The organism is Synechococcus sp. UW86 (assembly GCF_900474085.1).
GTDB lineage: Bacteria > Cyanobacteriota > Cyanobacteriia > PCC-6307 > Cyanobiaceae > Parasynechococcus.
The window spans coordinates 53495-106618 of the sequence record NZ_UCNU01000003.1 but is presented as its reverse complement, the minus strand read 5'-3'; the positions used below and the strand labels follow the sequence as shown (position 1 = coordinate 106618).

Sequence of the window (53124 nt, the reverse complement as noted above, 5' to 3'; positions counted from 1 at the left end):
ACTTCCTTTCCGGTGGCGCCATCGTTGAAACCCGCAACCGCGAGGGCATCAATGACACCATCCAGGCCAGTCTTCAGACGGTGTACGACGGACCGATGGTCACCCTTGTGAACGGAGGGACGGCCAGTGCGAGTGAAATCCTGGCTGGCGCCCTCCAGGACAACGAACGCGCCACCCTTCTCGGAGGACAGACGTTCGGCAAAGGGCTGATTCAAACGCTGACCAACCTCAGTGATGGCAGCGGCCTCGCCGTGACCGTTGCTGGCTACGTGACACCGAGTGGACGGGACATCCAAGGGGAAGGCATCGCTCCCGATCGTGGGTTATCAGATCCAGAACCCCTGAACCCCGGCGGTGACGGTGATCGCTGGCTCTCGGAAGCTGAGCAATGGATGGAGGCCCTGCTGGAACAACCCGCTGAAGAGACCGAGGCATGAGCCAGCGGACCTATCACGACCCTCTGCATCGCGGCATTGGTCTTGACCGCCAAGCCCCAGCCGAGGGAATGGTGATGGACCTGGTGGACACGGCGCCATTCCAGCGCCTGCGACGCATCCGCCAGCTGGGTCCGGCCTACCTCACCTTTCACAGCGCTGAATCCAGTCGATTCACCCACTCGCTGGGGGTCTTTCATCTGGCACGCCGTGCATTTGAGCGGATGCTGCCGTTGGCACCCGAGTTGGAGACGTACCGGGGGCTGCTCTACGGAGCTGCTTTGCTCCATGACATTGGCCATGGCCCCCTCAGCCACACCGGCGAAGAGATGTTTGGCCTGCGCCATGAAGCGTGGTCAGCGCGGGTGATCCGGCATCACCCAGAGATCCATGACTGTCTTGAGAGCCATGCATCCGGCACGGCTGAGGCGATGGCGAACCTGCTGGAGCATGGACGCAGCCCTCACCCCCTGATCAAACACCTGGTCAGCAGTCAGCTGGATTGTGACCGACTGGATTACCTCCTGCGCGACAGCTACAGCACCGGAACGCGCTACGGGCAACTGGATCTCGACCGCATCCTGGGAGCACTGACCCTGGCCCCTGACGGGGACATGGCCATTCATCCCAAGGGTCTGATGGCTGTGGAGCACTACCTGGTGGTGAGAAACCTCATGTACAGGAGCGTCTACAACCACCGGTTGAATGTGGTGTGCAACTGGCTGCTGGAAAAACTGATCCTGACGGCACGACAACTGGGGCCTGACCAGGTGTGGGCTGATGAGGTGATGGCCACCTGGCTCTGGCAACCAGACCAGATCCGCTTGGAGGACTTCCTCGCTAACGATGACCAACGCACCGGCTACCACCTCCAGCGTTGGCAAGCCGAAGCGCCAGCAGCCCTGGCTGAACTGAGTGGGCGTTTCCTGGATCGACGCCTGCTCAAAGCAACGGCCGTTGAACATCTTTCCCCGGCGGATCAACTGCAACTGCTCGCAACAGCCAGGCGCCTGGCCGATCGTCATGGCCACGACCCTGAACTCTGCTGCGGATTGCGTCATCAACAGCTGCGCGGATACCACCCCTATCGAGGCGGCTTGCGCCTCTGGGACGGGCAACAACTCCAAGCCCTGGAGAAAGCCTCTCCCCTTGTCGCAAGTCTGGCGACCCCGGCGGCAACCTCCTGGTTGATTCACCCCCGCGACATCAGCAACGAACTCAGGCAGGAGATGGACGTTGAATGGCCCCGAGCAGCAGCAGCGTGAAGCAGCCATGACCTTGAGGCTTCCCGACCAGCGCCTTGATCACTGGAGGGATCGTTTGCCGGATCTGCTGAGCAGGTGTTCCCAGCCGATTGTTGATCTCGATTGCGGGGACTGGGTCCTGACCTGCAGCGACCTCGCTGATTTGTGCGCCGCCGTGAGCGAGGCAGGCCATCAACTCGGACGCATCACCGGCCAGGCAGCCGAGACCGTTGTGAGTGCTTCAGCCTTGGGACTGGACGCAAGCCGGTCCAACACGCCGTCCAGCCGTGAACTCCAGCCCAATCCTGTGGCGAAAGCCCCTTCCGAGCTGTTGTTTCACCACGGAACCCTGCGCTCCGGTGACCATCTCCAAAGCGAGCGCACCATCCTTATCTATGGCGATGTGAATCCCGGAGCGCGGATCAGTTCAGCCGCTGATGTTTTGGTGTGGGGTCGCCTGCGGGGCGTGGCCCATGCCGGATGTGAGGGGTCAACAACCGCGAAAATCGTTGCCCTGCAGCTGCGGCCACTGCAACTGAGAATTGCTGACGTTGTCGCCCGAGGCCCCGAGGATCTGCCCCAGGCAGGTTTGGCCGAACAGGCCGAGCTCAAGGATGGCGTGATCGCCATTGAACCCGCCGTCATCCAGAGCTTTCAAAAACGTTGACGTCGTTGTCAGGCCCAAAAGCCAGATTATTCTGGCCGCACCAAAGCAGAACCCTGGTGTCGACGACCCGAACCATCCTCATCTGTTCTGGCAAAGGCGGTGTCGGAAAAACAACGACCACGGCAAACCTTGGGATCGCCCTTGCTCGCCAAGGCGCCAAGACCGTGGTTCTTGACGCGGACTTCGGTCTGAGGAACCTCGATCTGCTCCTGGGCCTGGAGAACCGCATCGTCTACACCGCTCAGGAGGTGCTGGCCGAGACCTGCCGGCTGGAGCAAGCCCTGGTGAAGCACAAGCAGGAGCCCAATCTGGCCCTGCTCCCTGCGGGCAACCCTCGGATGCTCGAGTGGCTCAAGCCCAAGGACATGCAGGCCATCGTTGCTCTGCTGGAACGCCAGTTCGATTACGTGTTGATCGACTGCCCGGCAGGCATCGAAGACGGATTCAAAAATGCCGCGGCCGCAGCCCGAGAAGCAGTGGTGATCACCACCCCGGAAGTGGCCGCCGTGCGGGACGCTGATCGGGTGATCGGGCTTCTGAACACCCAGGGCGTGCAGCCTGTGCAGCTCGTGCTCAACAGGGTGCGGCCGAAGATGATGTCGAACCAGGAAATGCTCTCGGTGGACGACGTCACCGACATCCTGGCGTTACCTCTTCTGGGGCTTGTTTTTGAAGACGAACAGGTGATCGTGAGCACCAACCGTGGTGAACCCTTGACCCTGAGTGATTCGTCGTCCCCAGCGGCCCAGGCCTACGGCAACATCGCTCAACGGCTTCAGGGTGAAGACATTCCTCTGATGGACCCCTCCCAGGCCCGCCGCGGCCTCCGCGCCAGGATGCGCAAGCTGATGCAAACCCGGATTTTCTGAGGCGATGACACTCAAGGAATTCATCGACAAACTCCTGCGCCGTCAGCCCGCCAGTGCAGAAACAGCCAAAGAGCGGCTGCAGTTGGTGCTGGCCCACGACCGCAGTGACCTCAATCCGGAGCTGCTCGAGCAAATGCGGCGCGAGATCCTCGAAGTGGTGGCCCGCTACGTGGAGATCGACCTCGCTGAAGGTGATGTGAGCCTCGAGACGGAAGATCGCGTCACTGCCCTGGTGGCCAACCTGCCGATCCGTCGCCCGATCGCCCAACCCGCAAAGGTGGAACCCTCTGAGCAGCAACCTGCTCAAGCTTGAAACCTCGAATCCCGAACCTCCTCACGCCCGCTGAACAGCGGGTGGTGCTGTTGTTGCTCGAAGGCCTCAACAACCGAGACATCGCCCAGCGTTTGGTGATCAGTCATCGCACCGTTGAGTGCCACATCAGCAGGGCACTCCGGAAAAGCGGATGTCGCAATCGACTCGAGCTGGTGCTTTGGCTGATTAGCGATCAAGACCCCGCCTTGAATCGCCTGGCAGCCGGTACGATGCAGCCCATGCCGGCTTAGCTCAGCGGTAGAGCAGCGCTTTTGTAAAGCGAAGGCCATCGGTTCAAATCCGTTAGCCGGCTTGATCTGGATCAGGGCGACGTACTGCGGTCTGATTCGCCTGCCAGCAGCCAGATGAAGAACACCCCCAACAACCAGGGGAGAAGATTCAGTTGAAGCGTCCAGGTGAAGACCGCTTCAAGGGGTTCCAGCACCCAATGAAGCAAGGCCATCACCAGCAGGCAGAGCCCAACAAGCGAGATCACTCGAGCACCTCAACCCCTGCTGGAATCACAGCACCCCGACGCACCATGCGCCAGCGGCCGTCCTCAACCCAGACCAACACCGTGCTGGCCTGACCGGAGTGTTGAGACCACGGCTGAGGCCCCAGCTGAGCGACATCAGGGAAATAACGCGCCGCCTCCGCCGCGGTCGTGCTGGCGGGTTCACCGGAGCGATTGGCACTGGTGGTGGCCAAGGGGCCACTGATCTGGAGCAAGGCTCGGGCCTGCTCACAGGCCGGAATGCGGCAGCCCAGGCTTGTTCCACCTGGGTTGAGATACCGGCCTGCACCGTCATCACGGGCAGGCAACACCAGCGTGAGCGCTCCAGGCCAATAGCGCTCAGCCAAAGCTTCAACCTCCCGATGGCAGGGCCCCTCAACCTCGTGGAGCAAGTCATTGACTGATGCACCCATCAAAATGAGGGGCTTATCGGCTGGTCGGCGTTTCAAGCGCCAGAGGGTCTGAGCTTGATCGGGAAGCACCGCCAGGCCCGGCAGCGTGTCGGTGGGAATGATGGCGGCTTCACCGGCACGAAGCCGCAGCGCCAGGTCGGAGGCGGCCAGAACCGGAGCAGGCATGAATCCTTCCTTCATCGCAGGCGTTGCATCAGCTTGATGCGGCAGGTTTGCAAGCAAGCGCAAAGCGAAGGGTCCCCTCAAGATCAGCGGCCGCTCTGACCTCAACCAAGCCGGCATCCCGCAGAAGCTGCGTCACCTGAGCGCTCTGGTCGTGGTGGTGTTCGAGCAGAAGCCAACCTCCGGGCGACAGCCCCATTAGGGCGCCATCCACCACCGTGCGGATCGCATCCAAGCCATCTGCTCCCCCAAGCAACGCCAAGTGAGGTTCGTGGTCACGCACCACAGCCTCAAGACCGTCAACCACAGCACTGGGGATGTATGGAGGATTGCTGACCACCAAATCCAGGCTTCCCCACCAGCTCTTGAGGGGAGACCACCACGACCCGAGGTGCAGCGAACAGTTGTGATGCGGGGCGCAACGCTCAAGATTGCGTTCTGCCAACTTCAAGGCATCGGAACTGAGGTCGACGCCATGCCCTGGTGCCGTGGGCCAGGCACGGGCCAGAGCCACAGCGATGGCTCCTGAACCAGTGCCGAGGTCAGCCCAACGAGCGGGAGGGGTGGCTTTGAACTGGCTCATGGCCAGATCCACCAGCAGTTCCGTTTCCTGACGGGGAATTAATGCGGCAGGCGACGACTCAAGCAGCACATCCCGCCAGGGACAGAGCCCAACCAGGTGCTGGAGGGGAACATTCCCATGAAGGTGACGCTCCCACAGCTCAGAGAGCACCTCAAGGGACTGCTCCAGGGCGACGGTGCGCGTGGGGTCCAGCAACAGCCGTTGCAGGCTGGCCCAACGAAGACCAGCGGCCAGATCAAGCAGCCAATCCAGATCAGCCGCGGTGCCACCCCGGGCGAGTTGTAGGCGCCGCCACTGCAACACATCAGTGCCGGCAACGGTTGTGCAGTCTCTCAAGGCCGAGGCTTGCGCCAATGCAATCCAGATTCACACAGCAGTTCGCGCCGACATTCAAGGGCCAAAAGCTGGGGTGCCAGCTCAGCGGGGGAGCACTGCAAACGAAGCACCAACTGATCAAAGGTCGCCCCTGAGCCAATGGCCTCCATCAACCGTTGATGCTTACCGCGTGACTCCTCAGACCTCAACGGGCCCTCGCCAATGGAGGCGAGCAGATCCTCAGGGTGAATCAAGGCAGTTGCACCATCGCGAAGCAGGGCATTGCTGCCCCGACAGGACCATCGGCGGGCATCCCCCGGAACCACCCACACGGGGCACTGCATCCGGCTCGCCCAGCGGGCCGAAATCAGTGCTCCGCTGCGTTGCGGACACTCCACCACCACGAGCGCTTGGGAAAAAGCGACCAACCAACGGTTCCGCGCCGCGAAGTGCCCTGGGCGCACACGGCAGCCGGACCGACTCGGACTGATCAACAGCCCTTGCCTGCCGACCTGCTGTTGCAACGATCGGTGGTGGGCTGGATAGACACGGTCCAAGGGTGTCCCTAACACCGCGATGGGTGCACCGTTTCTGGCCAAACAGCCGCGATGGCCGTGCGGGCATGGATGTGCCGGAGCAGCGATCGATCCCCTTCGACGTAGAGCCCGGAAGGGGGGTGAGTGCAGATCATCCAAGCAACGAGGCCAATCAGGATCACCCGGCAAAAGGGCACAAGCAGGCACGTCAAGCTTCGGAGCAGCCCCGTGCTCGAACCTGTAACGCTCAACGTCGCGCAAACAGTGCGCCGGCCAAGCCAGCGCCTGGCCCAAGCGTTCGATCGGCCAACCCCAGAGCTGATCAGGGCCGATGGCTTGTTCGCAGCAAAGCCTGCGCAGATCAGCCATGCGGGCATTGCCCAAGCCAGGGCAACAGGTCCAGAGCCACCACCACCCCCGCACCAGCAACTAGCAAGTACATGTGTACTAGCACGGCAGCGGTGGCTCAGGGCTCGATTCAAAGCGCTTGGCGCACCAGCTGATCCATCACCTCCTGCAGCTGCGCCGGTACGCGCCTGAGCACGCGCCCCTCACGCACCATCACCAGATTCACCGACGCCTCCGCAACCACCGCATTTCCGCAGACAAAGCGAGAGATCCATGGCCAGCGCACCCCCTGCTGACCAGGGGATCGGCTTTCAACACACACTTCGTCGCCGTGCCGGAGTGGATGGCGGTAATCCAGGTGAAGGGACACCACTGGCATATCGACACCCATCACGGTCATGGCGGCATAGCCAAGGCCCGCAGCCTGGAGCGCCTCAACCCTGGCCTCCTCAAGCCACTGCACATAGGCCCCATGCCACATCACACCGGCGTAATCGGTGTGCTGCGGGAGCACACGCTTGGTCAGGGTGAACATGATCCGCGTAACGCTGTGACATCAGCTTCTCTCCACGGAGGCAACCACCCATAGGCTTCCGCAGAGGCTGCTTCATCTCCCTGTGTTCAGGAACCTTCTGATTGCCGACTCGGGCAAGGGTCACGTCGAGGAAATGATCCGGATGCTCCAGGACATTCCCAGCCTGAAGGCCGCAAAAATCAATTTGCTGCATGTGGTGTCGGAGCAAAGCAAGTCGCAATCCGACGGCCATCGCGACGAAGCAGAAAACCTCTTGAACAGCGCAGTCACGCGCATGGGCTTGAGCCCATCAAGCGTGAGCACCTTGATTCGCGAGGGCGACACCAAGCAGACCGTGCTCAAGGTTGCCGATGAGGTTCAGGCCGACCTGATCGTGATGGGATCCCGCGGCCTGGGACGGCTTCAATCGATCCTGGCCAACAGCACCAGCCAATACGTCTTTCAGCTGTCCACGCGGCCGATGCTGCTGGTGCGAGATGACCTCTACGTCAAGCATGTCAACCGCGTGATGGTGACGATCGACGGAACAGGCGTTGGGGACGACGCTCTGCGCACGGCCTGCGAACTGGTGCGTGAAATCCCTGGCGGAACGCTCACCGGAGTTCATGTCGTACGCCAGGAGTCAGCACCCTCCCGGGGAGGCCGCACAAAAGCAGACGAGGTTCTTGACGCCGCTGTTCAGCGGGCCAGGGGTTTCGGTGTCGACATGAAAGCCATCCACACCGAAGGGAAGGACATCGGTCGCAGCGTTTGCCTGGCTGCATCGGAATGCAACGCCGACCTGGTGGTCATCGCCTCTCAGGACCGACGTCCTCTTGTCGCCAGAGGACTGGTGGATTTGGACAAGCTTCTGGGCGGATCAGTCAGCGACTACATCCGAGTGCACGCACCAGCCCCTGTGCTGCTGGTGCGTGAGCCCGAACAGGGCTGAATCAGGCCTCGTTGTTCTGCGTGCCGATGTAGAGCACGATCAGGAAGATCGCCGGAACCAGGATGAACAGGAGGCTGGCGACGAATCCGAGATCGTTGGTTTCCATGGCCGTTGGAGGGATCCAGGCGAAGGTATCACCGACAAGAGGCCTGGGGAGCGTCTGCCCTAGGCCTCGTCACCGGCGGTAGCAGCCTTGGCATCTCGGCCGTCGCCATCGCCCCCATCCTGGTCCTCCTCATCGAGCTCACTGGCCGGAGGCGCTGGCCATGCCGTGGGACCCGCCGGCAGCGGGGCCTGCCTGGCCGCAGCCAATCTCGAATCGGCATTGGCGAGCCTCACCTGAGGCCTGGTGAGGACCATGACGGACTTCTCCACCAGGGCCTGGCATGCCAGACGCCACTCCTGGGGTCGGCGGCGCAACTTGCTGTCTTCGACGGCAGTGCGTGCCGTCAGCGCATCGGCGTTGTCTTCGTCGACCACGGAAACGAAGCAGGTGATGCACTGACCGCACCCTCCGCAGTTGCCCAGCTGCCCCTTCAGGCCGTAGAGCTCGATGCCCTCGCGACGGGCCACCTCACGCAGATTCTCACCGGGGTAACACTCCACATCACGCCCTTCGCGAACAAACCGGATAACGGGCATGAGCTCACAAGCAACCAAACCCCATCATGGGCTGAAGCATTGCGTTTTGTGAACAGCAGGGTCCTGACTTTCATGTCACTGACCGTTGCGGGCAGGTCACTTTTCCCCCGCCCCATGGACTGAAGCCCTTACGATCGCCCATGTCTGACTGCATAAGCAGTCTTGTCCCCCGAACCTGACCCATGGGATTGCCCTGGTATCGGGTGCACACCGTTGTCATTAATGACCCGGGCCGCCTTCTGGCTGTGCACCTCATGCATACAGCCCTCGTAGCCGGCTGGGCCGGCTCCATGGCTCTCTATGAGCTGGCCATTTTCGATCCGTCTGATCCTGTCCTGAACCCGATGTGGCGTCAGGGCATGTTCGTGATGCCTTTCATGTCCCGCCTGGGCGTGACCGGCAGCTGGGGTGGATGGAGCATCACTGGTGAAACGGGTGTTGATCCCGGCTTCTGGAGTTTCGAGGGCGTCGCTGCCGCTCACATCGTTTTCTCCGGCCTGATGATGCTGGCCGCCATCTGGCACTGGACCTACTGGGATCTTGAGATCTGGCAGGACCCCCGCACCGGCGAGCCTGCTCTCGACCTGCCGAAGATCTTCGGAATCCACCTGCTTCTCGCTGGACTCGGCTGCTTCGGCTTCGGTGCTTTCCACCTCACTGGCGTCTTCGGGCCAGGCATGTGGATCTCTGACCCTTATGCACTTACCGGTCATCTAGAAGCGGTTCAACCGTCTTGGGGACCCGAAGGTTTCAACCCCTTCAATCCCGGTGGAATCGTTGCCCACCACATTGCTGCTGGCATCGTCGGCATCATTGCCGGCATCTTCCACATCACCACGCGTCCGCCCGAGCGTCTCTACAAAGCGCTCCGGATGGGCAACATCGAAACAGTTCTGGCCAGCGCCATCGCAGCCGTGTTCTTCGCCGCTTTCATCGTGGCTGGAACCATGTGGTACGGCTCTGCTGCGACTCCCGTCGAACTGTTTGGCCCCACCCGTTACCAGTGGGATCAGAGCTACTTCAAGACTGAGATCAACCGTCGCGTACAAACCGCGATGGACGATGGCGCTACCCAGGAAGAAGCCTTCGAGGCCATCCCTGAGAAGCTCGCCTTCTACGACTACGTCGGTAACAGTCCTGCCAAGGGCGGTCTGTTCCGCGTGGGTCCGATGGTGAACGGTGATGGCCTGGCAACCGCTTGGGTTGGTCACATCGCATTCAGCGACAAAGAAGGACGCAACCTCGAAGTCCGTCGTCTGCCGAACTTCTTCGAAAACTTCCCCGTCGTTCTTCAAGACGAGCAGGGCATCGTCCGTGCCGACATTCCTTACCGTCGTGCGGAAGCCAAGTTCTCCTTCGAACAACAGGGCGTGACCGCCAAGGTGTTCGGTGGAGCACTCGACGGCCAGACCTTCACTGACCCTGCCGACGTGAAGCGCCTTGCACGCAAGGCTCAGCTGGGTGAAGCCTTCGACTTCGACCGTGAGACCTACAACTCTGACGGCACATTCCGTAGCTCGCCACGCGGCTGGTTCACCTTCGGCCACGCCACCTTCGCGCTGCTGTTCTTCTTCGGCCACATCTGGCACGGTGCCCGCACCCTGTACCGCGACGTGTTCGCTGGTATTGATCCCGACCTCGGAGATCAGGTGGAGTTTGGCCTCTTCGCCAAGCTCGGTGACAAAACCACCCGTCGCCTGCCCGAGGGCTACGTTCCCCCCGCTGGAACTCCCCTCAACTGATCGCCCTCTAGGAACAACACGATGGAAAGCTTCGCTTACGTCCTCATCCTTACCCTCGCGATTGCCACCCTCTTCTTCGCAATCGCCTTCCGCGATCCGCCGAAAATCGGTAAGTGATTTGATCTCCCAAAACCCCGCCTCGGCGGGGTTTTTTCATGCTTTCCATCACCCACCGTCGCAAGCCGGTCTCGTCCGCGCGAGCAGATCACAGCAGTCTCACGTCAGCAACAGCCGTCAACGCAATCCTCAAATGAGACTGATGTCCTCGAGGCCCTTCTCAAGTCTCAAATCAGTGTCTACAGTTGGCGCAACTAATTAATGCCCTCGGGGATGCAGTGCCCCTCCTGCCAAAACACAGATAGTCGCGTTCTCGAATCCAGGGCAGCGGATGGTGGACGCAGCGTGAGACGACGGCGTGAATGCCTCAACTGTGAATTTCGCTTCACCACCTACGAACGGGTGGAGACCGTTCCGATCACGGTGATCAAACGCAACGGCAACCGTGAAATCTTCAGTCGCAGCAAGTTGCTGCACGGCTTGAATCGAGCTTGCGAGAAAACGGGCTTGGACACCTCTCGGCTCGAATCCCTCGTGGAAGAACTCGAACTGAAACTCCAGCAACGCACCGGCAAGGAAGTGAGCAGCACCGAGATCGGTGAATTCGTGCTGAGGGATCTCAAACAGATCAGCGAGGTGGCCTACATCCGGTTCGCATCCGTTTACCGCCAGTTCCGAGGCATCGACGACTTCGTCTCGACCCTGGAAACACTGAACGCCGATCAGGAACAGAACCATCTGGCCACTGTTCGTTGAATCGTTTCGCTGAACCAGTGCACTGAATCGGTTCGTTGAACCCGTGCAGGGCATCGCTGCGCAAGAAAGCCGTCGGTCGTGTCTGTAAAGTCAGTAGTTCTCCGTGAAACGTCGGCGGGCGTTCCATGCGATTTTTTCGAACTACCCACCTGAGGTAGACCGCCAGCCCCCCATGTCTGCGACTCCGACAGAAGATCAGATCCAGGATCAGGTTCAGGACGCGAACGCCACAGAAGCCTCTGCAGAAACCGCCGCCGCCGAACAGGCGTTTGAGGGTGAGGACCTGAGCATTCCTGAAGACGTCCCCACAGCGGATGATCCAACCAGCCGCGCCGCCAGCCGCAGCCTGGACGACGCCGGATTCACCCTGGATGAGTTCGCGGCTCTCCTCAGCAAGTACGACTACAACTTCAAGCCTGGCGACATCGTCAACGGCACGGTCTTCGCCCTGGAATCGAAGGGCGCCATGATCGACATCGGCGCCAAGACGGCTGCCTTCATGCCTCTGCAAGAGGTGTCGATCAACCGGGTCGAGGGCCTGAGCGACGTGCTCCAGCCCGGTGAGATCCGTGAGTTCTTCATCATGAGTGAGGAGAACGAAGACGGTCAGCTGGCGCTGTCGATCCGTCGGATCGAATACCAGCGGGCATGGGAGCGGGTCCGCCAGCTCCAGAAGGAAGACGCCACCATCTACTCAGAAGTGTTTGCCACCAACCGTGGTGGTGCCTTGGTGCGAGTGGAAGGTCTGCGGGGCTTCATCCCCGGATCCCACATCAGCACCCGCAAGCCGAAGGAAGAACTGGTTGCCGACTTCCTGCCTCTGAAGTTCCTCGAGGTGGACGAAGAGCGCAACCGCCTGGTGCTCAGCCACCGCCGCGCCCTGGTGGAGCGGAAGATGAATCGCCTGGAAGTGGGCGAAGTTGTGGTGGGTACCGTCCGCGGCATCAAGCCCTACGGCGCCTTCATCGACATCGGTGGTGTCAGCGGTCTGCTGCACATTTCCGAGATCAGCCACGAGCACATCGAGACCCCCCACTCGGTGCTGAACGTGAATGATCAGATGAAAGTGATGATCATCGATCTGGATGCCGAGCGCGGCCGGATTTCGTTGTCAACGAAGGCTCTCGAGCCCGAACCCGGCGACATGCTCACCGACCCCCAGAAGGTGTTCGAGAAGGCCGAGGAAATGGCTGCTCGCTACAAGCAGATGCTGATGGAGCAGGCCGAAGAGGGCGAAGATCCGATCAGCTCCATGATGATCTGAGCCTGATGGCCCAACTGCTGCTGAAGGGAGATCCCATCGGCAATTTCCAAGGGGTGCTGTTCGATAAGGACGGCACCCTTTCCCATAGCGAGCCGCATCTGCTGGCCTTGGCAGACGCACGCATCAACAAAGCCGTCAAGGTTGCTCAGGAACAAGCCCCTGCGCTTAACCCCTCTGAGTTGAGCCACACCCTGCGCAGAGCGTTTGGTGTTGATCAAGGCATGCTCGATCCCGGCGGAACCCTGGCGGTTGCCTCCAGGCAGGACAACATCGCCTCGACTGCAACGGTGTTCTGCCTGATGGGCTGCTCATGGCCCCAGGCTCTCTCCCTGGCCCACACCTGCTTCGACGCGGTTGACCAGGAGGGCCTGATCGACACAACCCCAAGCCCGTTGATCAACGGGGCTGGGCAACTGCTGCGGAACCTGCACCAGCAGGGCGTCACCGCAGCTGTGATCAGCAACGACACCCGGTCCGGCATTGAAGAGTTCCTGGCTCACCATCAGCTCGGCGCAGGCATTGCCGGAATCTGGAGTGCTGATGACCATCCGCGCAAACCCGATCCACAGGCCGTTCTGGAGCTGTGCAACAGGCTTGGCCTGCCACCCCAACGGTGTGCCTTGGTTGGCGATGCGGAGACCGACCTTCAGATGGCCCTCGAGGCCGGTATCGGCGGCGTGATCGGCTTCACCGGTGGCTGGAAGCATGATCCGCAACTGCCATCAGCACAGCATCTGCTCCACAGCTGGAGCGACCTCGCCCTCAGCACAGGCGCGTAAAGTCACGCGACCTGGAGCGCCGAATGAGCCGATACGTCTTTACGTCCGAGTCCGTCACCGAAGGGCATCCCGACAAGATCTGCGACCAGGTGAGCGACGCCGTTCTGGATGCTCTGCTGGCCCAGGATCCCGCCAGCCGCGTGGCCTGCGAGACCGTTGTGAACACCGGCCTCTGCATGATCACCGGTGAGGTGACCTCCAAGGCGCAGGTGGATTTCATTCACCTAGTGCGCAACGTGATCAAGGAGATCGGTTACAGCGGCGCCCGGGCCGGTGGCTTCGATGCCAACAGCTGTGCAGTTCTGGTGGCCCTCGACCAACAGTCCCCCGACATCGCCCAGGGCGTAAACGAGGCCGACGACCACGCCGGTGATCCCCTGGATCTGGTGGGTGCCGGAGACCAGGGAATCATGTTCGGCTACGCCTGCAACGAGACGCCCGAGCTGATGCCGTTGCCGATCAGCCTGGCCCACAGGCTGTCGCGCCGCCTGGCCGAAGTGCGCCACAACGGAACCCTGGGTTACCTGCTTCCCGATGGCAAAACCCAGGTGAGCGTCGTCTACGAAAACGACAAGCCCGTCTCGATCGACACGATCCTGATCTCCACCCAGCACACCGCTGAAGTGGACGGGATCAGTGATGAGCAGGGCATCCGCGAGCGCATCACCGAAGACCTCTGGACCCATGTGGTGGAGCCGGCGACCGCCGATCTGGCCCTCAAGCCCTCCCGTGAGGCCACCAAGTATCTGGTGAACCCCACCGGCAAGTTCGTGGTGGGCGGCCCTCAGGGCGATGCCGGTCTCACCGGCCGCAAGATCATCGTGGACACCTACGGCGGCTATGCCCGCCACGGCGGTGGTGCTTTCTCCGGCAAGGACCCCACCAAAGTGGACCGTTCGGCCGCCTACGCCGCGCGCTACGTGGCCAAGTGCCTTGTGGCCGCAGGGCTCGCCGAACGGGCCGAAGTGCAGTTGAGCTACGCCATCGGCGTGGCCAAGCCCGTGTCGATCCTGGTGGAATCCTTCGGCACCAGCGCACTGGCCAACGATGCCCTCACCGCCTTGGTGCAGGAACACTTCGATCTGCGCCCCGGCGCCATCATCGAGACCTTCGGTTTGCGCAACCTTCCCCAGCAACGGGGCGGCCGTTTCTATCAGGACACTGCGGCTTACGGCCATTTCGGGCGCAACGACCTCAACGCCCCCTGGGAAGACGTGACAGCGAAAAGCCAGGAGCTGAAGCAGGTCGCCGCGGCCTGAAGCCATGACGGATTCACCGCTGGTGCTCGGAATCGACCTGGGCACCAGCGGAATCCGCACAGCCGTTGTTGCCGCTAACGGCGCGGTTCTCGACAGCCGATCCCAGGCCTACGGCGGAGACTTCGCCAACCCCCACAGCTGGCGCGAAGGCTGTGGAAATCTGATCAGGGCAATCCCAGCCCAGCTGCGATCCCAGCTGCAAGCACTCGCCGTGGATGGCACCTCCGGCACGCTGCTGGCCTGTGATCACGATGGTTCCCCACTTGGGGAAGCACTGGCCTATTCCCAGAGCTGCCCTGAGCTGCAGTCAGCCCTGCAGCCTTTGGTGGATCCCGGTAGTCCAGCCGCCAGCTGCAGCGGCAGCCTGGCCCGGGCCTTGCGGCTCCTCAACTGCCATGGCGAGGCGATCCTGCTGCGACATCAGGCCGACTGGATCAGCGGATGGCTGCTGAACGATTGGCGCTGGGGGGAAGAAGGCAACAACCTGCGTCTGGGTTGGGATCTGATCACGAACAGCTGGCCAACCCGTTTTGCCGAACAGTCCTGGCGGCAGGCACTGCCTGAAATCCGTCCCAGCGGCAGCATTCTCGGGACGATCGCACCGGAGCAGGCGAAGGCCTTGGGCCTGGAGAACGATCTGATCGTCGTTGCCGGCACAACGGATTCCAATGCCGCCGTTCTCGCCGCCGATCCCGGTCCCGGAGATGGGATCACCGTGCTGGGAACCACCCTGGTGATGAAGTGCTTCACCGAGACGCCCCTGCACGCCCCGGGCGTCACCAGCCATCGCGTGGGGGGACGCTGGCTCTGTGGAGGCGCCTCCAATGCAGGGGCCGGTGTGCTGCGGCGTTTTTACAGCGACGACCAACTCAGCGAACTGAGCCGCCAAATCAACCCAGACACCGACAGCGGTCTCCACCTACGGCCGCTCCCCGCCCCGGGGGAACGTTTCCCTGTGGATGATCCAGAACTGCTGCCGGTGCTTGAACCACGGCCGGTGAGTGATGCCCTGTACCTGCATGGACTGCTGGAAGGTCTCGCCGAGATCGAAGCGCAGGGTTGGCAGCGCCTGAACGAGCTGGGTGCTGCTGCACCCAGGCGGATCATCAGCATCGGCGGTGGAGCGCGCAATCCCCAATGGCGACGGCTGCGGGAACGCCGCCTCGGCTGCGCTGTAACGAGTTGCCAAACTCCCCCTGCTGCAGGGGTGGCACGACTGGCCCAACAGGCCCTGGTCGGGTGAGAATTCCGGCATCACGCCCCACCCTTATGCCCACCAAGCTCCGCGATGGTCTGGCCATCGGCCTTTTCGTCGTTCTGGCCGGGTACGTGGGCTTCAGTGGCATTCGCCTCGGCCTTTTGTTGATCGAGCGCTTCGCTTGAGCCGATCACTGCAAAGATTGCACTCACCTGTTTGATCCCAATGCCTGCAGACCCCCTCACTGATGCCGTCAGCACACGGATCTGCAAACACATGAACGACGACCATGCCGAAGCGGTGCTCGCCTACGCCAAGCACTACGGCGGCGTAAGCAATCCCGCTGCAGCGCGCATGGTGTCTGTGAAAGCAGAAACCATGGAACTGGAGGTGGATGGCGCCAGCGTCAGCATTGCCTTTGATCACACCCTCACCGACAGCGAAGACGCCCACCGCACCTTGGTGGCGATGCTGCGGGCGATGCCCAAAGAAGGCGCCTGATCTCGGAGCGATTCAGCCCAACAGGGGAACGCTTGTTGCAGCGACCGACCTGCTGTGCATCGCGCGCTCCTGAGCTTTGCCCAAACCCTTCTGATCGAGCGTCGCTGCCCGATCTGCTATGGACCTTGGGACAACCCACTGCCGCCGACGGCTCCCTGCACCACGTGCCTCGATGCCCTTGCTCTCCCTTGTCAGGGACTCAAGGGCTTGCTGCCCTTGCCGTGGTGTGCTCTCGGGGCTTACGCAGGCCAGCTGCGCCAGCTGCTGCTGAAGCTGCGTCAACAGCGCCAAGGCAAAGCGCTTGCGGCCTTGGTTCAGCTGCTGTCTGACCGCTTCACCCTGCCTGCAACAGCGGTGCTGGTGCCGATTCCAAGCTGGAAGCGGCAACGATCCAACCCCTTGCCGCAGCGCATCGCCCTGGGATTGGACCGGCCAACGACAGAGCTGCTGCACCGCACCCGTGCCGGGTTAAGCCAACACCATCTGAACAAACGCCAACGCGAAACCAACCTGATCGGGGCGTTCCAGGCCTGCCCCTTGGACAGACAAGGAGCCCACTGCTCGGTCTGGCTCGTGGACGACATCCTCACGACCGGGTCCACCGCTTTGGCTGCCCGTCAGGCCCTTGAAGCTGCTGGCCACCGCGTGGCTGGATTGATCTGCCTGGCACGAACCCCCGCAAGGGAGCGCAGGCGGTGGTTTAAGATTCCGTTGTCGCTTCGGCGGCGCGCCGGGATAGCTCAGTTGGTAGAGCAGGCGACTGAAAATCGCCGTGTCCCCAGTTCAAATCTGGGTCCTGGCATTTCCCGAAAACGCCTAAAAAGGCACGTGAAAGCACCATATATGGTGTTATTACGTTCCTTTTTAGTGCCTCAAGCACCCAATTGAATTTTGCCGTAACGGTAGGGGAGCAGTAGGGGAGCACGCCCTTTCGGTCAGACGGGGAAAGGTCCCCAGATTTCCCCTACTCAAGGGCAAAAAAAGACCTCTGGAGTGCCCACACCCCAGAGGTCCCGTCCTCTCGTTCTGACGCCCCATCACCTTCCTCCTGGTCTTCTCCAGTGAGGAGTAGGAGAACCGTCAGAAAAGGTGGTGAGGACCGCTCATGGTTCGGTCGTCCGTAAGCAATAAAAAAGGCGGCAGGGAATGCCGCCCAATCGGGGTATGAATGCGTCGAACCGGGAGGTCCATCCCCAGCATCACCGGTGCAAAGGAAGCGTCGAGAGCACTTTTTACAAACTGCCAAAAAAGTGGGGGTGTTCCCTAAGCACCCCCGCGTTCGACGCATCGCCCCCTTTCACCGAAAAGGAAGCACCCAGAGGATGGCGCGAGGGATGGCAACACAACGTCGCCATAACGACCAAAGGACTACTTGGGTCACGGGACGCACAAAAAAGGAGGGTTCCCTAGTCCCTCCCAAGAAGACGCATTCACCCCTCCAGAGAGGGTTGATGGAACTTTCACGTCCCTGGAGTGCTGCCGCCATGCGTAGAAGCGCGCATTTAAAAGGGGGGTGCGGGACCCCCCTGAAGGTCGTTGAGACCTGGTTACTGCTTCATCGGTCTCTGACCTCATTCCTGTTCTAAGGGGGTTCAGAGCACTAGGGCATGAGCGGAACTACCCCTTTCTGCGCCCCATAGACACCAAAAAAGGACCGGTATCCCTATCGGTCCCTCGGAAACTGAAAGTGCCGCTGGGCGGGACGACGCCAAGCGACGACCACCCTCACCGATGAGGGGGTACTGCCGTGGGTGCCGTGAGCGTTTTCCAAGAAAAGACCCAGGAGTGTTTGACCTCCTGGGTTCCTCGCTCTCATGCGATACGACTGGTCTAACACCGCCTAATAAGCATTTGTGCTTACGGGTTGCCGAACCGCTGGGGCGTCCAGTGCTCACACCTGAAGAAGCGCGAGCGCCAAGCAGGAACAATGTGCTGCCACACACGGCAAATGCCGCTGAAACAAGGTTCTCCCTGGAAGTTCTGGCAATTGACGCACCTAGCAGACATGTCAGGGAAGTGACGATCTTTCAACTGTCTAATCCCAGCGGAAGCAAGACGTCAGACACTGCTTCTAGGTTCTTCAGCAGAAACGCCCCAGTCAGGCGTCTTCAGAGGTTTCCGACCCTGCCTCTAAAGATGCCTACCCATGAAGAAGGGCGGGAGTGACCCGCCCCTTGGCACCTAACCCCGTCCTAATGAAGTGCGGTTCCGTAGGTGTCGTGCTCTTTTTCTAGGAATACCGCCAAGGCAAGACATCCGTAAAAAGACCTGCTTCAGGGTTCAGCAGTCGCACCCCACAGCGGTCTTGTCTTCTTCCACCCCTGCGTCTGAAGCGACTTCCACAACTGCTCTGCGACGTCTTTCCTCAGATATCGGCGCTCCTTGAGCAGCGGTGGACCTTCGGGCATCTGACGCCCTCGGTCAATAAAGACCTTGGGATCTCTCACCCAGGCGGAGTTGTCCTGGTGAAACCGCCAGACCCAATGGTCGTTGGCATCGATCAACCATCCCTCTTGCATCACGCCACCTCCGGACACCAACCCATTTCCGCTTCCCTGCGGACCATCCAGTTGCGGCACCTCTTCGTCAGATGTTCGCCATGCGGGACCTGACGACGCTGAAGACCACAGGTCAACAACGTGTGGCAGTGCTGGTCGCAGACATAGGAGAAGTGCTGGCAGGTCATGCAGACGCACGAGGACCTGGTCTGCTTCAGACCATCCACAAAATCCCATTCCTCTTCCGACATCGAACCCTCCTCATGAGTAGTTCATATGTTCTACTCCAGGTTTGCGGGGATTGGTCAAGGGGGGAAATCGGAAGATTCAGTCGCTCGAGAGGAGATGGATACGGAACCATCGCTTCAGCAATGGGGATGACGACATCGATGGTTCGTCGGATCATTCAGCAACAGGAAGAGGTGCCGTGCTGAAGATCCTTTTGGGTGTTGGTCTGGGGTTCCTCCTCTTCACCAACCAAGACGCGAGGCAGATCACTGCTGACCTACTCAGGGCAACTGGTGATGCCATTGCTCCTGCAGATGAGAACAGGACGCTCGAAGACCGAATCAACGAGGTGCTGGTAGGTGACTAGTCGCCCCACTCCTCGACGACTTTTTTTTGCCTTAGGCGGCAGTTCGCACAAGTCACCTCATCAAGGGCAAACGATGAAGGCAACTGCAATGCCCTACCGCAGATAACGCATTGGGTACTGCTGACGGGATGGGCGTGATCACCTTCTCTCCAGTGCCCATCCCTCATTAACCAAAAGATGCGGCGCCCAGTCTTCGCCTGACGACCGGAAGGGTCTGTGCCTCAGAGCACCATCGGAGCAAATCTTGGCGTTAAGACTTTCTGTGGAAAAAGGTGTGGAGAAGTGTAAAGAACGTTGTAGCGGGGGTTACAACTTACGTACTGGGCATCCGAAGAGGACAGCGAATGAGGGCATTACTCCTTCTGCTTCTGTCAGCGATGCCTGCGAGTGCAGAACCACTGCCATTGGTCTGCGAAGTAACCAGCGAAGAGGTCCCCACCATTTCCATTCGATTGGAAGAGCGAACCCCTACGGCACTTCGAGGAGTTCTGATCCAGGACGACAAACGACTTGGAATATTTATGTCCAGCAAACCCAAGCAATACCGCCAAACCACTTGGTCCTTCTTCACCCAGGACGCCGCCAATTCAGGCACTGCTCTGCTTTTTGAGAACGACCTTGTATGGAACCCGCACAAGCGAGTCCCAAAACCCCAGGAAGTCAATCGAGTGATTTTTGTTGGGTTGGACAATGCGCCCCTTTTTTGGCGAACAGAGGAGTTCGCTCCAAATCGAGAACTCCTGAAAGCAGCGGCGGGGTTCTGGACCATCTCCGCGCAATGCCTGGGTGGTCGGGTTCTGCGCGGTTAAAACCACTCCCAACCAGTTCGGTATCGCAAGGACACTCAATTCAGCATTTCTTCCATGAATCTTCGGGGAGCATTGGCACAACAGGGATCTCACGTCCTTAGGTTGCACAGATACTTGCCTTACCCCTCATGTGCCCGCCTGACCTTTCCAGTCTCAAGTGGGGCGATGACGGTGATTTGTCCCCTCACGACACCCTGAACCTGGTGGAGAGATTGACCAGAGCAGAACAGGAGTCAAAAGGGGCAGACGGAACGACTCTGAACTCCAGTCCCCTGCCGCTGGATTCTGACTCCGCGGATATTCCCTGACACCCGAGGGACCAATGGACGCAGTGCAAACCGAAGAAACCATCCGCTCTCTCCTAACCGACTTGAAGGAGGACAAGGTGGAGTCACTCCTGGTTCAGTGCGCTGACTGGGGGATCAACGTACGGATGTTCCTGAACGGAGACGTCGTGGAACTGGATTTAATGAAGAACTACGAGGGGTATGAGGTGACCTTTGTTGATAACAGGGACAAACAACCTGCTCAGATAGACGAATTATCAGACCTAATCCAACTCCTTCAGATCTCTTAAATTCAATATTGGGCGTGGTCCAATACCTCTTATGAATGCACCTCCTCTGGAGGTAGCGCAGGACCCAAAATTAAGCAGAAGGAACCGATCATATCTATCCCAAAGATTAGATCCATAGGTAAATCTTACTTTATCTTCATTTACTTGCTTTTCTTCTCTCAGCAGATACTCTTCCGTGAAATCAGAAGGACTTTTATGTTTGGAAGATCAGGATTTAACCCCTCACCTGAACAACTCCAAGCAATTATCGACACTGGAATCTGGTGGAATCATAAGGTCCAAGAACTCAGAGATGCTGAGCGGTTCGAGGATGCGTACGCTCTTCTTTAGGAGTTTGATGTCATTACATCTCGATCACTGGAAGGCAGTGATTAAAAAAGCGCCTACGGCAGATATCGGTGGTGCTTAATCACCAAAGCGTCTGCCCGTAGATCTCCATGGACCTATCGAAGATCCTTCTTGTAGTGCGATCCAAATACCTCTTGTGAATGCCTTTCATCACTTTCTCTTGGTCTTGTTTGCGTAGGTCTCCTGGATCAGTTCCTCCATCAGGTCATCTGGTTTGATCCGCTTCTGACGCACGCTCTTCTTAAGCGCAGGCAACTCAGGGCAGGACAGCGCAGGGAAATCTGCCTTCGCCTCTTTGAACAGGTTGCGGATAAGGGTCTTGTATTGCCTTCTGGTCTCTTCTCCTGAGTTGCCCTTCGCTTCACAGTTCTCCCTGACGAGACGAAAGAACTCCAAAAAGTCGTTGCTCGTGATCGCCTGAATGCTTTTGACCGTCGCCCAGGGTTGAACGCCTATGCCTGTGGTCCCGTTCCAAAGGTTCCTCTTGTCGCTCAACCAGCGGTTTTGGTTATTCCGTGGTTCCAATTCCGCCTTGGCATACCAACGCTCCCAATAGACCGACAGAGCGTGTTGCTTCTCCACTTCCCGCACTTGGGACTGTGAGAGGAGGTCCTGCCACTTCTGTTGAGAGGCAGCGACCGCGACCTTTGCTGCTTCCCAAGGGTCGGTAGTCCCGCAAGTCCCTTCTATATAGATGCGCTTCCCCCGCCCCCGGTTGGTTTTGCCAGCAAATGGACGAGGGTCATCTGCTTTCTCCGGCAGGAAGCGCCACTGGAGGTTCTTGGTCTTTCTGCTGTTCGCACTGGGTTTCTGACGGACGACCGATAGAGAGGTGTGGGGGATGTTCCCTTTGCCCCCCAGGTCACGCACCACGTTGAGGGTGTGAAGGGTGCCGTCGATCCATTCCTGTGGCAGCGACCGTCCCATAGAGTTCCCCTACCGAAACACCTTCCAGGAGTGGTTCGGACCTACCGCAAATCATCCCGATGGTATGGGAGCGGTATGGGAGCAGCAAGCAAAAACGTCCAAAAAGGGCATTTTTAGTATCGCTGCTATACAGATTGAGCGCTTTAAGGGGCGAATTGTCGCAACGCCCCCAGTTCAAATCTGGGTCCTGGCATCACATTGATGCCAAAACTGCCGTGTCATTCATCTCTCCAGATGCAGGCACAGATCGCGTTTTCGACAACGCCGACAGTTTTGCCATGGTGTTTGACCGCACCTGGAAGCAACTGCGAAGCAGCAACAAGGCTGAACTCAGCCAGGAAGAGCATCTCGAAGCCGTGCTCGAGGCGATGGCCGATCACCCCTTCCTGATCAGTTCCCCAGAGATGGCACGCCAGGTGGCCGCCTTCCGGATCAGGTTACTGGAACTGGCCTGATCAAGCGGAGAGCAGATCGATCTGGGGATCATCCACATATTCCGTGTCATCGCTGAGGGGCTCATCACTTAAGGCCTCATCCTCGACTCGGTCGTCATCCATCCCCCCCATCTCCATTTCAGGAGCTTCTGGGGTGTCGTGATCGTGCGCTGCTGACGCCTCCTCGGCGAGGGAATCAGCGTGCAGCTCCACGACCTCGCCTGGGCTCAGACGATCCCGAAGCATCCGCACCTTTTCTTCACTGGCCAGGAGCAGTTCGCCGGCGTCATCACTGACCGCGGCGATCTCCGCATCTTCCAGCTGCTGGCCCTCAACGGCGACCAACCGCGTCTCCAGCTCCATCAACCGATCCGCCAGCGTTTCCACCACTTCACTGAGACTGAGCAAATGGGTGCACAGCTGTTGCTCGAACGCGGTGCGCGGGGAGGTGGTGGTCACCGGGCTGGCCTCGTGTTGAGAAATTTCGCTGATGGTATCGATGCTGAGCTTCATGTCCACGGCCCTGGGAAAAGCCACGACTGGCCTACATTCCCCAGGGCTTTCGAGCGATTGAAGAGATGTCCAGGCTGAAGACGGGGCTGAAGGTCAGTGCCTGGATCGCCATCTTCATTGTTGCCGTCGTTTATCTGCAGCGATACGGCATCGCACCGCTGCAAAGCGCCGTAAATGACATGGGCATCTGGGCCCCACTCGGCCTGTTCCTGCTGCGGGGGGTGAGCATCATCCTGCCGGCGCTGCCCAGTTCGGTGTATTCCCTCCTGGCAGGCTCGCTGCTTGGCTTCAAAGCGGGCTACCTCACGATCATCCTTTCGGACCTGGTGTTCTGCAGCGCGGCTTTTTTCATTGCCCGCCGCTGGGGACGCGGACCGGTGAGCCGTCTGGTGGGGGCCAGCGCGATGAAACGCATCGATGGCTTCAGCAAGAACCAGCTGGAGGGCAACTTCTTCCTGATGACAGGCCTGCTGATGACCGGGCTGTTTGATTTCCTCAGCTATGCCATCGGGATCAGCCGCACCCACTGGCGTCTATTCGCTCCGGCACTGCTGATCAGCGTCCTGATCAGCGATTCGATCCTCGTGGCTGTTGGAGCTGGTGCCGCTAAGGGCGCCAGCCTCACTCTGGGCTTGGCTCTGCTGGCCATGTTTGCTCTGGCCACCATCACCGGTGTGCTGAAAAAGAAATCCTCAGAGGCGCCCTCCAACACCCACTCCTGACAGGAGCCCTGGGGGATGACAGCCGATCCATGTCGATTCCCACGAACCGCTGACTGGGTCGAGGAAATTCCTGGACACTGGTTACATTCGAGTTGATCGGCGTTTCTCGATGAGCGCACTGGCAGATCCGAGAATTGCCACCCTGCAGAACCAGGCCGGCAGCAGCGGTGAGCTGGATCTACCGGTGGGAGACGGTTGTTTTCGGATCAACCTCCGCGATGAAAACATCGCGCTCTGGCAGGAGACATTTGATCAACACACCACGGCGGCCAACCTTCTGCTGGCTTGCGAAGAAAGCAATGGAGACCTCAAGGACACCCGCCTGACCTGGGTGGTGGGATCTGCCATCCGCACAGCGACGGCATCAAGCCCAGACGCCGTCGGCTGGCTGTTAACGCAGTTGGGGGTACCAACTGAACTCACGGAAGCAGCCATCAGCCGTTGTCCTGGCCTGGGGGACGACCTGGTGTGGGCTTTTTACCTGGAACGCCACGGCTGGCTGATTGCCACACCGGTGGCCAGCGTTAACCCTTGAACCTTCAAAACACCGACTTCAAAACCCTGGTGCAGACCGCCCAGGTTCAAGGGCTGAGCCTCAACCAAGATTTGCCGCAGGCCACACGCCGCATTCTTGAGCGTGCTGATCAAGCCCAACGCCAGCTCACGAGTGAGGAGCTGACGACGATCTGCCAGGCCTCCGGCATTGATCAGTCGCTCCCCAGCAGCCTGATCCAACGATCGGATCACCTGGTGAACCAGGCCCGGGCACAGCTGCTTGCAACCCAACCGCATCTGGTGCAACTGGGCGGAGCTCTTCACCCGCAGGACAGGGCAGAGGCCTGCTGGCGGGACTGCTGGAACTTTCTACGCGTGGTCATCTACGCGGTGGCCTGCAACCAGAGCTGCTTTACAAACCCGAGCGGCATGGCCGCCCTGAGAGAGCTGTACAGACGGATGAACGTGCCCATCGAGGGGATGAACATCGCCCTCATTCAGCTCAAAAAGCTTGCGCTGGAAGGGGTCTCGCGATCGAACGACCGACAGCTGATCAGCGACTGCTTCCAACACCTGAGAGATCAGCTCAACAAAACTGCAGTTAAGAGCTGATAAGCCCCTGGCCTGAAAACAGTTTCTTCAAGGGAAGATTTCCGGCAAGTATTTCTACTCACGGCGCACGCCATGGCCATCCCGCTCCTTGGGTACCCGCTCAGCACGCAGAACGGTCGGGTGAGCAATCTCGCCGGAGACAACAGCACCGTTCAGAGCCAGCTCTATCCCTCCTCTGCTGCAGGTGACGACACCAACCGCAGCGACATGGATGCCGTGATCGAAAAGGCCTACCGCCAGGTCTTCTTCCATGCGATGCGCAGTGATCGCGAACCATTCCTGGAATCACAACTCCGCAGCGGCAACATCACGGTGCGGGATTTCATCCGAGGCCTGCTGCTCTCGGAACGCTTCCAGCAGGGCTACTACCAGTGCAGCTCCAACTACCGGATGGTGGATCAGGTGGTGGGACGGGTGCTCGGCCGCCCGACCCATGGCGACGCCGAACGCCGCGCCTGGTCGATCGTGATCGGCGAAAAGGGCTTCACAGCCTTTGTCGACGCAGTGCTCGACAGCCCTGAATACATGGAGAGCTTCGGCTACGACCTGGTTCCTCAGCAACGCTCGCGGGTGTTGCCGGGTCGATCCCTGGGCGAGACCCCGATTTACCAGCAATTCCCGCGCTACGGGGCCGACTGGCGCGATGCCTTGCAGGATCGAGCTCCCAGCGACCAGGCCGCTCAGATGCAGCAGCTGGAGATGTCATCGGCCTGGGTCAATGGCCAACCTCCTGCCTTCGCCCTCAAGCTCTGGCTGGGCCTGGCGGTTGTCGGCGGATTCGAGCTGGGCCGTGTGGTCCTTACCATCGCCTTCTCGATGCTTCGCAGCTGACTTCCTTGACGGCGCTCTCCAACCCCCTGAATCTGGACACCTGGCAACCGCCGGAACAGACCCTGGCCTCAGGGTCACTGGATGGCGCGGTTGATGCCCGGGGCGCTGATTGGCGGGGAGTGACTGTTGAAAAGGGCGACCTGCGTGGCGCCAATCTCTGTCGCGCTGATCTGAGGGGAACCGACCTCTCCAGCTGCCAGCTGGAGGGAGCCGACCTGCGCCTGGCGCGCTACGACGCCAGCACCCGCGTACCGGAAGGGTTTGATCTGCTCAGCAGCGGGGCCGTCGGCCCCAAAGCAAGGCTGAGTGGTGTGTTCTTGAACAGCACCGACCTGCGGGGCATGGATCTGCGCGGCGCCGTGCTGATGGGGGCCTATCTCAGCGGAGCTGACCTGAGTGGTGCCCTGCTCGACAACGTTCGACTGGTGGGATCGGATCTTCGTCACGCAATCCTGCGGGGTGCCATGTGCCGGGGGACCCGCTTTGGCACGTGCCAGCTGGACTTCGCCGATTTTCGCGGCGCCGACCTCTCCGAAGCAGGACTGGAGAGCGCGGAATCGATCAAAGGAGCCGATTTCTCCCTCACCACAGGGCTCAGTGGGCAGCGTGATGCGCTCTTGGCCCGCCCCTTCGAAGAACTCGACTGCTGGAATCCCCTGACGCGGAGCACCACACGCGACAGCCTCAAATCCTTGTCGTGAGAAGGATTACCCCGATCCACCACCCGAAAACCGGGGGCCGAATCGTCATGTCACGCAACATTCGGACACATTTGATTGAGCTTTATAAAGAACCCGCTCCACGCCACTACTTCTGAATGACCATGGCGTGACGCACACGTCAGGTTGTCCATGCCCTTCGGTCCTGCCTCTCTGCTCGGGGTCGAGCGTTTCTCGCAAGAAAGCGAAGCTCCTCTGGAACTCATCCCTGGTGATGACGACGCCAAGAAGGAACAAATCATCCGCGCCGTTTACAAGCAGGTGCTGGGCAATGCCTATGTGATGGAGAGCGAGCGTCAGCTCGTGGCTGAGTCCCAGTTCAAGCTGGGCGAAATCAGCGTGAGAGAGCTGGTGCGCCGCATCGCCAAGAGCGAGCTGTACCGCGATCGCTTCTTCGACGCCTGCTCCCGATACCGCTACATCGAGCTGGCCTTCCGTCACCTGCTGGGACGCGCCCCCGTGGACTTCGATGAGATGCGTGCTCACGCCGAACGGCTCGACAGCCACGGCTATGAAGCCGACATCGACAGCTTCATCGACAGCGCCGACTACCAGGACACCTACGGCGAGTGGACCGTTCCCTTCCAGCGGGGCTGGAAGACTGAATCCTGCACCACCCTGCAGGAGTTCACCTGGAGCTTCCAGCTGCTGCGTGGCAACAGCAGCAGCAGCCTGAAAGGCGATCTTTCCGGGATCAGCAGCAAGCTCGGCGGCAACGCCTACCAGAACCGCCCGATGGCGGTGGTGCCCCCCTCCTCCACCGAAGCCACCGGCTGGAGCTTCCGTCCCTCCAAGAACCTGCAGGACGCTCCCACCCGCCATGGCGTGGGTGCCGGCGAACAGGGCAAGACCTACCGGGTGGAAGTCACCGGCTACAGCGCCAACAACGTGCGCCGGATCTCCCGCTACACCCGCTCCAACCGGGTGTACTTCGTGCCCTTCGACAAGCTCTCCGAGCAGTTCAAGCGCATCCATGCCGAAGGCGGCAAGATCGCCAGCATCACGCCTGTGAACTGAGTTCCTTGATCGATCAGCAGGGCGGCTGCCCGGGAGTTCGCGCATGACCCCGCATCGCCGCCTCTGATTCGAACTCACTCCGCAACACCTTTTCTCCCCTCATCCGCCTCCCACCATGTCTGCCTCACAAGGCTTCGGCGCCGCCTCCCTCAACGATGCTCCCGTCTCCTTCAGCAGGACCCGCAACGCATCCGCAAAAGCAGCCCTGAGCAACGGCGAATTCCTCCGCCAATCCTGCGCTTCGATGAAGATCGCCATCGGGCCCCGCAATCATGAGGATTGCCCCCATGGCGTCACCGCCCAGCGCTACGCACCGGACGACTCCGCCGCCCTGGCCACAGCCATCAGTGCTGCGTACCGCCAGGTGTACGGCAACGCCCACGTGATGGACAACGAGCGTTCGGCTGAGCTGGAAGCCCGTTACGGCAATGGCGAGCTCACCACCCGCGATTTCGTTCGCGGCCTGGCCAAAACCTCCTTCTACAAAGCCCGCTTTTTCGAGGGTGTAGCCCCTCAGCGCGGCATCGAACTGAACCTGAAGCACCTGCTGGGCCGTCCTCCCGTGGATCAGGCCGAGATGTCGGCGCACATTTCACTGCTGGCGAGCGCTGGCCACGAGACCGTGATCGATTTCATCGTCGATGGCGCTGAATACGCCGAAGTGTTTGGTGACGACGTGGTGCCTTACACCCGCTCCTTCACGTCCGCTGCTGGCATCCCCAACAACAGCTTCGCCCGCATGGCGACGCTCGAACGCGGCTTCGCCATCAGCGACAGCGCCATCGGCAGCAGCAGCCAGCTTGCCAATGGCTTGGCACGCAACACCACGGCCTACATCCAGCTGCCCTCCGGAGGCAGCTTCACCGGCGGCGCGCAACCCAGCGGACTTGGCACCACCGCACAGTTCGCTGCCAAGAAGCGCACCAGCAGCGATGGTGGAGATTCCACCCCGATCCGCAACGACGCCTACGTCGGTTTCGGCCTGGGACAGCGGGAGCAGGAAGTGTTCCAACGCTGCCCGGGTGACAGCGCCGATCAGATCAATGGTCTGATTCGTGCCACCTACCGCCAGGTGATGGGCAACCCCCACCTGATGGAGTCGGAGCGTGCAATGGCCGCTGAAAGCCGTTACGCCGAGGGCTATCTCAGCACAAGAGAACTGGTGCGGGCCATCGCGCTCTCCCCTGAGTACAGCCGCCGTTTCTTCGAAACCAACGCCCCGTACCGCTTCGTTGAGCTCAACTTCAAGCACTTCCTGGGCCGGGCACCCAAGTCTCAGGCCGAACTGAGTGAGCACATCCAGATCCTGGCCAACGACGGCTACGAGGCAGAGATCAACAGCTACCTCGACAGCGCTGAGTACCAGAACACCTTCGGTGAAGACACGGTGCCCTACATGCGCATCCTCTCCGAAGAAGGTCGGGCACAGGTGGCCTTCAACCGTCACCTCTCGCTGGCTGAAGGTTTTGCAGCCAGCGATGCCGTGCTCAACAGCGCATCCCTGGTGACCTCAATGGCCACCAACTCCGTCCCCAGTGGCTGGAGAACCACCACGAGCCGGACCAACCGGAACGGTGCTGTGGCCGGATCTCCCTCTGCAACCACGAAGCGCTTCCGCATCGTGGTTCAGGCTCAGCCGCGCGGCGGACGCCAGCGCACGCCGAATGCGAGTTACCTCGTCTCCGGTAAGGACATGAGCAGCCAGATGAAGTACATCCACGCCCGCGGCGGCCGGATCGTCTCCATCACCGAAGTGATGTGATCGCAAGGGTCATTTCGACCCGCTCAACATCCCCCCTCCCTCAAGGGGCCCATCACCCTCACTTCGATGCCGGCCCCTTTCGACGCACCTCCCCTCAAACCATGACCACTGCCACCCTGGCCACACCCGCCAACAAAGATCGCAGCCACGCTGAAGACATCATTCGTGCCGTGTACCGGCAGGTCTTCGGCAACCGCCACCTGATGGAGCTGGACGTTCAGCCCTCCATCGAAGCTCTCTTCATCAACGGCGACCTCACTGTTCAGGGTCTGGTTACAGCACTGGCTCAGTCGGAGAGCTACCGGCGGCTTTTCCTCGAGACCAACAATCCCTACCGCTTCGTTGAACTGAACTTCAAGCACCTGCTGGGTCGTCCTCCCCGGGATCAGGCTGAAATCAGTGAGCACGTGCGTCGCCTGGCCGACGAAGGTTTCGAAGCCGAAATCGCCAGCTACACCTACAGCGATGAGTATCTGAACAACTTCGGCATCGACTCGGTTCCCTACGCCCGTACCCAAACGAGCGTCGACGGCGAAAGCACCGTGGCCTACCAGCGCAACCAGGCCATGGATCCTGGCTTCGCTGGCTTCGATGCCGATCAAGGCTCTGTGCTGCAGGTGAGCCTGGCCTCCAACTCGAATCCCACGGCAGCGGGCACCAGAAAAGTGGTTGGCGGCGGCAACCGCTTCACCATCCTCTGGACCTCCCGCGTTCAGCTTGGTGCCGTGCGTCGCTCAGCCCAGCGCTCGGTGGTGAGCTACGCCTCCCTGTCCCGCACCATTCAGAGCATCCAGGCTCAGGGTGGAAACATTCTTTCTATTGCGAACGCTTAATCCTTGTGCTGATCCGGCCCTTGCGGCCGGATCAGTCCGTCATGATTGGGGCCTGAAACGTCTGGACCCAATCGGTGAATCCAGGGAGATTTCATCTCCTGAAACCGCCAGCTTTTGAATCATGCCCATCCTTCGTCAACCCACCAACAGCAAGCCGGGATCGAATCAGGGCTTTCAGTCTTCTGTCTCCTCCGTTCCTGTTGCCATGTCGATGATGATCGACTCCATGGTGAACATGGTGCAGAACAGCCGTCCTGATCTGAAGGCTGAGACCGACTCCAGCACCAAATGAACATCGAGCAATTTGTTGCTCAAAGCGAGGGAACATGGCGATCAATGCGATCCGGCCACTCCCTCGCTTTTCAGCAATTTGAAGAAGTCCTCAGTGAAGTACAAATATCACGGATTGAATCTTCCGATCAAGAGATCAACAACTTGATTCAATCGTCGAGCCTGAGTGAAGGTTCAGAGGTTTCGGCACCGTTTCGGATGACTTGGGCTGCCGAAAGCGACTGGGAACCAGATGATCCCAATGAGGTGTCATCCGGTTCATGCCTGATTGTGCCCATTCCAAGTGATGACAGCAAAGGCGTTCTGCTTCGGAGTGTTGGCTATGCAGAAGCAGCGCCAGCGGAATCCAGCTATAGCTTTCTCAGCGACGGAACATTTCTGCTCACCACGCAATACGAGCAATCCATCGCCGAAGAACGCATCTGGTTTGTCTCGGAGCATGTTCGCTGCCGCTCCTCCGTGCTCCGCACATCGGCTGGATCAGGTGTGTTGCAAACGTCCTTTGCTTCAGAAGTGCGGCGCCTGAGCAGCTGATCCCACGCCAATGTCAGACAACAACGAGGCTCTGCTCATCTTCGCCAAGACGCTCGCAGGGCACTACAGCAATCTCCAACAATCTCAGGAGAACCCCAAGGATTTCGCTCACATCAATATCTTTTTTCGGCCGCTTCCCTGGGATGTTCTGAAAGCACCTGGATTTTATTCAGAGCAAAGTTATGACCATGACCCCTGGAGGCCCTATCGCCAAGGCATTCATCGATTGCTCCCGGCCGAGGGTGAAACTTTCATCGTTGAGAACTACGGTTTCGCTGATCCCATCCGGTTGGCTGGTGCAGGCCAACGCCCTGAACTCCTCAACAGCCTCAAGCCTGAGTCTCTGAAGCCACGTTGTGGCTGTGGGATGCACTTTCGCGAGGTTGAATCCGGTCGATACCTGGGTGAAGTGGAACCCGGCAAGAACTGCATGGTTCCCCGGGATGGCCGGCTGACGTATTTGGTCAGCGAAGTGGATGTCAACGCCACAGACTGGATCAGTCGCGATCGAGGCTTTGACCCCGACACGGATGAGCAGCGCTGGGGCTCCGAGCATGGGCCGCTGCGGTTCAAACGTGTGGCTCACCTCGGGAACGAGCTGGACCAGAACTGGCTCCAGTGGTGAGCAACCTCCTCGTCTGAGCGGCTAGACGATGTCTGCAATTGAAGCCGAGAAACAACTGAAAACCTGGATCCGGTCGCAGCATCTGATTTGCGAAGGAACCGATTTCATCTTTGAAACGGTGGATCAAACCCACCTCGAAAAATTCGAGCGTTGCATTGAAGCCATCGGTGGACGCGTGCGAAAAATTGCAGCTGCCGGCAACTGGCCGATGGGGCCAAGGCGGACCTTCAAAATCCTGCGTGCCACAGCAGCAGTTCCCAGACCCGGTGGTGAGTCACTGGTGACCTATTGGGCCAAACGCGGCACCACACGCACCCGCTATGCGGAGATCAGCTGAAGCGATCAATCATCAAACCAGCCAAACCAGGTGGGTTTGCTGAAGTCAGACACCTGACTCCAACTCCGCAACAGTGTGAGCGAATCAATGGCAAAACCCTGAGCTTGGGCCAAGCCAATCACCTCATCTTGGTTCCGTGCTGATTTCACCTGGTCCTTGAGATCAGGCCGTGTTTTCACCAGCTGGATGAACGACGCCAAAGCCGCATCTTTCTCTGCATCCGTCAGGCTGGATGCCGGGGCGCTAGCCGGCTGGGCAACGGACTGATCCCGGGTCACTGCAAAATCTGCGGGGCCAAGCATTCCCTCGGATTCAGCACCATCCATCAAGAGCGCACGCCAGCGGGACAATTGACGGAACGCCCAGCTCCAATGGGCTGGATCGGCCCGGTGAACAGAGGCCAGATCGGCATCGGAGGTCTGCAACCAATCCATGGCCAGATATCTTCCCCATTCCGCCAAGGTGATCGCGTAGCCGCGGATGTTGGCGTAAGCAACGATGTCGTAATGGGAGCCAAGCGTCTTGATTCCCGTGGCGAGTCCGTGATCATCAGCAATCGCCTGGACGAAACGCTCAAGTTCAGAGTTAGCCATCATCAACACTCCTGAATCCAGAGGGCAAAATTAACCTTTTCACAGATCATCTGCAGTACCAAAGGACCACCAGGGCACTGAAGAATTCGCCAGGGCACCTTTGATTCTGTTACGCCAGAATCCACCAGAATCTTGGGGGGACGCGTCGCCTGCTCAAGCGGAATAAGTGAGGCAGCCAAAGGGCTTTCGACCTGCTTCAACAATGCATCGAGATCATCAAGCGAGGCAATTTGATTCAACGCCGATCCGGATTGATGCAATTCAACAAATCGACGGATTTCTTGAGCTGCGCTTTCGGCAACGGCCATTCGGCTTAAGCTTTGGCTGGACGGGATCATAAGCCAAATGAACCATCCTCAGGTTTTTCAAATTCTTGATCGGCAATGAGCGAACGCTTCGACACTCTTTTCGCCGGAATGAGTGAAGAGACGGCGATGGAAACGTTGCTCAAGCCGCCCGCCGAGCTCAAGAATCCCGGCCTTAAATATCTCGCCGCAACCCGTCTTGGAGCCTGCCAATCCCCCGAGTCCCTTCAGAGACTCCTGGCAGCTGGAGCCAACGACTCCGACGACCTCTACGAACGCATCACCCGGCGCAAGGCCCTCGAAGCCCTGGGCCGACGCAAAGACCGCTCGGCGCTTCCTGTTCTTCTTGCTGCCCTACAGGCCGATGACGAACCCACGGTCGTCAATGCGGCTGATGCCATCGCCCGGCTGGGTACACCTCTAAATAAGGAGGAGCAAACGGCACTGCTGCAAGCGCTTCAGGGCCCCGACAACCAACGCCGGGCCGTGCTTCAGGCCTTCTGCCGCCTGGGAATGAACGATGCCAGCGGCCAGATCGATCGTTGCCGCAACGACAGCAATCCCCTGGTGGCGGGAGCAGCCCATGCCTATGCCGTTCGGGTTCTGGGCGACCAACAAGGCCTTCATCCGCTTGTGGAGCAGCTCCGGGATGACAACCCCGGGCGACGACGGGCCGCCGTGATCGATCTGGGAGATGCGGGCCGGATCGAAGCCCTGGCGGCGTTGATCCGTTGCCCGGTCTCGATGCCCCTGCGCGCCAAGAGTGCATTTCAGATGGCCACCCGCCAAGCGGGCGCCGTTGATCCCGATGCGACAGATCTGTTGAAGGAGCTGCTTCAGGACGATCCAAGGCAGTTGAACCTGGACGGCATCCCCGAAACCGCTGCCGAACCCGAAGCGATCAAGGAGGGACTGCAGCATCGGGACGAAGCCCGCCAGTACGCCGCCGCTAAAGCTCTGATGGTGATGCCCAGAGCCGCGCAACTCGATCAGATCGATGCGTTGCGCGCCAGCCTCGGCAGCGACTACGGCGTTCACTACCTGCTGGCGAGCTGCACCGGACTGCTGGAGCTGCATGAACGCAGCGACCTGGTGCGAGAGGCACTGGCGGAAACAGCACCGCAATATGCGAAGTCCCGAATCGCAGGCGCCTGGAGCTGCCTGCGGCTTGGGCTGCGGGATCAAAGATCACTGCTGGAGGAAGTTGGCCGCAGCCATCCCTGGCAGCCGCTGCAGTGGAGCTGCCGAGAAGTGGCACTCCTTCTCTCTTAAATCGAAGCCGCTTCGCACTTTTGTTTTTCTTTCTTTTTTCAGTGCAAATTTGTATTGAGAAGCCTGAAGCAATTGCCCCCATGACTTGGCGGGCGGCGTACGGTCCCGGGGTGATGCATCGCATCTACCCCCCTCTCCTAAGCATTTGATTATGCTCGACGCATTCTCTAGGCAGGCTGTTTCCGCTGATTCCAGCGGCAGCTTCATCGGTGGCGCTCAGCTGAACGACCTGAAGGCTTTCATCGCCGCAGGCAACAAGCGTCTGGACGCCGTGAACGCCATCACCGCCAACGCTTCCTGCGTGGTGTCCGACTCCGTTGCAGGCATCTGCTGCGAGAACACCGGCCTGACCGCCCCCAACGGTGGTGTGTACACCAACCGCAAGATGGCTGCTTGCCTGCGTGATGCTGAGATCATCATGCGCTACGTCTCCTACGCCCTGCTGGCTGGTGACGCTTCCGTGCTGCAGGACCGCTGCCTGAACGGTCTGCGCGAGACCTATGCCGCTCTGGGAGTTCCTTCCGGTTCCGCTTCCCGCGCTGTGGCCATCATGAAGGCCTCCGCCTGTGCGCACATCACCAACACCAACAACACCACTGGTGAGAAGCGCAAGATGCCTGTGACCGAGGGCGACTGCAACGCACTCTCCGCTGAGGCTGCTTCCTACTTCGACATGGTGATCAGCGCCATCAGCTGAACCGCCTGAGATTTTCAAGCACAACCTTCTTTTAAATCAATGAAGTCCGTTCTCACCACCGTCATCGGCGCCGCAGACAGCGGCTCCCGTTTCCCCACCAGCTCCGACCTGGAGTCTGTGCAGGGTTCTCTGCAGCGTGCAGCCGCCCGTCTCGAGGCTGCTGAGAAAATCGCTCAGAACTACGACGCCATCGCTCAGCGCGCTGTCGACGCCGTCTACACCCAGTACCCCAACGGTGCAACCGGCCGTCAGCCCCGCCAGTGCGCCACCGAAGGCAAGGAGAAGTGCAAGCGCGACTTCGTCCACTACCTGCGTCTGATCAACTACTCCCTGGTTGTTGGCGGCACCGGCCCTCTGGACGAACTGGCCATCAACGGTCAGCGTGAGGTCTACAAGGCCCTCAGCATCGACCCCGGCACCTACGTTGCTGGTTTCACCCAAATGCGTAACGACGGCTGCGCTCCTCGCGACCTGAGCCCCCAGGCTCTGACCGAGTACAACGCTGCTCTGGACTACGTGATCAACTCCCTCGCCTGATTCTCAGCCGAGAGATTCGATTCGAACTCCATTGCAGGGGGCGGTTCATCCGCCCCCTTTTTTCATGCTCAACCAGCGGTGGCGTTGCAGGCGGCTCGCGCACGCATCGCTACGAAGGGCTCAGGGTCATCCAGGGCCGACGCCAACTGCGCGGGAGACGCCACCATCGCAGCGGCATAGCGGGCTTCCCAGAACGGCGTGGCGTGCGGATCAAGCCATGACGCCACCGTTGTGTCTGGATCCTTCACGAGCTTCAAACCGGCCATCGCCAACACAGCAGCCGGCTTGGATTTCATGAATTGCGGCCGGCGTGTGGTGATGGCCTCCGCAAGGATGGATTTGATCAGGCTGAGGGCCTCATCAGGCCAGGGCCCGATCCTTGAAAACAGGCGGATGAAAAAGTAATGCGCCCCATAGTCGTTGTGGGCCTCGGCATGCCATCGCTGCTCCAGAGCCGGCCAGAGCTGCTCCGCTGAATGGTCCTGCAAGGTCTGGAGTGCGAGGTAACTGCGACTGAAATCCGTGCCGAAGAATTCCTGAATCAGGAAATCGGCTGAGGGCGGCTGGTCGTAGGCGTGCACCAGTTCCAAGGCTTCCGGTCGATCGACGATCAAGCCATCAAGCAGCTCGATCAGATCAAGACCATCGTTCTGCAGCCGGCCCTCAGGCCAGAGCGCACGCAACGCCCGCATCCGAAACACAGGAGAAACAGGTGCGCGCAGGATCTGAGGCAGAAGCTCCGTTGCTCCGGCATTGATCACATCCTGAATCGCCGACTGGCGATCCATCTGATTGGGCAACAACGTCTGCTCGCCAAGAACAGAGACGTGGTCTCGGCTGCCACCCAGACGGATGCTGGCACTGATGGCCGCACCGCGAACCCCCGGCTGATCAGACGTTTGGAAGCTCGCAATCAACGGCTCCGCTTCGGAGACGTTCAACGCGGCAAGGCTCTGAATCAACACCCGTCGGTTCTGGGCTGGGTCTGACAACAGCTGCTGCAAGGCCTCATGAACGGCGGCGTCTTGGCAGTTCAGCTGTTGAAGCGCAAAAGCAGAGTTCTCAACCAGATAGGGGTCGTCGCTATTCAGGCAGTTGGCGATGGCAGCCATGGCCTCCTGACAGCCCAGCCGTCCCAGCACTTCCACAGCCTTCCGCCGCGCCAATTTGCGTGGTTGCGCTTGCTCCGGATCCATCACCAAGGCGATCAACGCCGTTTCCGTTTCGCGGCCCGGAAAGTTGATCAGATGGGCCGCCGCCATGTAGGGATCACTCTGTGACTCCAACTCCTCCAGCGGAGTGCTCAGCAGGCGGATCGCATCGCCTTGGGACAGCCCCGGATGGATGTTGTCAAAAGCTCCGGTCAAGGCAGCACGCTCTTGGGGGGTTAATTCTGCAGGACCCCACAGGCCGCAGGGCGTGGATCTGCTCTCGTAAGGAAGATTGCGAAAGGCTCGAAAATCCCGGCAGCTGCGGCATCTTCAACCCAGTCACATCGCCTGCCATGGGACCCACCCTCGCCACATCCATTGCTGTACGAACAGGGATTGAGCCCGGTTCGCGCCCTTGGACGGCACGCTCAGTGCGGGTGCCGTTTGCACAGCTCTGCCGCAGCATGCAGTCGATGCACAACCGTGGCCTTGCAATTGATTCGGTGGCGTTCTCCTACGGCTCCGGTGAAACCAGCGCACCGGCCCGCGCAACCGCACCCGTGGCCGCCGTAAAAGAGGAGGCCCCCAAAGCTGCGGCCAAGAAGCCAGCCAGACGCGCCGGACGTCGCAAGCGCGGCTGAAGTCAGCCCGGGCGATCAATCACCTGGAAGATGCCGTCGGCCGGCCGGCCAGCCGTGAGTCCACTCCAATTGATCGCCTGCAGAAACCCGTCTGGATCTCGGGTTTCGACCACGTCCACACCCCAGCCGCCCTGCTGAAGCGGGGCGCCGGGCGTTCCCTCGGAATCCTTACGACCACCAAGCGCCATGACGGCATGGTCGGTGGAATGCCCCTGATCAGCGCGGATCTTGCGCCAGGCCTGACTGATCTCTTCAGCCAACTGTCCTGGAGTCGCCGTGGACTCGAGGCTGATCTTCCAATGCGGGTGACTGAGCGCTTCCGACGCTGTCACCGAATTGCACTGCTCTACCAACGCCTTGGCCAGGGCATCAAAGGCAAGAGGAGGCACGGCGGAATCCTGGATCTGCAGGTTGTGGGAAAGGACGAATCGGGTCACAACAAACAGTGCAGTCCGGTGACCTTAGCGATGGGAGAAACGGATAATGAATGGCTGCTTCAGCCTTGCCGTGACCGAATCGATGTCTCCCGTAAGCAGCCCTGAAACGATTCAGCTGAGCGAAGAGGAAGCCGAGCAACTGGCTGAGGAGCTGAAGCAACAACTGCGGCAGGGTGAGCGTCTCGCTGGTGACACCCAGGCGATCGAGCGCATGGTGGCCGGCCTGGGAGACCGGCGTGGACTGCTGCGCCTCACCTTTGCCGAAAGCCTCGGCACCGTTGGTGGTGCTGCCGTTCCAGCCCTTTGCACCGCGATGTGCGACCACGAGAACGTGACGGTGCGCCGCGCGGCTGCCAAAACGCTGACGTTGATTTCCGATCAACGCGCCCTTCCATTCCTGCTAAAGGCTCTGCTCAACGATGCCGATCCGGTCGTCCAGGGATCGGCCGTTGGCGCCATGGCCGCCATTGGCCCCGCTGCCGTTGACGGATTGCTCGACATCCTGGTGGACACCGGCAGCACCCCGATGCAGACGGGCCTGGCCAGCTGGGGCCTGGCTTTCGTGGGCGCACGGGCCCCGGAGGCCTTGCGCAAGGCTGCCCAATCACCCCATGCCCAGATCCGCACGGCAGCCATCGCCGCCCTCGGGGATCAAATCCAGAACCTTGGTGATGAGGATGCGCGTCAGCTGCTCACCAATGCCCTGAGGGATCCAGATGATGACGTTCGGGCTGAAGCGACAACCCTGATGGGCAAGCTCAACGAAAGCGAATGGGCCACCCCACTGCTGCTGCCGAACCTGCAGGACGAAGCGGCACTGGTTCGCAAAAATGCTGCGTTGTCGTTGATGAAACTGGAGGACCCTTCCGTGATCGGGCTACTCCAGCAGTGCATGGAGACGGAGAGCGACCCGTCAGTTGCTGTGGTGCTGAAACTTGCTGTGAATCAGCTCAGCAGAGACGACTGAACACAGTTGCACGCATCGTTCACGTAGTGTCACATCCGTGGTGTTCGCGTCGAGCACTGCATGCGCAACTACGGGACGAAGGCTGAGGGGCCTTCGTCCCGTATTTTTTGCCTAGCGGCTGCTCTCCAGCCGGCCCAGGGAAGCTTCCACCATCTGCCGGCACAGCGGATCGGTGGAGGGATCAGCCAGCACCTCTCTGAGACAGGCTTCTGCACTGGGATCAGGAATTTCAGCCAACGCCATGGCAGCTGACTGCACATGGGCGATGTTGTCTCCCTTGCAGATCTGAATCAGCAACGGAAGCGCTTGAACACCTACCTGGCCAAGGGCCATCACCGCCGACTGCGACACCACGGGGGAGTCGTCCGACAGTGCCTTCTCCAGCACAGCCATCGCGGCAGGAGAGAAGGTTTGATCCGGGTAGTTGGATGCAATCTGGGCGTAGGCCTTCACGCAGCTGGCGCGCACCGTGCCATCCGTACTGGCTTCAAACAGCTCCGCCAGGGGTTGCAGTGCTGTCGCACCAAAGGCTCCGAGCCCTCGCACAGCAGCGCGACGCAAGGACACATCGGGTTGATCCAACAGCGAGATCAGGCGTGGCATCGACTCGTTTGGCCAATGGTCAACCATCGCCAAATAGGCCTGGGTCTGCAGATGGGGGTTGGGATGGGCCAGATCCGCAAACAACGCATCCAGATCCGGACGTTCAACCTGCGACTGCGAAGTCATCAGAACTTAAAAACTGCAAAGCCCCCTGAACATCAGGGTTCTTTGCAGCCTAAGTGGAGCACTGCTGCCAATGAACATCCTTCAAGTTGAACGACATCCGTCGACATGAGCATTAAAAAAGGAGGCCTTTCGGCCTCCTGATTCCTATGAATGAGTGACGCGAAACAGATGCTCAGGAAAGAGCGTTGATCACGTAGTCCAGGTAGGACTTGAACTCGTTCAAAGCCTGGGGGCTCATGTCGCGAGGAGCGCAAGCGCGGTCGCGGGTGTAGGTGAGAGCTTCGACGTAAGGACCGGTGGGCAGGCCCAGGGTGCGGTATACCTCACGAGCGCCGGCGATGCCCCACTCGTCCAGAGGGCCGGTGCCGCCGACAACCAGGCAGTAGTTGATCAGGCGCAGGTAGTGGCCCAGATCGCGGTAGCACTTGTCCACCTTGGTCTGGTTCTCACCAGCCTCACCGGGCTGCTTGAGGTAGGGGTACTTGTTGAAGCAGGCATCGCCAGCTTCCTTGGTCACGGCGTCGAGGCCAGCAGCCAGCTTTTCAGCGGCTTCGAGGCGGGCGGCGGCGCGCTGGATGTTGCCCTGAACGGCCTCGAGGTCGTTCTGGGAGGGGAAGCGACCTGCTGCGTCAGCAGCGGTCACAACGGTGGTGACGACGGATTTCATCGTGGAGATCCTTTAGATGGAGGTTGGTGTTGAGGAAATGGGAAAACCCGATTGACTCAGGCGACGGCGCTGATCACGCGATCGAAGTAAGAGGCAGCCTCAGCAACAAGAGCGGAGCAATCGCCTTGGATGGTCTCCATCTTGCGGAACTTGGTGCCGCCGTTAGCCGGGGTGTTGGTCTCGCCGATGTGGGCAGTGGCAGAGGCCTTCATGATGGCCACAGCGCGGGCAGCGGACTGGGTGGGAACGCCCAGAGCGATGTAGGTCTCCTTGAGGCCGTTCAGGCAGCGGTCATCCAGCACGGATGCATCGCCAGCCAGCAGGGCGTAGGAGATGTAACGAAGAACGATTTCACCGTCACGCAGGCAAGCAGCCATGCGGCGGTTGGGGTAGCAGTTACCACCTGCCTGGATCAGGCCGGTGTTCTCGCAGATCATGCCGGTGACTGCATCGGACACGATGCAGGAGGCATTGGAGGTGATGGCGTTGACAGCGTCCAGACGCTTGTTGCCTTCAGCAACGTACTGACGGAGGGCGGCGATATCGCCAGCACCCACAGCAGCAGTTTTGGCGTCAGCGCTGACGACGGAACGGGAGAATGCGTCGAGCATTGGAAAGCCAGACAAGGGGGAGGGAATGCTTCTCGACTACCAGGTGAGAAACGACGGCACTTTCCTCAAAAAGAGAATCGAGCTGAACGTTTCAGGCTTGGCCTGCGAAGCGCCTTAAAAAAGTAACTGGGTCAACGGGCCACCCCTGCGAAAGGGGGCTGTTCACGCAACGGTTCGTCACTTAGCCGACAAATATTGCGAGTTGATGCAGAACTCCCCAGCGGCGATAGGGCCATCTGGCGAGGAATCAGAGGGCTTTTCCGGCTTGCATTCAGGTTTTTCGACCCACATCTATTAATAAGTGGGTCGCCGTAGAGGCATCACCAGCAGATCCCTGATGCGGCTTACCCTCGTGCCACCGCCGAGCACCGATGGCCGAACCCACGCTGCAAGAACTGAACGATTCGATTGCCGAACTCGAGGCGTACCGCAACCGCCTGCGCGAGGACGTGATCGCCATGGGGAAAAAGCTGAAGCTGCCGCAGAAGCGAATCGACGCCACTGTTGCTGAGCATGCGGAACTGCAACGCCTGGAAGAGGTGCTGGAGCAACTGCTCAAGCAGCAAGAGATCATGACCAACGCCTGAGCGATGACGTCATTTGTGCCGCCAATGACCATGGCGGACTTCCTCCAGGCCAGCCGCGGCACCTGGTTGAACCGCCGCTCGATTCATCACCTCGACCATCAGGACGATGAAGCAGCTGATTCCAATCTGGTGATCGAGCCATTCGATGCCTCCGACCCCGTTGTGCAGCGGGTCTGCGACGCACTGCAGGTGGCGACAGACCGCGCCGCCGGTGGAGGCCGCTTCTGGTGGGAAAGCAACCTCAAAAAGGCGGTTCGAAACGATGACTACGCCGCCGTCATCGTCGATGTGCCTGAACAAGCCAACCCCCGTAAGGGTTTTTTGCTTCGAGACGTGGGTTACGTCGAGAAGAAATCGGTGGTGAGCACTTACACCTTCTCCGAGGACGGCGTTCTCACCATCACAACCCGATACGACACGAACGTGGGAACAGAGCGTTGCTGGTTCGTGACCGATCAGGTGCGCATGCGCGTGAGTTCCGTGCAGTGCCTCGATGGCGTGTCGATGACGACGTACTGCACTGAACTGCGCTGCCCCAGCGACGACAACATCAAGGCCATGGCCGACAAGGCCCGCCAGGTCGCTGACTCACCCGTGCTGGAGACCACACACTGATGTTCGATTCTTTCCTCAACCAACTGCATCAGGGCATTCAGGAACGGGGCGGCCAACCCGCTCCTGTACCCGAGGGATTGCAACACTGCCAATCCAGCAAAAGTGGCGGCAAGATCGAAAGCTGGCTCTGGAGTGTTCCAGGCTTCCGCCGTTGGCGCGTCACCCGGCTCGATGCCGGCGACAGCCTGCAGGTTCTCAATTCAGTGGCCTATCCCGAGCACGGCCTGGACCACCCGCTCATGGGGGTGGACCTGCTCTGGTTCGGCGCCCGTCAGAAATTGGTGGCCGTTCTCGACTTTCAGCCGCTGATTCAGGACAAGGAATACCTGGAGCGCCACTTCACAGGGCTCAGGGCTCTGCACGAGCAGTACCCCGAGCTGAACGGTGAGGAAACCATGCGCTCCTTCGATCCCAACCAATACTTCTCTCCTTGGTTGCTGTTCTGCCGCGGCGGTGCCGACGAAGCGGAGGGATCGCTTCCCCAAGCTTTCGATGCCTTTCTCTCGGCTTATTGGTCGATGCATGACCAAGCCAAAGGGCAGTCAGGTTTGGCGGCATCCGAGGTGGAACGTCTCCAGAACGCCTACGACGTTTACAGCGCTGAACGCGATCCAGCCCACGGCTTGTTCACCAGTCACTTCGGCAAAGACTGGTCCGACCGATTCCTGCACGAATTCCTCTTCCCCGCCAGTCAGCCCGCATGAGCCTCCCCCTCCGCACGTCGAGTCTTGAACCCGTCCAGATCCCTGGATGGCGCTGGCAGCCTTTTCTCGACACCGCCGTCGCTGCTCTGGCCCCTCTGCAGCCGAAGCCTTATCCGGTGGCACAACGATTCCTCCAAAAAGAGGGGAGCACGGGATCCAAGGCGAAACCCGTCCCCGTCAGCACGGCCACCTGGGCCTGCTCAACCGAAAAGCTGCGCCAGGTGCGCTGTGCCTGTGTTGAAGCCGGTGCCGCTGCATCGGTGCTCAATTTCGTGATCAACCCCAGCAGCCGTTTTGATCTTCCGTTCTTCGGAGCCGATCTTGTGACGCTGCCCAACGGGCACTTGCTTGCTCTTGACCTGCAGCCTGTCGACAAGACAGATCCCGATCACACGGGACCGGTCTGGCAGCGACTGATGCCCCTGTTCGAGCGCTGGCGCGCCGAACTGCCCGACGGGGGTCCCATCCCTGACGAGGCACAGCCCTATTTCTCACCTGCCTTTCTCTGGACTCGGATCCCGCTGGGGGAAGAAGGTGATGCGCTGATTGACCGCGTGATCCGTCCGGCCTTTGCGGACTACCTCAAGCTCTACCTGGCGTTGGTGGAGGAGGCACAGGCCGTGGACGATGAGCGTGCGGGACTCCTGCTCTCGGGCCAGAAGCGCTACACGGCCTATCGCGCCGAGAAAGATCCAGCCCGCGGCATGTTGACGCGCTTCTACGGCAGCGAATGGACGGAGTCGTACATCCACGGCGTGCTGTTTGACCTCGAAGAAGCCGCCGCCACTTCCTTGTCGCCGCAAGGGAGTTAAGCATTATGAACAGCTTTCGGGAGGCTCCCGAGCAGTTGGTCAGAATCGCGGACGTCGGGATCGAGGCAATAGCCTTCTGCCATCCCTCCAAGTCTGAAATTCCCTTCCAGACGTAGTTCACAGGAACAACAACCATGTTCGACGCCTTCACCAAGGTTGTCGCCCAGGCCGACGCCCGGGGACAATTCATCAGCACCAGCGAGATCGACGCCCTCGCTGCCATGGTTTCCGACAGCAACAAGCGTCTGGATGCCGTTAACCGCATCTCCAGCAACGCTTCCACCATCGTTGCTTCCGCTGCCCGCCAGCTGTTCGCTCAGCAGCCTGCCCTGATCGCCCCCGGCGGCAACGCTTACACCTCCCGTCGTATGGCTGCTTGCCTGCGCGACATGGAGATCATCCTTCGCTACGTCACCTATTCCGCTTTCACCGGCGACGCTTCCGTGATGGAAGACCGCTGCCTGAACGGCCTGCGTGAGACCTACCTGGCCCTCGGCACCCCCGGTGCTTCTGTCGCCGCCGGCGTGAACCTGATGAAGGACGCCGCTTTGGCCATCGTCAACGACAAAGCTGGCATCGCCGCTGGTGACTGCGCCTCCCTGAGCAGCGAAATCGGCACCTACTTCGACCGCGCCGCCGCCTCCGTCGCCTGATCGGCGCCTGGATTCGACGTCTTTCATTCACATAACGATCAATGAAAACTCCCCTCACCGAAGCTGTTGCAGCAGCTGATTCCCAGGGCCGCTTCCTGAGCAACACCGAAGTTCAGGCTGCCTCCGGTCGCTTCAACCGTGCCAAGGCCAGCCTCGAGGCTGCCAAGGCTCTCACCAGCAAGGCTGATTCCCTGGTAAACGGCGCTGCCCAGGCCGTGTACACCAAGTTCCCCTACACCACCCAGATGGAGGGGTCCAACTACTCCGCCACTGCGGAAGGCAAAGCCAAGTGCTCCCGTGACGTGGGCTACTACCTGCGCATGATCACCTACTGCCTCGTGGCAGGTGGCACCGGCCCCATGGACGACTACCTGATCGCTGGTCTCGACGAGATCAACCGCACCTTCGAGCTCTCCCCGTCCTGGTACGTGGAAGCTCTGAAGCACATCAAGGCCAACCACGGCCTCAGCGGCGATGCTGCTACTGAAGCCAACAGCTACATCGATTACGCCATCAACGCCCTGATCTGATCAGCGACTTTGCGTTCCAAGCCCCCCTCGGGGGGCTTTTTTTATTGTTCTTTTTCGGCCCCATCAGAGCGCTGTGATCACCCCAAACGTTCGGCGTTTTCTCAACCTGCTCTGCGGCGAATACAGCAACCAGCAGCAAGCCTTCGACAATCCACCCCTCTATGCCCACATCTTTCTGAGGTATCGCCCGCTCATACAGCTCCATCCAGGGTCAATTCTGCTCGAACAGACCTATGCCGTTGATCCCAAGCATCCCTATCGGTTGCGCATGATCCGCGCTGAAGAGCAGGCCTCCGGCGCCATCAAGCTCTGGAATCACACCTTCCGTGATCCGGAACGCTTCGCCGGAGCAACGTTTGATCCACAACTGCGCCTTGCCATTCAGGACAGCGACCTGATCAGCCTGGATCAGTGCCACTACCAAGTGCTCGAACAGCCAGACGGCTACCACGGCGCCATGGAACCAGGCTGCAAATGCATCGTGCAACGGAATGGCAAAGACACCGTGCTGGTGAGCAGCTTTCATTTGCAGGGAGACTCCCTTGCGACCCTCGATCGCGGTCATGACCCGGAAACCAATGAGCGTTGCTGGGGCTCGGTGGCGGGACCGTTCCGGTTCAAACGAACTGAAAGCTGGACAGCCGACATGGCATCGGCCTGGGTGTGATGGAACCGCTGAGTGAAACGCAGGTGATCCAAAACCTCCGCCAGACGGAGGACCCTTCGGCGCAGTACTACGCCGCCTGGTGGCTCGGAAAAATGCGCAGCCAGCATCCCGATGCCATCCCTCTTCTGCTCAGGGCTCTTGAAGCACTGGATGCCACGCCGATTGATCCAGAGCAGCGCGGTGTCGCTCTCAACGCAATCCGTGCTCTCGGTCTGCTCAGGGACATGAGAGCGGAACAACCTCTTCTGGCGCTGCTGCACTCCAACGATTACACCGTGCGAGAGGAGGTGGTCCGCACGCTTGGTGCCATGGGCAGCTGTGGGGCTGTTGAGGGCATCCGCGCCTTGCTTGCCAGTGGATTGGAGGGAGCAGGAGCTGAGCAACCCTCATCCCCCCTGCTCAACGAACCCTGTGAAGCACTGCTGGAAGCCCTGGGGGACATCGGTGATGGCAGCAGCAGCAATCTCGCCGTGATTCATCCGTTCACAGAGCACCCTCGGCCCTTGATCCGTTCAGCGGCCTGCCGAGCATTGCTGCAGCTGACCGGTCGTGATCGGTGGGGGATGGAACTGAAAAAGCTGCTGAACCATCCAGAACCCCTGGTGCGCCGCGGCGCGCTGCTCGACCTCGGCGCCACCGGCTGGATCGCCGCCGTGCCCTCGATCCGTACGGCGGCGGTGGAACCCAGCCTCAAGCTGGTTGCACTCCGAGAGGTGGCGGAACGCAACGACGACCCCGATGACGTTCTCGACGCAATGGACAGACTGCTCTGATGACCACAACAGCATTGGACCAGGCGCTTCAGACGCTCGAGCGGGCCACCAGTACTCCTGAGCTGGTCAAAGCAACGCAAGCCCTTTGTGCACTGAACGACCTTGAGGCCGCCAAACCGCTCGTGAAGGTGCTGGGGTTCAACAATCCAGCGGTGGCAGCCGTGGCAACACAGGGGCTGATTCAACTGGGACGGGACACCATTCCCATCCTTCTGGTGAGCCTGGATGCCCGCAATTACGGCGCACGGGCCTGGGTGGTGAAGGTGATTGCCGCCCTGCGGGATCCACGGGGTCTTGACCTCCTGGAGCATGCCCTTCAGGCCGACATCGCTCCGAGCGTGCGGCGCTCCGCAACCCGTGGCCTGGCGGACTTGGAGTTCAGTGAAGACGCAGCGCACGATCAGCTTGTGCGCTGTTTCGAGGGACTGCTCAAAGCCGTGCGAGACGACGAGTGGGTGGTGCGTTATGCAGCGGCCTACGGACTCGAGCAACGCTTGAACAGCGCAGCTGTGTCAGCGCACCTCGCCGAACAGGGCCTGGCCGCACTGAACCAGCTCGCATCCGATGCGGAAGGTGTCAGGGTGGTGCAGCTGCGGGCTCTGAAAGCCCTCCAACGCCTCAACGCCGGATGACCCAGAAACTGTTGTTCGTCTGCCTCGGCAACATCTGCCGCTCACCGGCAGCCGAAGGCGTCTTCCTGCATCTGCTTGAAGAGCGTGGCCTCAGTGATCAGTTCGTGGTGGATTCCGCCGGAACGGGCGGATGGCATGTGGGCAATCCGGCAGACCGACGCATGCAGGCTGCCGCCAACCGCCGCGGCATCAACCTCCCCAGCCGAGCAAGGCAGATCAGCCTCGACGATTTCTCGAGTTTCGATCTGGTGCTGACCATGGACGACGACAATCTCGCGGCCGTCCAGGGACTGGCTCGCGAAGCCGGGCCCCAAGCAACGGCCAGCATCAAGCCCATGCTCAGCTACGCCGGCCGGTTCTCTGAAACGGAAGTGCCGGATCCCTATTACGGGGGCGAGGCGGGCTTCGAGCATGTGCTCGACCTGCTCGAGGATGCCTGCGCCAACCTGCTCGACAAGCTCAGCCCGCCGGCGTAGGCCAGGCTTCTTCAGCCACCCGAGACCGGAACTGCCCCACCAGGGCATCGATCACAGCCTCGATGCTCATGCCATCGGTCACGAGCTCAACGGCATCTTCCGCCTGCACCAGAGGAGCCTCCTCACGGGTGCTGTCGAGGTGATCCCGTTCGGCGATCTGTGCTTCAAGCTCAGATCGCTCAGGCACCGGGAAGCCCCGCTGGTCCAGATCCAGAGCCCGGCGCCGTGCCCGTTCGCCCACCGTGGCCGTGAGGAACACCTTCAGATCCGCATCCGGGAAAACAGCGGTGCCGATGTCGCGGCCTTCTGCCACCAAACCACCCTTGGCACCCATCGCTTTCTGTTGAGCGGTCAGCGCTTGCCTGACGCAACGGTGGGCGGCCACGGCCGAAACCGACGCGGTGACCTCCGGCGAGCGAATCGCGTCACTCACGTCCTGCCCATTCACCAACACCTGCTGGCCACCACCTGGCAGCGACCGCAGCTGAAGGTCGAGGTCGTTCAACAGCGGTGCAATCGACGCCGCATCCTGCGGGTCCACACCGTTCTGTTGCACTAACCAGGTCACCGACCGATACATCGCACCGGTGTCGAGGTAAACCAGCCCCATCCGCTCAGCAAAGGCACGGGTCACGGTGCTTTTGCCAGCACCGGCAGGGCCATCGATGGCAACAAGAGGCTGGCGGGTCATCAGGAAGACGTGATCAATCAAACGGGTCGTCCCGCAATGCACCGCCGCGGCCAACAGTGAGATGGCCGTTTCAGCGCCACAGGGCTGAAGGGTGCGGGGATCGACCCTCTCTACATACTGCACTTCAAGTCCTGCTTCAGCGAGGCTCTGTCGCACCGAAGTCTCAGGATCACTGGGATCGGCACGACGCAGTGCCGCCGGCAGAGCAGCGGCTCGAGCCCGATCAACAGAAGAGAGGTATTGGTTACGAGAACTCAACGCCAAACCATCGGATTCACGAACGGTGGGAACGCCCTGCACCGCCACGCCCAGATCAAGATCGGCCACGAGCCGGCGCAGGATCACCAGCTGCTGCCAGTCCTTCTCACCCAGCCAAAGGCAGGACGGCTCCACCAGCTGCAGCAGTCGGGCCACGACCGTGACCACCCCATCAAAATGACCGGGACGGGAGGCTCCACAAAGATGGGTCTGCAGGTCTACCGGTGCTGAACGCGACACCGCCGACTGAGGTCCACCGGGATAGACCGTGTCGACCGCCGGAGCCCAAATGGCATGGGCGCCACAACGTTCGGCTAAATCGCGATCCGCTTCGAGGGTTCGCGGGTAGCGATCAAAGTCTTCAGCTGGCCCGAATTGGAGTGGGTTAACGAACACACTCACGAGCACAGGACCCCGTGCCGCAGCGAGGCGGATCAGCTCACCATGACCCTGGTGCAACCCCCCCATGGTGGGCACGAATTGCAGAGGTCCACCGAGGTTGGCCCGGAAGTGTTCCAGCTCGGCCTGGGTGGAGAGAACGACGCAGCTCAGCGCAGCACCTCAAGCTTGACCTGGGCAATTCCAGAGGCTGTCAGTCCCAGGTCAGAGGCGGCGCCGTGGCCCAGGTCGATCACCCGGTAATCAATGAAAGGTCCGCGATCGTTGATGCGGATCACGGCCGTGCGCCCGTTCCAGAGGTTGGTGACGCGCACTTTTGTTCCAAAGGGAAGAGTGCGGTGGGCCGCCGTCATCGTGCCGCGCTTGTAAATCTCACCGTTGGCCGTGAGGTTGCCGTAAAAACCGGGGCCGTACCAACTGGCCTCACCAGTGATGACCTTCACCACTTCTGGAACGACCTTCAGCTTCGGCTTGGGGAGCTCAGGGGAAGGAGGGGCAAGAACCGGTTTGACCTCCGCCGGAGAAAGCGTTGCCTGCAGCCCAGAGGCCTGGGGCTCGACCACCAGATCCAGAGGGTCAAGGGGCTCTGCACCGTTGAGCGAAAGGAAATCACTGGCCCCGACCGGCAGGAGGGCCGCACTGCCTGAGATCGCTCCGGAGAGCGTGGCCAACGTCAGGAGGACTCGCATGCAGAACGGCGTGGCCAAGGTCTTGGAACTGAGCGCGCAGTTCTCGGCCGTTGGCAGGCCTCACAAAAAAGATTGTTGTGAACTTAAAAAGGGTGCTCTTGGAAAGAAACTGGGCGCCATCACCGCGATCGGCACAGCCACCCAGGCCCGCCTCTTTCGCTAAACCGCGTGCCGACTGGCAGATCAACGCCGGAACGCAAGCCCCCGGGCATAAGCCGAGAGAGAACAACCGATAAGCACAACCAATCAGCTGCTGTGCCGACAAGCCAATCAGCACAGGTTCCGCGGCATTGCAGGATCAATGCATCGGATTCGTTCCATGGATTACAAGAGCGCTGGAGTTGACGTTGAGGCCGGGCGCGCGTTCGTGCAACGCATCAAGGCGTCTGTGGAAGCCACCCACCGACCGGAGGTCATCGGCGGCCTTGGCGGTTTTGGCGGGCTGATGCGTCTTCCAGCCGGATTGCGTAAGCCCCTTCTGGTCTCAGGCACCGATGGCGTCGGAACCAAACTGGAGCTGGCCCAGGAGCATGGCAGCCATCACGGCGTGGGCATCGACCTGGTGGCGATGTGCGTCAACGACGTGATCACCTCAGGAGCCGCGCCGCTCTTCTTCCTGGATTACATGGCCACCGGGGCCTTAGCGCCATCGGCAATGGCCGAGGTCGTTGAAGGAATCGCCGATGGCTGCAGGCAGAGCGGCTGCGCCCTACTCGGCGGCGAAACGGCAGAGATGCCGGGGTTTTACCCGAAGGGGCGCTACGACCTCGCCGGCTTTTGTGTGGCCGTCGTCGAAGAAGACGAGCTCATTGACGGCCAGCGCATCCAACCTGGCGACAGCGTGATCGGTGTGGCCAGCAGCGGCGTGCACAGCAACGGCTTCAGCCTGGTGCGCAAGGTGCTGGAGAAGGCCAACGCCAATGCGAACACCTTGTATGGCGACGACCAGCGCCCTCTCATCGGCGACCTTCTGGCACCGACAACCCTGTATGCCGACCTGGTGCAGCACCTGCTGCAGAGCGGATGCGAGCTCCACGGCATGGCCCATATCACCGGCGGAGGACTCCCGGAAAACCTGCCGCGCTGCCTGCCGGATGGCTGCTCTGCGCGCATCGATGCCTCCAGCTGGAAAAGGCCACCCCTGTTCCGATGGCTGCAGGAGGCCGGAGACATTCCCGAAAGAGACCTTTGGCACACGTTCAACCTCGGCATCGGTTTCTGCCTGGTGGTGCCGGCTGGGAGCCAGGCCGCTGTGATCGAGCATTGCCGCGACAAGAACCATCGGGCTTGGGTGATTGGCAACGTGACCTCCAACACCCCAGGCAGCGCCGCTGTTCTGGACGGTGTTCCCGCCTGATTACGTCAGTTTCAGACGGGTTTAATGCAGTCGACCACACCCCAGAAGGGATCGAATAGGCTGCCTTAAAGCACATCGGAACCTTTTCCGATAGCGGCGTCAATACATCTTTTTTCAATGCCTTTTGATAAGCCCCAGCGCATTACGCGCCGTCGATCGTCTGCAGGTCCTGTTCCTCCGAGGCGTCCTTTGCCTTCAAGCCAGGACAGGCAACAGGGCTACAGGCAGGGTCCACGACCAACTTTTCTCACGCTCCGGGATCACGGCAAGGTGTTCGTGGCCGACATGCCCCACCTTTCGGATGGGCAACTGGCTCACATCGGCAAGGAAGCCCAGGAGGTTTTGGAAAGCCTCGAACGGCGGATTCAAGACATGGAGCAGGAGCTCAGTCATGGTCCTCAGGAGCGCGACACCCTGATCAAGGCGTCCACCAAGCGCGATGTCACGCGCAGGTTCATCCGAGCCATTCAGGACGAGCAGGAACATCGCCAGAACAACCCCGCTCTGAGGAGCGCTGCTGGCGAATCGCTTCCGCGCACCTTTCTGGAGGTCGCCCGGCATCGACTGCCTGGGGCAACCTTCGATTCCTTGCTGCAGGAAGCCCTCGCCGCCTGTGCCCAGCAACAGGACACTGCCCCAGCCCCCACTCGCCTTGAACCCTCGCAAGACAAAGTCGTTCCGATTCGCAATGACGGCGACAGCCTCCCGGTAGTGGTGAGTCCAGCCCCTGAATCCGCCTCGGAGGCCTGAACACAACACTCATCGGCTCTGGAAGGGATTGGCGGGCATCCGCTCGCTGCAATGGAGCCGGGCCGCATCCAACCGCTGAAACTCCTGCGGTGACAATGACCACTGCAGCGCAGCGGCGACATCCCTGGCCTGCTCTGGAGTTCGCAGCCCCGGGATCGGCGTTGTGCCAAGAGCTCTGCACCAGTTCAAAGCGACTTGAACCATCGATGCCCCGCGATCGATCGCGATGGCCTGCATCGCACTGCGCAACTCAAGACTTGCCGGAAGCAGGCGCTGGAACAGGCGTTGTCTCAACCAGGTGACAGGACGCCTCTCCTCAGACCCGGGAGCACAACCCAGCACGCCGAAAGCCAGAGGGCTGTAGGCCAACACCTCCACGCCAAGCTCCCTGCTGACGGCAATCAACTCGCGCAGCTGATCATCCGCAGGTGCCAAGAGCGAGCACTGCACCTGAACGCTGCGTAGGGAAACGCCCCGCTCCAACAGACGGCGATGGATCAACAGCAGGCGTTGGGGGCCCAGGTTGGACAGGCCCAACTCCTCAACCCGGCCAGACAGAACAAGATCAGCCAAGCCATCAAGAAGGCCTGTCTCCTGCCAGGGCGCGTAGCGCGCTGTGCTCCAGTGCAGCTGCACCCGCCGAAGCTGCCCCTTGAGCCGCGTTCGACTGGCCGCAAAGGCGGCATCAAAGCCCCGACGCCCCCATCGCCAGGGGAATGGGGCCAACTTCGTGGCCACCGTCAACTGGGATCGACGCAGGGCTGGCAACTCGGCCATGAAGTCGCCAAGCAACGCTTCACTGCGTCCACTCAGGCTCCCCGTTCCATAAGAATCCGCCGTGTCAATCAAGTTGAGCCCAGAGCTGAGGGCCTGACGAAACGTGGCACGAAGGCGAGCGTCGTCCCGCTGGGCGTCGTATCCCCAAACCGCCTTGTTGCCCCAGGCCCAGGTGCCGAAACCGATGCCGTTCAACGGGGCGATGCTGCTGCCAGCCATGATCGCCACCAGCCCGTCCCGTTGCGTCATGACCGCATCCCCCGCGCAGGAACCTGCGCGATCGACCGATCAAGCCGTGGAGGGATCGACTGCAGACGCGGAACGCATCCTCTGCAACCACTGCCGCAGAACCGCCAGCAATGGCATTCGCTGCCTTGGCATGTGCGTTGCCGACAGCAATTACTGATGATTCATCTCTGGATGGCGCCACTGCTGCTTGCCGTGCCAGCAACGGTCAATCCAGCCCAGGCTTTTGGCCGTCTGGAGCACAGGCCTGCGCATTGCCGCATCGTCGTCGGTGGGCGTTCTTTGACCTGCGAGCGCCTGCAGATCAGCGCGAACGGGAGCCGTGGCCTGCGGCTTCGATTCATCGGAGACGATCAAGAAACGGGGGGCAGCTACCAGTTGAGCTTTGTCAGCCTGGATGGAGATCAAGGCAGTCCGCTCAGCTGCGACAACTCAGGCTGCAGCGTGGATTCACGCCGCTGGAGCGCAACCCTGCTCAGCACGTCATGGGTTCGCTTTGATGCCAGAGGCCTCCCCAAAGGCCTTCCTGCAACCCGTATGGCCCAGGGGCGTTGCTGGATTGATGCGAACACCGTGAGCTGCGAGAGTCACTCACGCAACGTTGCCGGCATGAGCGCGGAGGCTCAACTGTGATGAGGATTGAAAGGCGGCACCCAGATTCGAACTGGGGATAAAGGATTTGCAATCCTCTGCCTTACCACTTGGCCATGCCGCCGCCCGGGAACAGCTGTCCCCATCAGGGGATCTTATCAGCCATGCCCCTGGCTCTCTGCTGTTTCTCTGCAACGGCCACGGCGAAGACCTGATCACCCTGCGGATCATCCAGGCCGTGCATCGGCGCGCACCGCGACGCCCCCTGACCGTGCTTCCTCTGGTGGGTGCCGGACGGGTGTTTGATGCTGCTGTTCAGCAGGGATGGTTGACACGCCTGGGGCCAAAAGCGGCCTTGCCCAGTGGTGGCTTCAGCAACCAAAGCCTGAGAGGTCTGCTGGCAGACGTCAGGGCTGGACTCCCCAGCCTGAGCTGGAGTCAATGGCAGTTGGTACGCCGCCTGGGACATGAGCGCCAACCCATCGTTGCCGTGGGTGATTTGCTGCCGCTGCTGATGGCCTGGAGCAGTGGTGCCCCCTTCGGCTTCATCGGCACTCCCAAAAGCGACTACACCTGGCTCAGCGGTCCCGGACGGGCCAAAAGCGACTGCTACCACCGGCTCAAAGGCAGTGAGTGGGATCCCTGGGAATGGCGCCTGATGCGCTCGCGCCGTTGCCAACTGGTGGCCATGCGTGATCGGCTCACAGCACGAGGCTTGCAACGCAAGGGCGTGGGCGCCCTTGCGCCTGGCAATCCGATGATGGATGGC

69 protein-coding genes and 3 tRNA genes (2 of these 72 only partly in view) are annotated in these 53124 nt (G+C 60.4%); 51 read left to right on the top strand and 21 right to left on the bottom strand.

Annotation, left to right across the window (positions count from 1 at the left end; all coding sequences use genetic code 11):
- From ctpZ to DXY04_RS00945, 7 genes are all read left to right on the top strand, one after another.
- Window positions 1-437, top strand: the 3' portion of a protein-coding gene (gene ctpZ, locus DXY04_RS00975) for a carboxyl-terminal processing protease CtpZ (RefSeq protein ID WP_115160613.1). 841 nt of this gene lie to the left of the window's left edge; 437 of the gene's 1278 nt are visible here — the last part of the coding sequence; its start codon lies off the left edge, out of view; the stop codon is at window positions 435-437.
- Entirely contained in the window at window positions 434-1699 is a 1266-nt protein-coding gene (locus tag DXY04_RS00970; RefSeq protein ID WP_115160612.1) for an HD domain-containing protein, read from the top strand. The genes ctpZ and DXY04_RS00970 overlap by 4 nt, the downstream gene beginning before the upstream one ends.
- Window positions 1700-1706: 7 nt before the next feature.
- Complete coding sequence (gene minC, locus DXY04_RS00965) at window positions 1707-2345, top strand: septum site-determining protein MinC (RefSeq protein ID WP_115160622.1); 639 nt, start codon at window positions 1707-1709, stop codon at window positions 2343-2345.
- A gap of 56 nt (window positions 2346-2401) precedes the next feature.
- Entirely contained in the window at window positions 2402-3214 is an 813-nt protein-coding gene (gene minD / locus DXY04_RS00960; protein ID WP_006849989.1) for a septum site-determining protein MinD, read from the top strand.
- 4 nt (window positions 3215-3218) lie between these two features.
- Window positions 3219-3527, top strand: coding sequence for a cell division topological specificity factor MinE (gene minE / locus DXY04_RS00955; RefSeq protein ID WP_006851856.1), 309 nt, complete (start codon window positions 3219-3221; stop codon window positions 3525-3527).
- A complete protein-coding gene (locus DXY04_RS00950; protein ID WP_115160611.1) occupies window positions 3524-3778 on the top strand; it encodes a helix-turn-helix transcriptional regulator in 255 nt (84 codons plus the stop codon). Before minE ends, DXY04_RS00950 begins: the two co-directional genes overlap by 4 nt.
- Window positions 3769-3840 (top strand) — tRNA-Thr (locus DXY04_RS00945). The genes DXY04_RS00950 and DXY04_RS00945 overlap by 10 nt, the downstream gene beginning before the upstream one ends.
- Before the next feature lie 9 nt (window positions 3841-3849).
- On the opposite strand, the gene DXY04_RS11905 is transcribed toward DXY04_RS00945, so the two are convergent.
- From DXY04_RS11905 to DXY04_RS00925, 5 genes are all read right to left on the bottom strand, one after another.
- A complete protein-coding gene (locus DXY04_RS11905) occupies window positions 3850-4023 on the bottom strand; it encodes a hypothetical protein (RefSeq protein WP_170951286.1) in 174 nt (57 codons plus the stop codon).
- Window positions 4020-4619 (bottom strand): L-threonylcarbamoyladenylate synthase, encoded by a 600-nt coding sequence (locus tag DXY04_RS00940; protein WP_115160621.1) that lies wholly within the window; start codon window positions 4617-4619, stop codon window positions 4020-4022. Before DXY04_RS00940 ends, DXY04_RS11905 begins: the two co-directional genes overlap by 4 nt.
- 28 nt (window positions 4620-4647) lie before the next feature.
- Window positions 4648-5553 carry a peptide chain release factor N(5)-glutamine methyltransferase gene (gene prmC, locus DXY04_RS00935; RefSeq protein WP_115160610.1) on the bottom strand — a complete coding sequence of 302 codons (906 nt, stop codon included), beginning with the start codon at window positions 5551-5553 and terminating at the stop codon, window positions 4648-4650.
- Complete coding sequence (locus DXY04_RS00930) at window positions 5532-6419, bottom strand: DNA-processing protein DprA (RefSeq protein ID WP_115160620.1); 888 nt, start codon at window positions 6417-6419, stop codon at window positions 5532-5534. Before DXY04_RS00930 ends, prmC begins: the two co-directional genes overlap by 22 nt.
- A 109-nt stretch (window positions 6420-6528) precedes the next feature.
- Complete coding sequence (locus DXY04_RS00925; RefSeq protein WP_115160609.1) at window positions 6529-6933, bottom strand: thioesterase family protein; 405 nt, start codon at window positions 6931-6933, stop codon at window positions 6529-6531.
- 82 nt (window positions 6934-7015) lie between these two features.
- On the opposite strand from DXY04_RS00925, the gene DXY04_RS00920 reads away from it, so the two are divergent.
- Window positions 7016-7864, top strand: coding sequence for a universal stress protein (locus tag DXY04_RS00920; RefSeq protein WP_115160608.1), 849 nt, complete (start codon window positions 7016-7018; stop codon window positions 7862-7864).
- Window position 7865: 1 nt separating this feature from the next.
- Here DXY04_RS00920 and psbM read toward each other — a convergent pair whose 3' ends face one another.
- Together psbM and DXY04_RS00910 are read right to left on the bottom strand one after the other, a co-directional pair.
- Window positions 7866-7970 carry a photosystem II reaction center protein PsbM gene (psbM, locus tag DXY04_RS00915; RefSeq protein WP_025362091.1) on the bottom strand — a complete coding sequence of 35 codons (105 nt, stop codon included), beginning with the start codon at window positions 7968-7970 and terminating at the stop codon, window positions 7866-7868.
- 59 nt (window positions 7971-8029) lie between these two features.
- Window positions 8030-8506: a 2Fe-2S iron-sulfur cluster-binding protein gene (locus tag DXY04_RS00910; RefSeq protein ID WP_114987405.1), complete on the bottom strand. Its 477-nt coding sequence runs from the start codon at window positions 8504-8506 to the stop codon at window positions 8030-8032.
- 182 nt (window positions 8507-8688) lie between these two features.
- Between DXY04_RS00910 and psbB the strand changes: the two genes are divergently transcribed.
- The 9 genes from psbB to DXY04_RS00860 all read left to right on the top strand — a co-directional run bounded on the left by psbB (window position 8689) and on the right by DXY04_RS00860 (window position 16864).
- Window positions 8689-10248: a photosystem II chlorophyll-binding protein CP47 gene (psbB, locus tag DXY04_RS00905; RefSeq protein ID WP_115160607.1), complete on the top strand. Its 1560-nt coding sequence runs from the start codon at window positions 8689-8691 to the stop codon at window positions 10246-10248.
- 21 nt (window positions 10249-10269) lie between these two features.
- Entirely contained in the window at window positions 10270-10365 is a 96-nt protein-coding gene (locus tag DXY04_RS00900) for a photosystem II reaction center protein T (protein WP_011128841.1), read from the top strand.
- Window positions 10366-10578: 213 nt separating this feature from the next.
- A complete protein-coding gene (nrdR, locus tag DXY04_RS00895; RefSeq protein WP_115010537.1) occupies window positions 10579-11061 on the top strand; it encodes a transcriptional regulator NrdR in 483 nt (160 codons plus the stop codon).
- Between the two features lie 172 nt (window positions 11062-11233).
- Complete coding sequence (locus tag DXY04_RS00890; protein ID WP_115010536.1) at window positions 11234-12325, top strand: 30S ribosomal protein S1; 1092 nt, start codon at window positions 11234-11236, stop codon at window positions 12323-12325.
- Between the two features lie 5 nt (window positions 12326-12330).
- Window positions 12331-13104, top strand: coding sequence for an HAD family hydrolase (locus DXY04_RS00885; RefSeq protein ID WP_115160606.1), 774 nt, complete (start codon window positions 12331-12333; stop codon window positions 13102-13104).
- A gap of 23 nt (window positions 13105-13127) precedes the next feature.
- Window positions 13128-14363 carry a methionine adenosyltransferase gene (metK, locus tag DXY04_RS00880; RefSeq protein WP_114987395.1) on the top strand — a complete coding sequence of 412 codons (1236 nt, stop codon included), beginning with the start codon at window positions 13128-13130 and terminating at the stop codon, window positions 14361-14363.
- Window positions 14364-14367: 4 nt separating this feature from the next.
- Window positions 14368-15606 (top strand): FGGY-family carbohydrate kinase, encoded by a 1239-nt coding sequence (locus tag DXY04_RS00875; protein WP_115160605.1) that lies wholly within the window; start codon window positions 14368-14370, stop codon window positions 15604-15606.
- A gap of 180 nt (window positions 15607-15786) precedes the next feature.
- On the top strand, window positions 15787-16062 hold the full coding sequence (locus DXY04_RS00870; protein ID WP_011363472.1) for a DUF2470 domain-containing protein: 276 nt from the start codon (window positions 15787-15789) through the stop codon (window positions 16060-16062).
- A gap of 729 nt (window positions 16063-16791) precedes the next feature.
- Window positions 16792-16864 (top strand) — tRNA-Phe (locus tag DXY04_RS00860).
- Window positions 16865-18335: 1471 nt separating this feature from the next.
- Here the strand turns inward: DXY04_RS00860 and DXY04_RS00855 are convergent.
- Together DXY04_RS00855 and DXY04_RS00835 are read right to left on the bottom strand one after the other, a co-directional pair.
- On the bottom strand, window positions 18336-18641 hold the full coding sequence (locus DXY04_RS00855) for a DUF1651 domain-containing protein (RefSeq protein WP_371634494.1): 306 nt from the start codon (window positions 18639-18641) through the stop codon (window positions 18336-18338).
- A gap of 2398 nt (window positions 18642-21039) precedes the next feature.
- Window positions 21040-21816, bottom strand: coding sequence for a hypothetical protein (locus DXY04_RS00835; protein ID WP_115160600.1), 777 nt, complete (start codon window positions 21814-21816; stop codon window positions 21040-21042).
- A gap of 215 nt (window positions 21817-22031) precedes the next feature.
- Between DXY04_RS00835 and DXY04_RS00830 the strand changes: the two genes are divergently transcribed.
- Window positions 22032-22271 (top strand): hypothetical protein, encoded by a 240-nt coding sequence (locus tag DXY04_RS00830; RefSeq protein ID WP_115160618.1) that lies wholly within the window; start codon window positions 22032-22034, stop codon window positions 22269-22271.
- On the opposite strand, the gene DXY04_RS00825 is transcribed toward DXY04_RS00830, so the two are convergent.
- Window positions 22272-22787 (bottom strand): hypothetical protein, encoded by a 516-nt coding sequence (locus DXY04_RS00825; protein WP_244278528.1) that lies wholly within the window; start codon window positions 22785-22787, stop codon window positions 22272-22274.
- Window positions 22788-22828: 41 nt separating this feature from the next.
- On the opposite strand from DXY04_RS00825, the gene DXY04_RS00820 reads away from it, so the two are divergent.
- The 12 genes from DXY04_RS00820 (at window position 22829) to DXY04_RS00770 (ending at window position 31541) form a co-directional block, all read left to right on the top strand.
- Window positions 22829-23485 (top strand): TVP38/TMEM64 family protein, encoded by a 657-nt coding sequence (locus DXY04_RS00820; RefSeq protein ID WP_115160599.1) that lies wholly within the window; start codon window positions 22829-22831, stop codon window positions 23483-23485.
- 109 nt (window positions 23486-23594) lie between these two features.
- The gene (locus DXY04_RS00815) at window positions 23595-24020 is read left to right on the top strand and encodes a hypothetical protein (protein ID WP_115132297.1); all 426 of its coding nucleotides are present in this window, start codon (window positions 23595-23597) and stop codon (window positions 24018-24020) included.
- A complete protein-coding gene (locus DXY04_RS00810; RefSeq protein WP_115160598.1) occupies window positions 24017-24592 on the top strand; it encodes a phycobilisome polypeptide in 576 nt (191 codons plus the stop codon). Before DXY04_RS00815 ends, DXY04_RS00810 begins: the two co-directional genes overlap by 4 nt.
- 72 nt (window positions 24593-24664) lie before the next feature.
- Window positions 24665-25423, top strand: a complete 759-nt coding sequence (locus tag DXY04_RS00805; RefSeq protein WP_115160597.1) for a phycobilisome rod-core linker polypeptide — start codon at window positions 24665-24667, stop codon at window positions 25421-25423.
- 5 nt (window positions 25424-25428) lie between these two features.
- A complete protein-coding gene (locus DXY04_RS00800; RefSeq protein ID WP_244278527.1) occupies window positions 25429-26124 on the top strand; it encodes a pentapeptide repeat-containing protein in 696 nt (231 codons plus the stop codon).
- A gap of 150 nt (window positions 26125-26274) precedes the next feature.
- Window positions 26275-27159, top strand: a complete 885-nt coding sequence (locus DXY04_RS00795) for a phycobilisome linker polypeptide (protein ID WP_114987441.1) — start codon at window positions 26275-26277, stop codon at window positions 27157-27159.
- A gap of 115 nt (window positions 27160-27274) precedes the next feature.
- Window positions 27275-28921, top strand: a complete 1647-nt coding sequence (locus DXY04_RS00790) for a phycobilisome rod-core linker polypeptide (protein WP_115160596.1) — start codon at window positions 27275-27277, stop codon at window positions 28919-28921.
- A gap of 101 nt (window positions 28922-29022) precedes the next feature.
- On the top strand, window positions 29023-29754 hold the full coding sequence (locus DXY04_RS00785) for a phycobilisome rod-core linker polypeptide (RefSeq protein ID WP_115160595.1): 732 nt from the start codon (window positions 29023-29025) through the stop codon (window positions 29752-29754).
- Between the two features lie 121 nt (window positions 29755-29875).
- The gene (locus tag DXY04_RS11900; RefSeq protein ID WP_170951285.1) at window positions 29876-30046 is read left to right on the top strand and encodes a hypothetical protein; all 171 of its coding nucleotides are present in this window, start codon (window positions 29876-29878) and stop codon (window positions 30044-30046) included.
- A complete protein-coding gene (locus tag DXY04_RS00780; RefSeq protein ID WP_115160594.1) occupies window positions 30043-30579 on the top strand; it encodes a phycobiliprotein lyase in 537 nt (178 codons plus the stop codon). The genes DXY04_RS11900 and DXY04_RS00780 overlap by 4 nt, the downstream gene beginning before the upstream one ends.
- A 10-nt stretch (window positions 30580-30589) precedes the next feature.
- Window positions 30590-31204, top strand: coding sequence for a chromophore lyase CpcT/CpeT (locus tag DXY04_RS00775; protein ID WP_115160593.1), 615 nt, complete (start codon window positions 30590-30592; stop codon window positions 31202-31204).
- A 28-nt stretch (window positions 31205-31232) separates the two neighbouring features.
- Window positions 31233-31541 (top strand): CpeR family transcriptional regulator, encoded by a 309-nt coding sequence (locus tag DXY04_RS00770; RefSeq protein WP_114987367.1) that lies wholly within the window; start codon window positions 31233-31235, stop codon window positions 31539-31541.
- Between the two features lie 5 nt (window positions 31542-31546).
- On the opposite strand, the gene DXY04_RS00765 is transcribed toward DXY04_RS00770, so the two are convergent.
- Complete coding sequence (locus DXY04_RS00765; protein ID WP_115160616.1) at window positions 31547-32134, bottom strand: Nif11-like leader peptide family natural product precursor; 588 nt, start codon at window positions 32132-32134, stop codon at window positions 31547-31549.
- A gap of 2 nt (window positions 32135-32136) precedes the next feature.
- A complete protein-coding gene (locus tag DXY04_RS00760) occupies window positions 32137-32442 on the bottom strand; it encodes a hypothetical protein (RefSeq protein WP_115160592.1) in 306 nt (101 codons plus the stop codon).
- A gap of 75 nt (window positions 32443-32517) precedes the next feature.
- Between DXY04_RS00760 and DXY04_RS00755 the strand changes: the two genes are divergently transcribed.
- The 3 genes from DXY04_RS00755 (at window position 32518) to mpeA (ending at window position 34945) form a co-directional block, all read left to right on the top strand.
- On the top strand, window positions 32518-33711 hold the full coding sequence (locus DXY04_RS00755; RefSeq protein ID WP_115160591.1) for a HEAT repeat domain-containing protein: 1194 nt from the start codon (window positions 32518-32520) through the stop codon (window positions 33709-33711).
- A gap of 151 nt (window positions 33712-33862) precedes the next feature.
- Window positions 33863-34408, top strand: a complete 546-nt coding sequence (locus DXY04_RS00750; protein WP_115132306.1) for a bleomycin hydrolase — start codon at window positions 33863-33865, stop codon at window positions 34406-34408.
- Window positions 34409-34447: 39 nt separating this feature from the next.
- Window positions 34448-34945, top strand: coding sequence for a class 2 C-phycoerythrin subunit alpha (gene mpeA / locus DXY04_RS00745; RefSeq protein ID WP_043695066.1), 498 nt, complete (start codon window positions 34448-34450; stop codon window positions 34943-34945).
- 68 nt (window positions 34946-35013) lie between these two features.
- On the opposite strand, the gene DXY04_RS00740 is transcribed toward mpeA, so the two are convergent.
- Window positions 35014-36312, bottom strand: coding sequence for a HEAT repeat domain-containing protein (locus tag DXY04_RS00740; RefSeq protein WP_115160590.1), 1299 nt, complete (start codon window positions 36310-36312; stop codon window positions 35014-35016).
- 137 nt (window positions 36313-36449) lie between these two features.
- Between DXY04_RS00740 and DXY04_RS00735 the strand changes: the two genes are divergently transcribed.
- On the top strand, window positions 36450-36737 hold the full coding sequence (locus tag DXY04_RS00735) for a M15 family metallopeptidase (protein WP_136975347.1): 288 nt from the start codon (window positions 36450-36452) through the stop codon (window positions 36735-36737).
- Between the two features lie 2 nt (window positions 36738-36739).
- Here the strand turns inward: DXY04_RS00735 and DXY04_RS00730 are convergent, their stop codons facing one another.
- Window positions 36740-37174, bottom strand: coding sequence for a DUF2656 family protein (locus DXY04_RS00730; protein ID WP_115160588.1), 435 nt, complete (start codon window positions 37172-37174; stop codon window positions 36740-36742).
- Between the two features lie 82 nt (window positions 37175-37256).
- Between DXY04_RS00730 and DXY04_RS00725 the strand changes: the two genes are divergently transcribed.
- Window positions 37257-38141, top strand: a complete 885-nt coding sequence (locus tag DXY04_RS00725) for a HEAT repeat domain-containing protein (protein WP_244278526.1) — start codon at window positions 37257-37259, stop codon at window positions 38139-38141.
- A gap of 111 nt (window positions 38142-38252) precedes the next feature.
- On the opposite strand, the gene DXY04_RS00720 is transcribed toward DXY04_RS00725, so the two are convergent.
- From DXY04_RS00720 to cpeB, 3 genes are all read right to left on the bottom strand, one after another.
- The gene (locus DXY04_RS00720; protein ID WP_114987348.1) at window positions 38253-38870 is read right to left on the bottom strand and encodes a HEAT repeat domain-containing protein; all 618 of its coding nucleotides are present in this window, start codon (window positions 38868-38870) and stop codon (window positions 38253-38255) included.
- A 172-nt stretch (window positions 38871-39042) separates the two neighbouring features.
- Window positions 39043-39537 carry a class 1 C-phycoerythrin subunit alpha gene (gene cpeA / locus DXY04_RS00715; protein WP_011932400.1) on the bottom strand — a complete coding sequence of 165 codons (495 nt, stop codon included), beginning with the start codon at window positions 39535-39537 and terminating at the stop codon, window positions 39043-39045.
- A gap of 56 nt (window positions 39538-39593) precedes the next feature.
- On the bottom strand, window positions 39594-40148 hold the full coding sequence (cpeB, locus tag DXY04_RS00710) for a class 1 C-phycoerythrin subunit beta (RefSeq protein WP_115160586.1): 555 nt from the start codon (window positions 40146-40148) through the stop codon (window positions 39594-39596).
- Window positions 40149-40519: 371 nt separating this feature from the next.
- Here cpeB and DXY04_RS00705 point away from each other — a divergent pair, with 371 nt between their 5' ends.
- From DXY04_RS00705 to DXY04_RS00660, 10 genes are all read left to right on the top strand, one after another.
- A complete protein-coding gene (locus tag DXY04_RS00705; RefSeq protein ID WP_114987342.1) occupies window positions 40520-40735 on the top strand; it encodes a hypothetical protein in 216 nt (71 codons plus the stop codon).
- Between the two features lie 3 nt (window positions 40736-40738).
- A complete protein-coding gene (locus DXY04_RS00700) occupies window positions 40739-41350 on the top strand; it encodes a phycobiliprotein lyase (RefSeq protein ID WP_115160585.1) in 612 nt (203 codons plus the stop codon).
- Complete coding sequence (locus tag DXY04_RS00695; protein WP_115160584.1) at window positions 41350-42054, top strand: 15,16-dihydrobiliverdin:ferredoxin oxidoreductase; 705 nt, start codon at window positions 41350-41352, stop codon at window positions 42052-42054. Before DXY04_RS00700 ends, DXY04_RS00695 begins: the two co-directional genes overlap by 1 nt.
- A complete protein-coding gene (locus DXY04_RS00690) occupies window positions 42051-42866 on the top strand; it encodes a phycoerythrobilin:ferredoxin oxidoreductase (RefSeq protein WP_115160583.1) in 816 nt (271 codons plus the stop codon). The genes DXY04_RS00695 and DXY04_RS00690 overlap by 4 nt, the downstream gene beginning before the upstream one ends.
- A 134-nt stretch (window positions 42867-43000) precedes the next feature.
- Window positions 43001-43519 carry a phycocyanin subunit beta gene (locus DXY04_RS00685; protein ID WP_114987333.1) on the top strand — a complete coding sequence of 173 codons (519 nt, stop codon included), beginning with the start codon at window positions 43001-43003 and terminating at the stop codon, window positions 43517-43519.
- 41 nt (window positions 43520-43560) lie between these two features.
- Window positions 43561-44049 carry a phycocyanin subunit alpha gene (cpcA, locus tag DXY04_RS00680; RefSeq protein WP_115010503.1) on the top strand — a complete coding sequence of 163 codons (489 nt, stop codon included), beginning with the start codon at window positions 43561-43563 and terminating at the stop codon, window positions 44047-44049.
- Between the two features lie 73 nt (window positions 44050-44122).
- Window positions 44123-44716: a chromophore lyase CpcT/CpeT gene (locus DXY04_RS00675; RefSeq protein ID WP_114987327.1), complete on the top strand. Its 594-nt coding sequence runs from the start codon at window positions 44123-44125 to the stop codon at window positions 44714-44716.
- On the top strand, window positions 44716-45489 hold the full coding sequence (locus DXY04_RS00670; RefSeq protein WP_115160582.1) for a HEAT repeat domain-containing protein: 774 nt from the start codon (window positions 44716-44718) through the stop codon (window positions 45487-45489). The genes DXY04_RS00675 and DXY04_RS00670 overlap by 1 nt, the downstream gene beginning before the upstream one ends.
- Complete coding sequence (locus DXY04_RS00665; RefSeq protein WP_115132318.1) at window positions 45489-46121, top strand: HEAT repeat domain-containing protein; 633 nt, start codon at window positions 45489-45491, stop codon at window positions 46119-46121. Before DXY04_RS00670 ends, DXY04_RS00665 begins: the two co-directional genes overlap by 1 nt.
- Window positions 46118-46597, top strand: coding sequence for a low molecular weight protein-tyrosine-phosphatase (locus DXY04_RS00660; RefSeq protein WP_115160581.1), 480 nt, complete (start codon window positions 46118-46120; stop codon window positions 46595-46597). Before DXY04_RS00665 ends, DXY04_RS00660 begins: the two co-directional genes overlap by 4 nt.
- Here DXY04_RS00660 and DXY04_RS00655 read toward each other — a convergent pair.
- Both DXY04_RS00655 and DXY04_RS00650 read right to left on the bottom strand, forming a co-directional pair.
- Window positions 46581-48098 carry a bifunctional pantoate--beta-alanine ligase/(d)CMP kinase gene (locus DXY04_RS00655; RefSeq protein ID WP_115160580.1) on the bottom strand — a complete coding sequence of 506 codons (1518 nt, stop codon included), beginning with the start codon at window positions 48096-48098 and terminating at the stop codon, window positions 46581-46583. The two genes, DXY04_RS00660 and DXY04_RS00655, sit on opposite strands and share 17 nt — an antisense overlap.
- The gene (locus tag DXY04_RS00650; protein WP_115160579.1) at window positions 48095-48634 is read right to left on the bottom strand and encodes a septal ring lytic transglycosylase RlpA family protein; all 540 of its coding nucleotides are present in this window, start codon (window positions 48632-48634) and stop codon (window positions 48095-48097) included. Before DXY04_RS00650 ends, DXY04_RS00655 begins: the two co-directional genes overlap by 4 nt.
- Here DXY04_RS00650 and DXY04_RS11895 point away from each other — a divergent pair.
- The 3 genes from DXY04_RS11895 (at window position 48633) to DXY04_RS00640 (ending at window position 50741) form a co-directional block, all read left to right on the top strand.
- Window positions 48633-48797: a hypothetical protein gene (locus DXY04_RS11895; RefSeq protein WP_170951284.1), complete on the top strand. Its 165-nt coding sequence runs from the start codon at window positions 48633-48635 to the stop codon at window positions 48795-48797. The genes DXY04_RS00650 and DXY04_RS11895 overlap by 2 nt on opposite strands.
- Before the next feature lie 156 nt (window positions 48798-48953).
- Window positions 48954-49991 (top strand): phosphoribosylformylglycinamidine cyclo-ligase, encoded by a 1038-nt coding sequence (gene purM / locus DXY04_RS00645; RefSeq protein WP_115160578.1) that lies wholly within the window; start codon window positions 48954-48956, stop codon window positions 49989-49991.
- Window positions 49992-50108: 117 nt separating this feature from the next.
- A complete protein-coding gene (locus tag DXY04_RS00640) occupies window positions 50109-50741 on the top strand; it encodes a histidine phosphotransferase (protein ID WP_115010496.1) in 633 nt (210 codons plus the stop codon).
- A gap of 9 nt (window positions 50742-50750) precedes the next feature.
- Here the strand turns inward: DXY04_RS00640 and DXY04_RS00635 are convergent, their stop codons facing one another.
- Window positions 50751-51767 (bottom strand): aldo/keto reductase, encoded by a 1017-nt coding sequence (locus DXY04_RS00635; RefSeq protein WP_170951283.1) that lies wholly within the window; start codon window positions 51765-51767, stop codon window positions 50751-50753.
- On the opposite strand from DXY04_RS00635, the gene DXY04_RS11890 reads away from it, so the two are divergent.
- Both DXY04_RS11890 and DXY04_RS00625 read left to right on the top strand, forming a co-directional pair.
- A complete protein-coding gene (locus DXY04_RS11890; RefSeq protein ID WP_170951282.1) occupies window positions 51766-51924 on the top strand; it encodes a hypothetical protein in 159 nt (52 codons plus the stop codon). The genes DXY04_RS00635 and DXY04_RS11890 overlap by 2 nt on opposite strands.
- The gene (locus DXY04_RS00625) at window positions 51924-52397 is read left to right on the top strand and encodes a hypothetical protein (RefSeq protein WP_244278525.1); all 474 of its coding nucleotides are present in this window, start codon (window positions 51924-51926) and stop codon (window positions 52395-52397) included. Before DXY04_RS11890 ends, DXY04_RS00625 begins: the two co-directional genes overlap by 1 nt.
- 11 nt (window positions 52398-52408) lie before the next feature.
- Here DXY04_RS00625 and DXY04_RS00620 read toward each other — a convergent pair.
- Window positions 52409-52479, bottom strand: a tRNA-Cys gene (locus DXY04_RS00620).
- A gap of 54 nt (window positions 52480-52533) precedes the next feature.
- Between DXY04_RS00620 and DXY04_RS00615 the strand changes: the two genes are divergently transcribed.
- A protein-coding gene (locus DXY04_RS00615) for a lipid-A-disaccharide synthase-related protein (protein WP_115160575.1) crosses the window boundary here: on the top strand, window positions 52534-53124 show its start. Its footprint extends 630 nt past the window's final position; 591 of the gene's 1221 nt are visible here — the first part of the coding sequence; its start codon is at window positions 52534-52536; its stop codon lies beyond the right edge, outside the window.

Excerpts from the sequence above, each read along its gene's own strand:
- DXY04_RS00670 (WP_115160582.1), top strand. The coding sequence starts at position 44,716 with ATGGAACCGCTGAGTGAAACGCAGGTGATCCAAAACCTCCGCCAGACG.
- mpeA (WP_043695066.1), top strand. The coding sequence starts at position 34,448 with ATGAAGTCCGTTCTCACCACCGTCATCGGCGCCGCAGACAGCGGCTCC.
- DXY04_RS00735 (WP_136975347.1), top strand. The coding sequence starts at position 36,450 with ATGGGACCCACCCTCGCCACATCCATTGCTGTACGAACAGGGATTGAG.
- DXY04_RS00815 (WP_115132297.1), top strand. The coding sequence starts at position 23,595 with ATGAGCGCACTGGCAGATCCGAGAATTGCCACCCTGCAGAACCAGGCC.
- nrdR (WP_115010537.1), top strand. The coding sequence starts at position 10,579 with ATGCAGTGCCCCTCCTGCCAAAACACAGATAGTCGCGTTCTCGAATCC.
- DXY04_RS11900 (WP_170951285.1), top strand. The coding sequence starts at position 29,876 with ATGCCCATCCTTCGTCAACCCACCAACAGCAAGCCGGGATCGAATCAG.
- DXY04_RS00635 (WP_170951283.1), bottom strand. The coding sequence starts at position 51,767 with ATGACGCAACGGGACGGGCTGGTGGCGATCATGGCTGGCAGCAGCATC.
- DXY04_RS00875 (WP_115160605.1), top strand. The coding sequence starts at position 14,368 with ATGACGGATTCACCGCTGGTGCTCGGAATCGACCTGGGCACCAGCGGA.
- DXY04_RS00780 (WP_115160594.1), top strand. The coding sequence starts at position 30,043 with ATGAACATCGAGCAATTTGTTGCTCAAAGCGAGGGAACATGGCGATCA.
- DXY04_RS00650 (WP_115160579.1), bottom strand. The coding sequence starts at position 48,634 with ATGCGAGTCCTCCTGACGTTGGCCACGCTCTCCGGAGCGATCTCAGGC.
- DXY04_RS00940 (WP_115160621.1), bottom strand. The coding sequence starts at position 4,619 with ATGCCTGCTCCGGTTCTGGCCGCCTCCGACCTGGCGCTGCGGCTTCGT.
- psbB (WP_115160607.1), top strand. The coding sequence starts at position 8,689 with ATGGGATTGCCCTGGTATCGGGTGCACACCGTTGTCATTAATGACCCG.
- DXY04_RS00835 (WP_115160600.1), bottom strand. The coding sequence starts at position 21,816 with ATGGGACGGTCGCTGCCACAGGAATGGATCGACGGCACCCTTCACACC.
- DXY04_RS00910 (WP_114987405.1), bottom strand. The coding sequence starts at position 8,506 with ATGCCCGTTATCCGGTTTGTTCGCGAAGGGCGTGATGTGGAGTGTTAC.
- purM (WP_115160578.1), top strand. The coding sequence starts at position 48,954 with ATGGATTACAAGAGCGCTGGAGTTGACGTTGAGGCCGGGCGCGCGTTC.
- DXY04_RS00770 (WP_114987367.1), top strand. The coding sequence starts at position 31,233 with ATGTCTGCAATTGAAGCCGAGAAACAACTGAAAACCTGGATCCGGTCG.
- DXY04_RS00775 (WP_115160593.1), top strand. The coding sequence starts at position 30,590 with ATGTCAGACAACAACGAGGCTCTGCTCATCTTCGCCAAGACGCTCGCA.
- cpeA (WP_011932400.1), bottom strand. The coding sequence starts at position 39,537 with ATGAAATCCGTCGTCACCACCGTTGTGACCGCTGCTGACGCAGCAGGT.
- cpcA (WP_115010503.1), top strand. The coding sequence starts at position 43,561 with ATGAAAACTCCCCTCACCGAAGCTGTTGCAGCAGCTGATTCCCAGGGC.
- DXY04_RS00640 (WP_115010496.1), top strand. The coding sequence starts at position 50,109 with ATGCCTTTTGATAAGCCCCAGCGCATTACGCGCCGTCGATCGTCTGCA.
- DXY04_RS00890 (WP_115010536.1), top strand. The coding sequence starts at position 11,234 with ATGTCTGCGACTCCGACAGAAGATCAGATCCAGGATCAGGTTCAGGAC.
- DXY04_RS00885 (WP_115160606.1), top strand. The coding sequence starts at position 12,331 with ATGGCCCAACTGCTGCTGAAGGGAGATCCCATCGGCAATTTCCAAGGG.
- DXY04_RS00750 (WP_115132306.1), top strand. The coding sequence starts at position 33,863 with ATGCTCGACGCATTCTCTAGGCAGGCTGTTTCCGCTGATTCCAGCGGC.
- psbM (WP_025362091.1), bottom strand. The coding sequence starts at position 7,970 with ATGGAAACCAACGATCTCGGATTCGTCGCCAGCCTCCTGTTCATCCTG.
- DXY04_RS00690 (WP_115160583.1), top strand. The coding sequence starts at position 42,051 with ATGAGCCTCCCCCTCCGCACGTCGAGTCTTGAACCCGTCCAGATCCCT.
- DXY04_RS00805 (WP_115160597.1), top strand. The coding sequence starts at position 24,665 with ATGGCCATCCCGCTCCTTGGGTACCCGCTCAGCACGCAGAACGGTCGG.
- DXY04_RS00790 (WP_115160596.1), top strand. The coding sequence starts at position 27,275 with ATGTCTGCCTCACAAGGCTTCGGCGCCGCCTCCCTCAACGATGCTCCC.
- DXY04_RS00870 (WP_011363472.1), top strand. The coding sequence starts at position 15,787 with ATGCCTGCAGACCCCCTCACTGATGCCGTCAGCACACGGATCTGCAAA.
- DXY04_RS00660 (WP_115160581.1), top strand. The coding sequence starts at position 46,118 with ATGACCCAGAAACTGTTGTTCGTCTGCCTCGGCAACATCTGCCGCTCA.
- DXY04_RS00925 (WP_115160609.1), bottom strand. The coding sequence starts at position 6,933 with ATGTTCACCCTGACCAAGCGTGTGCTCCCGCAGCACACCGATTACGCC.
- DXY04_RS00700 (WP_115160585.1), top strand. The coding sequence starts at position 40,739 with ATGACGTCATTTGTGCCGCCAATGACCATGGCGGACTTCCTCCAGGCC.
- DXY04_RS00785 (WP_115160595.1), top strand. The coding sequence starts at position 29,023 with ATGACCACTGCCACCCTGGCCACACCCGCCAACAAAGATCGCAGCCAC.
- DXY04_RS00760 (WP_115160592.1), bottom strand. The coding sequence starts at position 32,442 with ATGGCCGTTGCCGAAAGCGCAGCTCAAGAAATCCGTCGATTTGTTGAA.
- DXY04_RS11895 (WP_170951284.1), top strand. The coding sequence starts at position 48,633 with ATGCAGAACGGCGTGGCCAAGGTCTTGGAACTGAGCGCGCAGTTCTCG.
- DXY04_RS00795 (WP_114987441.1), top strand. The coding sequence starts at position 26,275 with ATGCCCTTCGGTCCTGCCTCTCTGCTCGGGGTCGAGCGTTTCTCGCAA.
- DXY04_RS00665 (WP_115132318.1), top strand. The coding sequence starts at position 45,489 with ATGACCACAACAGCATTGGACCAGGCGCTTCAGACGCTCGAGCGGGCC.
- cpeB (WP_115160586.1), bottom strand. The coding sequence starts at position 40,148 with ATGCTCGACGCATTCTCCCGTTCCGTCGTCAGCGCTGACGCCAAAACT.
- DXY04_RS00625 (WP_244278525.1), top strand. The coding sequence starts at position 51,924 with ATGATTCATCTCTGGATGGCGCCACTGCTGCTTGCCGTGCCAGCAACG.
- DXY04_RS00695 (WP_115160584.1), top strand. The coding sequence starts at position 41,350 with ATGTTCGATTCTTTCCTCAACCAACTGCATCAGGGCATTCAGGAACGG.
- DXY04_RS00755 (WP_115160591.1), top strand. The coding sequence starts at position 32,518 with ATGAGCGAACGCTTCGACACTCTTTTCGCCGGAATGAGTGAAGAGACG.
- DXY04_RS00820 (WP_115160599.1), top strand. The coding sequence starts at position 22,829 with ATGTCCAGGCTGAAGACGGGGCTGAAGGTCAGTGCCTGGATCGCCATC.
- DXY04_RS00725 (WP_244278526.1), top strand. The coding sequence starts at position 37,257 with ATGTCTCCCGTAAGCAGCCCTGAAACGATTCAGCTGAGCGAAGAGGAA.
- DXY04_RS00930 (WP_115160620.1), bottom strand. The coding sequence starts at position 6,419 with ATGGCTGATCTGCGCAGGCTTTGCTGCGAACAAGCCATCGGCCCTGAT.
- DXY04_RS00685 (WP_114987333.1), top strand. The coding sequence starts at position 43,001 with ATGTTCGACGCCTTCACCAAGGTTGTCGCCCAGGCCGACGCCCGGGGA.
- DXY04_RS00970 (WP_115160612.1), top strand. The coding sequence starts at position 434 with ATGAGCCAGCGGACCTATCACGACCCTCTGCATCGCGGCATTGGTCTT.
- DXY04_RS00900 (WP_011128841.1), top strand. The coding sequence starts at position 10,270 with ATGGAAAGCTTCGCTTACGTCCTCATCCTTACCCTCGCGATTGCCACC.
- DXY04_RS00720 (WP_114987348.1), bottom strand. The coding sequence starts at position 38,870 with ATGACTTCGCAGTCGCAGGTTGAACGTCCGGATCTGGATGCGTTGTTT.
- minE (WP_006851856.1), top strand. The coding sequence starts at position 3,219 with ATGACACTCAAGGAATTCATCGACAAACTCCTGCGCCGTCAGCCCGCC.
- minC (WP_115160622.1), top strand. The coding sequence starts at position 1,707 with ATGACCTTGAGGCTTCCCGACCAGCGCCTTGATCACTGGAGGGATCGT.
- DXY04_RS00765 (WP_115160616.1), bottom strand. The coding sequence starts at position 32,134 with ATGGCTAACTCTGAACTTGAGCGTTTCGTCCAGGCGATTGCTGATGAT.
- DXY04_RS11890 (WP_170951282.1), top strand. The coding sequence starts at position 51,766 with ATGACCGCATCCCCCGCGCAGGAACCTGCGCGATCGACCGATCAAGCC.
- metK (WP_114987395.1), top strand. The coding sequence starts at position 13,128 with ATGAGCCGATACGTCTTTACGTCCGAGTCCGTCACCGAAGGGCATCCC.
- DXY04_RS00705 (WP_114987342.1), top strand. The coding sequence starts at position 40,520 with ATGGCCGAACCCACGCTGCAAGAACTGAACGATTCGATTGCCGAACTC.